The sequence below is a fragment of the Amycolatopsis bartoniae genome (assembly GCF_014191255.1).
GTDB classification, from domain to species: Bacteria; Actinomycetota; Actinomycetes; order Mycobacteriales; family Pseudonocardiaceae; genus Amycolatopsis_E; species Amycolatopsis_E bartoniae.
Window position 1 is genome coordinate 1 of sequence record NZ_JACHWH010000015.1, and the last position, 56,084, is coordinate 56,084.

Genomic DNA, 56,084 nt, shown 5'->3' on the forward strand with positions numbered 1-56,084 from the left:
CCCAAGACGGCCACCGCCGATCCCCGGCTGCCGGGGACGATCTACACGGCCGCGGCGGAGATCGAAGCGGCCGGCGGGAAGGCCTGCCCCGTCGTGGGCGACGTCCGGCGCGACGAGTCGGTGGCGGCAGCGGTGGAGGCGGCGATCGCCCAGTTCGGCGGGATCGACATCTGCGTGAACAACGCCAGTGCGATCTCGCTGGAGGGCACCCTCGACCTCACCCCGAAGCGGTTCGACCTGATGCAGGCGGTCAACGTCCGTGGCACGTGGGCGCTGACCCGGGCTTGCCTGCCCCACCTGCGCAAGAGCCGCGGCGCGCACGTGCTCACGCTGTCTCCGCCGCTCAACCTCAACCCGCGCTGGCTCGGCGCCTACCCCGCGTACACGCTGTCGAAGTACGGGATGACGATGCTCACCCTGGGCTGGGCGGCGGAGTTTGCCGGCCAGGGGATCGCCTTCAACTGTCTGTGGCCCCAGACGCTGATCGACACCGCGGCGGTGCGCAACGTGGTCGCCGGCGCGGAAGGTGCCGCACGAGCGCGGTCGCCGAAGATAATGGCCGACGCCGCGATCGCGATGCTCACACAGGACCCGCGCACCTACACCGGCCGGTGCGAGGTCGACGCCGCCGTTGTCGCCGCGGCCGGAGTCGAGGACCTGACCATCTACGGTGGCGGCGAGAATCCGGAACGAGACCTGTTCCTGGACGACTGACCGGTGAGGCTGGTCGCCGCATCCGGAGACTCCGGCGCGCACCGGACACTGTGGACGGTCATCGCGGCGATGGCGATGGCATCCGGGCCTCGCATCGAGAACCGGTTCCTGACGGAGATCGGGGCCGCGTGATGTGACGCAGAAATCACCACATCGCCGGCCTGCCGACCTAGGCTCGGCGCAATGGCACTCGGCTGGTGAGGTGTGGATGAGCGTGGACAGGGTCGTTCTGCTGGAGGGCGCACGGACGCCGGTGGGGAGTTTCGGCGGGGCGTTGAAGGACGTGCCGGCGCACGAACTCGGTGCGACAGCGGCGAAGGCGGCGCTGGAACGCGCCGGGGTGGGTGCGAGCGACATCGGTGAGGTCGTCATGGGCTGCATCGGGCAGGTGGGCCCGGACGCCTACAACGCCCGCCGGGTGGCGCTGGCCGCCGGGTTGCCGGTGGAAACGCCGGCCTACACGGTGAACCGGCTGTGCGGGTCGGGTCTGCAGGCGATCTGGTCGGCGGCGATGCAGTTGCGGTGGGGCGGCGTGGAGTTCGCCCTCGCGGGCGGGGACGAGTCGATGAGCCGGATGCCGTTCTACGACTTCGGCGCCCGGTCCGGCTACCGGCTCGGCGACCGGACACTGGCCGATGGCACGGTGATGATGCTGACCGACCCGTTCCACAATGTCCACATGGGAGTGACGGCGGAGAACGTCGCCCGCCGGTACGGGGTGTCGCGCCAGGAACAGGACGAGTTCGCCCTGCTGTCCCAGCAGCGGGCGGCGGCGGTGGCGGCGAAGGAGGCGTTCGCGGAGGAGATCACGCCGGTCGAGGTGGGTGGCCGCCGCCCGGTGACGGTGACCGAGGACGAGCACCCCAAGCCGGGCACCACCGTGGAGGCGCTGGCGAAGCTGCGGCCGGCGTTCGAGAAGGACGGCACGGTCACCGCGGGCAACGCTTCCGGGATCAACGACGGCGCCGCGGCCGTGGTGCTGACCCGCGAGTCGGTGGCCGCCGAGCGCGGGCTGACCGGGCTGGTCGCGCTGGAATCCGTGGCGACCGCGGCGATCGAGCCGGAGCTGATGGGGTACGCGCCGGTGCCGGCGCTGGAGAAGCTGTTCGCGCAGACCGGGCTCACGCCGGGTGATGTGGACGTGGTCGAGCTGAACGAGGCGTTCGCGTCGCAGGCGGTGGCGGTGATCCGTGATGCCGGGCTGGATCCGGAGAAGACCAACCCCTACGGCGGGGCCATCGCCCTCGGTCACCCCGTCGGGGCCACCGGCGCGATCCTCACCTTGCGGGCGGCCAAGCACCTGGTCCGCAACGACCTGGAGCTGGGCGTGGTGACCATGTGCATCGGTGGCGGGCAGGCGCTGGCCGCGCTGCTGCGAAGGGTCGCCTGATGGTGCGGTTCGAGGTCGAGGGTGGGGTCGGCCGGATCACGCTGAACCGTCCGAGCGTGTCGAACGCGGTCGACCTGCCGACCGCTCAGGCGTTCGGCGAAGCGGTCACAGCGGCGGCCGACGACGAAGACGTGCGGGTGATCCTGTTGGCTGGTGCGGGGCCGCGGTTCTGCGGCGGCGGGGACGTGCGGTCGTTCCTGGCCGCGTCCGATCCGGCGAACTACCTGCATGAGCTGGCCACCCTGTTCGAGTCGCAGCTGCGTCGGATGTCCGAGCTGCCCAAGCCGGTGATCGCGGGAGTCCAGGGTGCGGTTGCCGGGGCCGGTCTGGCGTTCGTGCTCAACGCCGACGTGGTGGTGGCCGCGCGGTCGACGAAGTTCCGCATGGCCTACTCCGGTATCGGCCTCACCCCGGACTGCGGCGTGTCCTACCTGCTGCCCCGTGCGATCGGTACGCAACGCGCCCTGGAGTTCGCGCTGACCGGGCGAACGCTCACGGCCGAGGACGCCCGGGCGTGGGGTCTGGTCACCGAGGTCACCGACGACGACGCCGTGACCCGGCGGGCCGGCGAACTGGCCGAAGCACTCGCCGCCGGACCAGCCTTGGCGCTCGGCCAGGCCAAGCGCCTGATCAGGTCGTCCTTCGGCGAGGGACGCGCGCAGAGCGCGGCCGACGAGGCCCGGACCATCGCCGCCGCGGTGACGACGGACGAGGCGCAGAAGCTGATCCGGCGTTTCGTCGCCGGGTGACCGGCAGCCGGGGGGTGGCGGCCTCCGCCGCCGCCCCCCCGGTCTGCTCGTCAGCGGTTCGTCATGTGCACCGACTTGGTTTCGGTGTACGCGGCGAGGCCCTCGGGGCCGCCTTCGCGGCCGATTCCGGAGTATTTGAAACCACCGAACGGGACCGTGGTGTCGAAGATGGCTCCGTTGACCGTGATCGTTCCGGTGCGGACGCGCCGGGCCAGTTCGAAACCGCGTTCGTGATCGGCGGTGTAGATCGAACCGGCCAGGCCGTACCGCGAGTCGTTGGCGATGCGGAGCGCCTCGTCGATGTCGCGGTAGGTGATGACACTGACGACCGGTCCGAAGATCTCCTCCTGGGCCACCCGCATCGAGTTGGCGACACCGTCGAGCAGGGTCGGTTCGATGTAGTACCCCTTGTCGAATCCCCGCGGCCTGCCGCCGCCGAGCACGACCCGCGCGCCTTCCTCACGTGCCAGGGCGAGGTAGCCCTCCACGCGTGCGCGGTGCTGTCCGGAGACGAGGGGACCGGTCGTCGTCGCCGGATCGGCAGGGTCTCCGACGACCAGCGACGAGAGTCCGGCCCGCAATGCCTCGACGATCTCGTCGTGCCGGCTCTCGGGCACCAGGACGCGGGTGAGGGCGAAGCACATCTGACCGGTGTTGCCGCACGACATCGGGATCAGGCTCGTCAGCGCGGCCGCCAGGTCGGCGTCCTCCGCGATGATCGCCGCCGACTTCCCGCCGAGCTCCAGGGTCAGCCTGGCCACGCGCTCGCTCGCCGCGGCCATGATGTTCTGGCCCGCCACCGTGCTGCCGGTAAAGCTGATCTTGTCGACCTGAGGGTGGGCCACCATCGCCTGCCCGATCTCGCGGCCGCCGGTGATCACGCTCACCACCCCCTCCGGGAGGTCGCCGGCCGCCACGGCCTCGGCCACGGCCTCGGCGAGCACGTACGTGGTGAGCGGAGTCTCCGGCGCGGACTTGAGCAGTATCGTGCACCCCGCGGCAAGAGCGGGCCCGAGCTTGAGCGCCGCCACGGCGAGCGGGCCGTTCCACGGCGCGATCGCGGCGACCACGCCGACCGGCTCCTGGACGATGCGTGTCGTGCCGCCGTCCGGGCGTTTCCGGTCCGTCCGGAACGGAAAGGAGCGAGCCTGGTCCGCGTAGTAGCGGAGGAAGCTGACGGCGCGCTCCACGCTGGAGTCCGCGAAGGCGATCGGCATCCCGCCTTCCTGTGTCGCCAGGGCGCTCAGCTCTGCCGCGCGTGCCTGCAGACCGTCGGCCAAGGCGTCGATCGCCCTGGCGCGCTGCTCGGGCGACGACGAAGGCCAAGGTCCGTCGTCGAATGCCTCGCGTGCGTGCTGGATCGCTCGATCCACGTCCGCAACGGAGGGTTCTCGGACGCGAGCGATGACCTGTTCGGTCGCGGGGTTGATGACGTCGATCAGCGTGTCACCCGTGGCCGCCACCCACGTGCCGCCGAGGAGGATCTGCTCACGGTCGATCACGTCGGCCTGCTCGGGCGCTGGGGACGTTGCGGTCATCGTCGGACTCCCGTCGTTGGAAACTCGACACGGTCACGCAGGGTCTCACCGGCATGCGTCTCCGTGAAATGAATGAGTGTACTCAGTAAGGGTAACGGGGTGTCACCATCCTGAGAACCCATTGCGTGAGACCGTCAACGATGCCCTGTTCCGACGGGTGGCTGAGGAGTGTCCGCCCGCGGGTAGGAGCCGAGGTTGCGGACGTGGGCGCCCCGTCGCCGCAGCGCGGCGAGTGCCTCGCCGACCGCCGGTTCCTCCACGTGGCCGGCGCAGTCGAGGTGGAACCAGTAGTTCCCGGGCCGGTTCCTGACCGGCCGCGACTCGATGCGGGTCAGGTCGATGTCGCGCAGCGCGAACTCGCGGAGGAGGGTCACGAGCGACCCGGGCCGGTTCTCCACAGCGAGAGCGAGGGTGGTGCGGTCGCGGCCGGTCGGCGCCGGCGTGACGCCCAGGCGGGCGACCAGGGCGAACCGGGTGACGGCGCCCGGGTGGTCGGCGATGTCGTGGACCAGGATCTCGAGGCCGTGCTCGCGGGCGGCGAGTGGTGACGACACGGCGGCGTCGACTTCGCCACGGGCTACCTGTGCGGCTCCCTCCGAGGTGGAGGACGCGATCCGGACTTCGGCCGCCGGCAGGTGTGTGGTGATCCAGTCGCGGGTCTGCGCGATGCCGTGACTGTGCGAAGCCACCGCGCGGATGCCCTCTGTGGTGGTTCCGGGACGGACGATCAGGGCGAAACGCACGGCGAGCACCGCCTCCCGGATGATCGCCAGTGGTGGGTCCTCGGTCAGTCCGTCGAGCACGGGTGGTACGGCGCCCTCGACGCTGTTCTCCAGGGGAACGCAGCCGGCGTCGACCAGCCCCTCGCGTACCGCGGCCAGCACCGCGGGACTCCCGTGCAGGGGCACGAGGTCCGCCACCGCGGACTCGGCGGGCTCCAGCATCGCGACCAGCGCCTGCCCGGTGAACGTGCCCGGGGGGCCGAGGAAACCGAGACGGCGCAACGGCCGCTCGTCCCGCGTGGTGCTGCTCACGGATGGAGTCCTTTCGGTCCGGCGTCTCGCGCTTCCGGGGCGGAATCACCCAGTGCTTGTGCGTAGCCCAAATAGAGGATACTTTAAACTTCGGCGGAGATGTGCCGCTCCCCCCGCCGGGGAAGTGGTGCTCCGGTCACCCGCTACCACGGCGGATCTCTGCCGACACGTACTCGCCGTTCACCTGCAACGAAGGAGCGTGAATCGGGCGTGCGAAGACTTACGACCTTGAGCCGGCGACAGGCGACTCGGAGGGGAAGCGCGGTCGTGGCTGCGATCGTCGCGCTGACTCTCTCGGCATGCGCCGGGGTGACGGGCGGGCAGGGCCCCGGCCGGCTGGAGCCGGACCCGAACGCCACCATCCGGTGGGCCATCTCGGTGCCGCCCATCCAGATGGATCCGATGGTGGCCAAGGCGGAGCTGACCCACATCACCTACGACACGCTCATCTTCGACGGCCTCACGACCGTCGACAGCAACGGCCACATCAGCCCCCGCCTGGCCGAGAGCTGGGCCGAGGCCCCCGACCGTGCCTCCTGGACGGTCACGCTCCGCCGGGGCGCGGTCTTCCATGACGGCAACCCGATCGACGCCCAGTCGGTGGCCGCGAACCTCAACCGCGCCCTGCAGTTGCGGGACAGCACGCCGGTACTGGCCAACAAGTTGAGCGGATGGTCGAAGGCCGAGGTCGTCGATGGCCGGACGGTGCGCATACTCCTCAATACCCCGGACCCGGCCGTGCCCGCGAAACTCGCCAGTCCGAACCTCTTGATCGGCAGCCCGGCGGCGTTCGGCACCATGGGGACCCAACCGGTCGGCTCGGGGCCCTACCGGTTCGTTTCCCGCACCGCGGATCGCGTCACCTACGAGCGGTTCGACCGGTACTGGGACCCGGGGGTGGCGAAGGCCGCGCGCGTCGAGGTGCTGGCGATCCCGGACGGCGCCGCCCGGATGAACGCGCTGCGCGCCGGCCAGATCGACGGGACCCTCGCACAGGTCAACCTGCACGCCGACATCGCGTCGTTCCGCGGCGACCCGACAGTCCAGGTGCTGGAGAAACCGACGCAGAGCGTCGCCGCGATCTTCCTCAACACGAGCCGGGCGCCGCTCGACGCGGTCGAGGTGCGGAGGGCGCTCAACTACGCGGTCGACCGGCAGAGCCTGAGCACGAATCTGCTCGGCGGCCTGTGCCGCCCGACCTCGCAGCCGTTCCCGGACGGGCCGGGTCACGTGGCGGGTCTCGACGATGCCTACCCCCACGACCCGGCGCGCGCCCGGCAACTGCTGTCGCAGGCTCGCCGGGATGGGGCCGGCATCGACGCGATCTTCTATCAGGCCGGTCTTTCCGGGGCGCTCGCCCCCGCCCTCCAGGCCCAGCTCGCCGAGGCGGGCATCGACCTGCGGCTCACCGCGATGAACCCGAACGACTCACGTCCGACCTTCCGCAGCGGCCGCGTCCCGGCGCTGGTCGAGCAGATCCTCCCGGACGCCGACCCGTCGTTGACGGTCCAGAGTTTCCTGCGCTTGGACAACCCGGGCGGGCCGAGCGCCGAGATGTCGGCGCTGGGACAGGCCGTCCTCGACGCGCCGATCGGTACCGCTCAGCAGGAGCAGGCGCTTGAGGCTTTCAACTCGTACCTGGTCGAGAATCCGGTGGGTGTGCCCATCTGCGCGATCCCGAACTTCTTCGTGGCCTCGAACCGCGTCACGGGGCTCGCCGACATGCCGTGGAGCACGGTGAGCGGCAACACCGACATCCGGGGCCTGGGTAAGGCGTAACGACAATCGAAAGGAGACTCGCGATGAAGGTTCCGGCAGCAGTGCTGTGGGAGCGGAACAGCCCGTGGAAGGTCGAGGAGATCGAACTGGGCGAGCCCGGCCCCGGGGAGGTGCTGGTCCAGCTCAAGGCTTCGGGCATCTGCCACTCCGATGACCACGGCGTCACCGGTGACATCCCGATGCCCCTGCCGCAGGTCGGCGGCCACGAGGGCGCCGGCGTCGTGCTCGAGGTGGGTGAGGGGGTGTCCCGGGTACGTCCCGGTGACCACGTCGTCCTCTCCGCCATCCCCGCCTGTGGCAACTGCCGCTGGTGCATCTCCGGGCGCGCGAACCTGTGCGACCTCGGGCGCCGGGCGGTGGCCCCGGCGGCGGGCGAGCAGGTTCCCTCGCGGCGCGCGGGGGAACAGACCCTGTCGGCACTGTGCCAGCTCGGAACCTTCGCGTCCCACGCGGTGGTGAGTGAGCTGCAGGCGGTGCGGATCGACGACGACGTCCCGCTGGACGTCGCCGCGCTCATCGGGTGCGGCGTGACCACCGGCGTGCTCGGCGCGATCCGCGTCGCGGAGGTGCTCCCCGGAGACGTCGTGGTGGTGCAGGGTGTCGGCGGCATCGGGATCAACGCGGTGCAAGGTGCCCGGATCGCCGGCGCGTCGACGATCGTCGCGGTGGACCCGGTCGAGCGGAAGCGGAACTGGGCCCTGGAGTTCGGCGCGACCCACGTGGCCGCGGACATGGACGAAGCGACCGCACTGGTCGCCGACCTCACCCGCGGTGTGATGGCGGACAAGGCGATTCTGTGCGTCGGCGTGGCGCACGGCGAGCACCTCGGCCCGCTGGTCGGGATCATCTCGAAGGGCGGCAGGGTGGTCGTCACCTCGATCACGCCCGTCACGGAGACGGCGATGACGTTCTCGCTGTTCGACTTCGCGATGAGCAACAAGGAACTCCGCGGGCACGTCTACGGTGCGGCCAACCCGGTCGCGGATTTCCCGCGCATCATCGAGATGTACCGCCGGGGTCAGCTGCGGCTCGACGAGCTGATCACCACCCGCTACCCGCTTTCGGAGGTCAACGCCGGGTTCGCCGACATGCACGGCGGCCGGAACCTGCGAGGTCTGCTGGAGCTGTAGCGATCGGGAGTGGCCGGGTCGCCGCCGGAGGTGCCGTCGCCGGCCTGGTAAGTGGTGGTCCCCCCAACGCTCCGGTTCGTCGAGCCCGGTCTTTCAGACCATCGACGCCCTCGTCGTCGTAGCGGTGTTTCCACCGGTAGAACACGGTGCGGCTGCTGCCGTGATACCGGCAGGCCGCCGCGACGTTGCCACTGACCTCCTCGGCATGCCTCCGTCAGTTTGGGACCAATCCCGGGAGCTCAACCGGTCAGCCACGAACGGGAACCCCCGAGTGGGCTGCCGTGAGGAGCGCGTCGAGGTCGTCGTGAGCCGGGGTGCGGGGGTTCGCGTACGGCTGCGCGAGAACCTGCTCGATGACCTCGGGTAGGTCGGCCTCGCGCAGCCCGAGCTCGGCCAGTGACCGGGGCGCGCCCACCGCGGTCGCGAGGTCGGCCAGGGCGCGGGCCGGGTGGGCGGTCTCCAGCGCCCGGGACAGGGCGGCGTGGGCGGCCGGTGCGGCGGGCAGGTTGAAGGCCGCCACGTGGGGGAGCACCACGGCGTGCGTCGGCGCGTGCGGCAGGTCGAAGGTGCCGCCCAGGACGTGGCAGAGCTTGTGGTGCAGCGACATCGTGGTCGCCCCCAGGCAGGCGCCGCACAGCCAGGCGCCGCGCAGGGCCTCCGACCGCGCGTCGCGGTCCGACGGATCGGCGGTGATGGCGGGCAGGGCCGCGGCCAGGCACCGGATGCCCTCTTCGGCGAACAGCCCGATCACCGGTGATGTGTCGGGCGCGTAGAGGGACTCCACCGCGTGGGCGAGCGCGTTGATCCCGCTGGTACCGGACAGGACAGCCGGCAGGCTCGTGGTCAGGTCGGGGTCGTAGAGCACGCTCCGGGGCAGGACGGCGGGATCGCGGCCGGTGCGTTTCCGGCCGGCCTCGGTGATGCCCCAGACCGGTGTCATCTCGGAACCGGAGTAGGTCGTGGGTACGGCGACGACCGGCAGGCCGGTCTCGAGGGCGATCGCCTTGCCGAGCCCGATGGTCGACCCACCACCGATCGCGACGCAGCCATCCGCGTCCACCTCCCGGGCGTGGCTCTGTCCGGCGGCCGCGACCTCGGCGGGGACGTGCATCCGGGCGCCCGCGAACACGCCGGCCGCCCGGTCGCCGAGCAGGCCGGCGACGCGGTCGGCCAGCGCGCGCTGGTTCGGCGTGGTCAGCACCAGGAGCCGGTGCAGACCGAGTTCGGAGACCTCGGCGTGCAGGTCGGCAAGCCGCCCGGGACCGAAGACCACCCGCATGGGCAGCGCCTCGTAGGTGAACGCGCCGGCCGTCACGCCCGCTCCTCGAGCACGATGTCGAACTGCGCGTGGACGAAGGGCGCCGTGACCCCGAAGGTCGCCGCGGCCTCGGCGTCGTCCGATTCGGCGAAATCCACCAGCAGGCTCTGCTTGACCGCGAACACGGCGTCGGAGTCGATGTAGGGGCTGCCCGCGACGAAGGCGTGGGTGGTGAGTTCTTCGTATCCGGGTGCGGTGACGAGGAAATGGACGTGGGCGGGGCGGTACGGGTGCCGCTTCGTCGCGCCCAGCAGCCGCCCGACCGGGCCGTCGGTGGGAATGGGGTAGTGGCTGGGCACGACGCTGCGGAACCAGTACCGGCCCTGGTCGTCGGCGGTGAACAAGCCACGGCCGTTGCCCGCGGGCTGCACGTCCGGCTGCTGGACGTCGTAGAAGCCCTCCTCGTTGCACTGCCACACGTCCAGCTCGGCGCCGGGCACCGGCTCACCGCCGGTCCCGAGAACGCGGCCGGACACCACGCAGGGCCGCGGCCCGCCCAGGAGGTCGATCGAGTCGCCGAGGGCGCGGCGGGGGGACTCGGTCATGTGGAACGGTCCGAGCACGGTGCTGTCGGTCCCGGTCTGCTGCGCGTTCATCGTCTCGACCAGCATCGACACGCCGAGCACATCGGACAGCAGGATGAACTCCTGCCGGGTGTCGGTGCAGGTCTGGCCGACCTCGGTGAGGAACTCGACGGCCTGGTTCCACTCGGCCAGGGACGGGCGGACCTCTCGCACGAAGTCGTGCAGGTGCCGGGTCAGGCTTTCCAGGACGCCGCGCAGGCGGGCGTCGGGTGTGTTCCGGAAGCTGTCCACCACCGTCGGGGTGGCGGTTTCCACGGAGAAGTCCATGGGGTGGTGCCTTTCTCGGATCGGGTGGTCGCGGCGCCTACTCGGCCACGTCGGCCGCTTCGAAGTGGCGCACCTGTGGCGCGCCGTCGAAGTAGTGTGCGACGTGCTCGGCGAACCGGCGTCCCGCCTCGCTGCCGGGGAAGGTCTCGAGGTGGTCGGCCAGGGTTCGCCAGGTGACCTTGAGCAGGTAGGAGGAGGGGTGCTCGGCGTCGCGGAACAGACCGGCCGAGACGCAGCCGTGTGCGCCCGTGAGGATCGGCCTCCCCTTCTCGAACGCCTGCTCGAACGCGTCCTCCCGTCCGGGGAGGATCCGGAGGTAGGCGTACTCGACGATCATGCAAGGCTCCTCTTTCGTCGGGGGTGTTGGCCGAACCTAGATCCCGGTGCTGCCTGGGACGAGCCGCTTCGTGTCGGACACCGGCCGGATCGCGAAAGGGACAGGGTTCGCTTCGCGGCCGGTGAGTGCGCGAACCGGCTTGCGACGCCCACCGGCACTCCTAGCGTGGGCACAACGGGCGAGTTTGACAGCACCCCTCCGCCCGAAGACCATGACAGTGGCGTCTGATCAGCGCAAAGGGGCGCACATGCACAGCACGGAGATGACCGCGCTGCGGTCCACCCTCCTCCCGGAGGGCAGCGACGGACCGGCCACCCCGCGAGGTTTTCGCGAGTTGTGCCACGCCGCGCCGTTCGAGGTGTTCCGGGAGCGGCTCAACGAGGTGTTCTACCCGGCCCGTGTCACGCCGGCCGGCCGGGCGGAGGGGGAGCTGCCCCTGTCCCGGCTCAGTGCCACGCGGCTGGAACACCTGACGCTCGGCCTGGTCCGGTTCGGGGTGGAAACCACCGTCGATCCGGGGGCGCTCGGTGCCTACCACGTGAACGTCCCGCTCTCAGGTGTCGTGGCCACCCAGTGCGGACGACAGGAGATGACGGCCGTTCCCGGCCGCGCCGCCGTCTTCACGCCACGGGAGCACACCTTCCTGCCGCGCTGGGGCGAGGACGCCATGCAGCTGTGCGTCAAGATCTCCCGCCGCGTGCTGGAGGAGGAGCTCGAAGCGGTGCTCGGCCACCCCGTGGGCTCCTGGGTCCGCTTCGCGCTCGATCTCGACGTCACACGTGGGGCGGGCAAGAGCTGGCTCGACACACTGGGTCTGCTGCTGTCCGAACTCGGCAACCCCGACAGCCTGGTGCACCGGTCCGACCGGCACCGGGAGTACCTGGAGCGGATGGTCATCGGCGGGCTCGTGCTGGCGCAGCACCACGACTACGCGAGCGAGCTGCGCGATCCGGCTCCGCCGGCCCGTCCGCGCACCATCAAACGCGTGGTCGAGGCGGTCGACTCCGCGCCGGAGAAGCCCTGGTCGCTGGGTGAGCTGGCGCAGCTGGCCGGCGTGAGCGGACGCCGGCTGCAGCAGGGTTTCCGGGAGCACCTGGGCATGTCCCCCAGTGCGTACGTGCGCGCTGTCCGCCTGGACCGCGCGCACGGTGAGCTCGTCACCGGTGCTGCCTCGGTCGCGGATGTCGCCCACCGGTGGGGCTTCGTCAACCTCGGGCGGTTCGCGCAGGCGTACCGGGAGCGGTTCGGCGAGGCGCCGTCGGCGACTCTGCGCCGCGCCCGTTAGCGGGCGAGCGGAGCGTCCACTTCGGACGAACCGCGTTTCGCGATACGGCCATCCCGCGTCGCGATCAGGGCAGACAGGCCGGAAAATCCGCCTACCGTTGCTGCTACCCCGCCCCGAGGAGCGGGTGACGTCAACGAAGATGAGCGGAGACCTTGCCATGACCGCATTGATGGGTTCGCCGTCGCTGAACGAGGCGACCGCCCCCGACACCGGAATCATCGCCCGCGCCACCGCGCTGATCCCGCTGATCGAACAGCACGCGGAAGCCGGTTCCGAACAGCGCCGGGTCGTGCCCGAGGTGATGCGGGCCCTCGAGGAAGCCGAGCTGCTGAAGATCATGGTGCCGCGGCGCCTCGGCGGGCTCGGCGCCAACCTGCGGACTGCGATGGAGACCATCGCGGAGATCGGCCACGGGGACGGGTCGACGGCGTGGGCGGCCGCGCTGCTGAACGTGTGCACCTGGTTCGCGACGACGTTCTCCGACCAGGCGCAGGAGGAGGTGTTCGGCGCGGACCCGAACGCCCATGCCTGCGGCATCTTCTCCCCGCCGCTGAAGTCCGAGCGCGTCGACGGGGGCTACCTGGTCAGCGGCCGCTGGGCGTACGCGTCGGGTTCCTTCGCGGCGACGTGGGGCACGCTGGGGATCAAACTCGACGTGCCGGAGGGGCAGAACCCCATGGCACTGGCACTGATCCCGGCGAGCGCCTGGCGGATCGAGCCGACCTGGTTCGTCGCCGGCATGAAGGGATCGGGCAGCGACACCATCGTCGTCGAGGACCACTTCGTGCCCGACCACCGGATCCAGAGCTTCCAGGACATGGTGGAGGGCCGCTACGCGACCTCCCACAAGCCGGACGAGCAGAACTCGAACATGGCTTTCATCCCGGTGGCCGCGCTGATCCTGGTCGCCGCCCAGCTCGGCCTGGCGCGGCACGCCATGGACGTGACGCTGGCGAAGCTGCCGCCGAAGAACGTGGCCTACACCTTCTACACCAACGCGCGGAACTCGACGATCCACCAGGTCGACGTCGCCGAGGCGGCCACCCGGTTCGACCAGGCGGAGCTGCTGATGCAGCGGGCCACGGCCGATGTGGACGGTGCGGCCGCCGCCCGCGTCCTGCTGGACCGGCTCACCCGGGGCCGGGTCCGGATGGACACCGGCATCATCGGTGAGCTCGTCAAGGACGGTATCGACCGGCTGATGTCGGCCAACGGTGCGTCTTCATTCGCCGACGCCAACGTGCTCAGCCGCGTCTGGCGGGACTCGGAGATCGCCGGCCGGCACGCGCTGGTGATGCCGCAGGTGGGCAAGGAAGCGTACGGCCGCCTGCTCCTGGGCGCGGACGAGCCGCTGAACATCGACGTCTGACCGGGCGACCGTCGGACCAGGGAGGTGAGGTCATCGTGATTCCGGTCGAACCGGGCGATGGGGACCCGCGGGTGCTGCGCCAGGCGTTCGGTAGCTTTCCCAGCGGGGTGATCGCGGTCTGCGCCCTGCACCAGGGCGCACCGGCCGGGATGGCGGTCAGCTCGTTCACCTCGGTGTCCTTGGCGCCTCCGCTGGTGTCGGTGTGTGTGCAGAACACCTCCGCCACCTGGCCCAAGCTGCGGGAGCGCCGGCGCCTCGGCGTCAGCGTGCTGGCCGAAGACCAGGACCGGGCGTGCCGTGCCCTGTCCAGCAAGGACGGCGACCGGTTCGCGAACGTGGACTGGTACGCCGGGGACGACGACGCGGTTTTCGTGCGAGGCGCGGCGGCGTGGTTCGGCTGCTCGGTCGAAGACGAGCTGCCTGCCGGTGACCACGTGATCGTGCTGCTGCGCATCCACGCTCTGGCCACCGAGCCGGACGTGGCGCCGCTGGTGTTCCACGGCAGCCGCTTCCGCCGTCTCGACGATCGCGGCGACCTGGTGGTCTCGCCGTGAGCGTGGCATCGCCGCCCGCGGTGCTGGACCCGGCCGCCGGCCGGGTCCAGCACACCCTCCGGGCCCTCGCGGCGGGCGAACCGATCGTCCTCGTCGACGATGTGCGGCGCGACGGCGAAGGTGCTCTGGTCCTGCCGGCCGAGGCGGCGACACCGCATTGGATCGCCCTCCTCGTGCAGCACACGACCGGCTTCCTCCGGGTAGCGATGGAGGAGGCCGCGTGCGACCGGCTCGAGCTCCCGTTGATGCGGTGCGACCGCATCGACCGCTTCGGCAGCGCGCTGTGCGTGACCGTCGACGGAGCGGATGTCGGTACGGGTATTTCGGCGAGCGCCCGGGCGCGGACGATCAAGGCGCTCGCCCGGCCGGACGCGCACCCGGATGAGTTCATCCGTCCCGGGCACGTCGTGCCCGTGCGCGCGCGGGACGGCGGGTTGTTCGCGCGGGAGGGGCGGGCCGAGGCCGTCGTGGACCTGATGCGCCTGGCCGCTCTGGCTCCCGCGGGCGTGTTCAGCGAGATCGTGGTGTCCGAGCTGACGGGGGAGATCGCGCGGGGCGGCGAACCGGCGCGGTTCGCCGCCGAACACGAGCTGGCGTGTGTGTCCATTTCGGACTTTGCAGGCCACCGGCGCCGGGTGGATCCACAGCCGGTCCGGACCGGCGACACTCCCGTGGGCGACGCCTTTTCCGGGGTACGGCTCGTGTCCTACCGCGACATCGCCGACGAGACCGGCCACCTGGCGATCGTCGCCGGCGATCCCCGGGACGCACCGGTCGTCGTGCATCGCGAGTGCGTCAACGGCAACGTGCTGGGACTGTCCACCTGCGACTGCGGACTCCGGTGGCGCAGCGCCGTCGAATCGGTCGTCCGGTCCGGGCGGGGCATCGCGATCTCGATCCGCCTGCCGGGCGCGTCACCGGCCTGCCCCGCCTGCGATCACGGGACCGACCCCAGGGTGGCGGTGGTGGCCGAGCGGATCGTCCAGGACCTGCGGGGGTGATCAGCCGGGCTCACCCGGGACGGCGGCCAGGCGGCCTCGGTGACGTCGAGCTGCCGGTACTGCGCGGCGCCGGTGACCACGACGACCTTGCCGGCAACGAGCCCGGTCATCGCGTGCGCTTGCGCGGCCGCGGCCGCGCCGCACGCACCGGGGGCAGCTCAGCGCCGGTGATGATGGTGTTGCGGATGGTGCCGATGCCTTCGGCAGTCATCTCCACGACGTCGCCGGGTGCCAGTGGCGGGATCTCCCGGCCGCGGCCCCACAGCTCGGCCAGGCAGCCGCCGTTGCCGCAGGTTCCGGACCCGAGCACGTCTCCGGCCCGTACCCAGGTGCCGCGCGAGGCGTAGGAAATCAGCTCCTCGAACGGCCAGCCCATGTTGGACAACAGGTCCTGGCCGATCTCCGTGCCGTTGACCGACACTCGCAGGTCCAGCTCCAGGAATCCCTCACTGTCGCGATAGGACTCCAGCTCGTCCGCGGTCACCAGCCACGGCCCGAGCGTCGTGGCGGAGTCCTTTCCCTTGGCAGGGCCGAGATTCACCTTCATTTCGCGCCGCTGCAGGTCGCGGGCGGACCAGTCGTTGAGCACCGTGTAGCCGAAGATCTCGACTTCGTCCGGCGCCAGCGACGACCCGTCCCGCCCGACCACGGCCGCGACCTCCAGTTCGAAGTCGAAGAGCCGTGAGCCCGGCGGTACCGGCACGTCGTCGAACGCGCCGAGCAGAGCGTAGGGGTTGGTGAAGTAGAACGTGGGTGCCTCGTACCACTCAGGCACGACCCCGGAGCCGCCGGAGACGCTGGCGACCACGCCTTCCACGTGTTCCTCGAACGCGACGAAGTCCCGCACGGTCGGCGGTGCCAGCGGCGGCAGCAACCGCACTGCCTCCAGCGGCACCACCGGTCCACTGAGGACCGCGGCACCGGCCTCCAGTGCCGCGGAGAGCCCGGCCCGCACCAGGTCGAGCACCGTCACCTCCGGCGGCAGCGGGTGGATGCCGTCGCCCACCACCACACCGGCCCGCGCCGCTCCTTCGACGGTGTAGGTCGCGAAACGCATGTCGCCCTCCTCAGATCACTTGACCGCGATGGGGTTCACCGGGGCGCCCACGGCGCCCGTGACGGGCAGGGGAGCGGCGGCGAGGAAGAACTCGTAGACGCCGTCGCTGGCGCAGTCGTCGGCGAGGGCGTCGAGGTCCCACATCTCGCCGAGGAACAGTCCGATGTGCGGGATGCACACCTGGTGCAGCGGCTGGAAGGCGACGTCAAACTCGTTCGGACGGACCTCGAAGCCCCAGGTGTCGGTGGCGATCCCGGCGATCTCGGTGTCGTGCAGCCAGTCCGCCGTGGTGAACGACAGTCCGGGCGCCGGGCCACCGGCGTAGTCGCCCCAGCCCCGGCCTTCGGCGACGTCGCGACGGGCGCGGGTGAGCTGGCCGGTCCGTACCAGCAGCAGGTCGCCCCGGCCGGCGCGGGAACTTTCGCCCTGCGCCGAGATGGTCGCCTGGATGTGGTCGACGGTGATGGCGAACCCGTCGGGCAGCTCGCCGTCCTGCCCGACGGCGCGGCCGACGTCGAGCAGCACTCCGCGTCCGGCGATGCGGCCGGCGACGGTTTCGATCCCCGTCAGCCGGTCACCTTCGCTGGTCACGACGGTGGAGGCCCGCCGGCCGTTGTAGGCGATGCCGTGGTCGAAGATGTGGCCCAGCCCGTCCCACTGGGTCGAGGCCTGCAGCGGCATGTGGATGACGTCGTCGGCGCCGCCCAATCCGTGCGGGAACTCCGGTGGGCCGAACTCGGCGTCGAGACCCGAGGAGAGCATCGTGTGCACGGGGTTGGTCCGGCGCCGCCAGCCCTTCTGCGGCCCTTCGGCGTCGAAGCGCTGCGCGAGGGAGAAGGCGGCGCCGCGGCGGACGAGCGCCGCGCCCTCACGCCGCTTGGCGTCGTCGAGGAAGTTCAGCGTGCCCAGCACGTCGTCCTCGCCCCACCGCCCCCAGTTCGAACAACGCTTCGCCGCGGCGGCGATCGCGCCCTCCGGGTCGGTGCGGTCCGGTTCCACGGGGCTCATGCCGGGTTCCGTCCGATGAAGAACTCCCGGAAGGGGTCCATGCTGGGGTTGAGGCCGGCGTCGAGGAGTCCCTTGCGCAGTGCGGTCATCTGCGCGTCGTGGATGCGCTGGGTGGGCTGACGCAGCGGGCCGCCGTTGTAACCCTGCAGCCACCCCTGGAACTTCCAGGCCTGACGGTTGAGAAAGGCGCCACCGTGCAGCGCGCCGGCCAGGCCGGACTTGATCTTGCGCGCGGGATGCAGCTGCCAGTAGATCTCGGCGGCCTCGTCGTACTTGCCGTCGCGCAACAGCCGCATGACCCGCGGGATCGTCGGACCGTAGTACTCGTGGTCGCTGGTGGCAGACAGCTGGATCGGCATGACCTGGGACAGCGGGATGAGCTCGCCTTCGATGGGCATGGAGATGACCACCTCGTCGCCGAAGAGGCGGTGGCACTCGATGACGCTCTGGATACTCGGGAACCCGCCCTCGGCCTTGATCACCGCGATGTTCGGGCAGTCGTCGATCAGTCTGCGGATCAGCCGGGCGGGGATGTCGGAAGGGTGGATGCGGGGGCTGAATCCCCACAGGTACATCGGGAACAGGATGACCGCGAGGTTCGTGGCGTCGCAGACGGCCTTGGTGTAGTCGTAGATGTCCTGTTCGGACTCCGGGTAGAAGTTCGGCGGATAGGAGAGCAGCACGAGGTCGGCGCCGGCGTCCTCGGCGCCGCGCACGGCCTCGATGTTCTGCTCGAGGTTGCTCCAGCTGCCGTGGTGCACGAGGACGAATTCGCTTCCCGCCTCGTCGCGCGCGATGCGGAGGAAGTCGAGGTACTCGGGCAGGGTGATGCTGATCTCGGAGACGCCGAGGGTGCCGAGGAAGCCGTGCTGCTGGGCCAGTGCGACATCGTGCCGGATGGCCTTCTCGTTGATGCCGCGTAGGTCGGCGGTGAACGACGGAATGGTGCAGTTGATGGCGCCCACGAGCTTTTCGCGGGCCCAGTCCCGGGCCTCGGCGCGGGTGTAGGGGGGCATGATCGATCCTTTCCGTGTCGGCTGGGGAGTTCAGGAAGCTCCTGCGCCTTCCCAGGCCAGGTACTTCATCTCCAGGTATTCGTCGATGCCGTGGACGGAGCCTTCGCGCCCCAGCCCGGACTGCTTGATCCCGCCGAACGGCGCGATCTCAGTGGAGATCAGGCCGGTGTTGATCCCCACCATGCCGGCTTCCAGCGCCGCGGAGACCCGCCACGTGCGTTCGGCGTCCCGCGTGAACAGGTATGCGGCCAAGCCGAATTCGGTGTCGTTGGCCGCCGCGACTGCCTCGGCTTCGTCGGTGAACCGGATCAGGGGCAGGACGGGACCGAAGGTTTCCTCGCGGGTGACTGCCATCCGCGTGGTGACCCCGCTCAGCACGGTCGGCTGGAAGAACAGGCCGCCCCGGGAGTGGCGGGTGCCGCCGCAGAGCACTTCGGCACCGTGTGCGGTCGCGTCGGCGATGTGTTCTTCGACCTTGGCCACGGCGGGGGGATCGATCAGGGGCCCGATCTGCACGTCCGCCTCGAACCCGTCGCCGACGACGAGTTCGCGGACCCGGCGCGTCACCTCTTCGGCGAAGCGGTCGTAGATCCCGGCCTGGACGTAGACCCGGTTGGCGCCGATGCACGACTCACCACTGTTGCGATACTTGGCTGTGAGCACGCCCGCGACGGCGGTGTCGAGGTCGGCGTCATCGAAGACGAGAACCGGGGCGTTGCCGCCGAGCTCCATCGAGGTCTTCTTCACCGTCTCGGCGGACTGCGCGAGGAGCAGCCGCCCGACCTCGGTGGAACCGGTGAAGGTGAGCTTCCGGACGAGCGGATTTCCGGTCAGCTCGGCGCCGATCTCCCGGGGGTCGCCGGTCACCACGTTGAACACGCCCGCCGGCACGCCCGCCCGCTCGGCCAGTTCGGCCAGTGCCAGTGCCGTCAACGGGGTCTGCTCGGCGGGCTTGACGACCATCGTGCACCCCGCGGCCAGCGCGGGGGCCGCCTTGCGGGTGATCATCGCCGCGGGGAAGTTCCACGGCGTGATCGCCGCGCAGACCCCGGCCGGTTCCCGGATGACGACGACCCGGCGGGAGGCCTGCGGGCCGGGGAAGACATCGCCGCGGACCCGTTTCGCCTCCTCCGCGAACCATTCGAGGAACGAGGCCGCGTACGCCACTTCGCCCCGCGCTTCGGCAAGGGGCTTGCCCTCTTCGAGCGTGATCAGCCGCGCGAGGTCCTCGGTGGCGGCCTTCACGAGGTCGTACCACCGCCGCAGCACCCTGGCTCGCTCGGCAGCCGCGGTGGCCCGCCAGGCCGGCAACGCGCGGTGGGCCGCCGCGACGGCCTCGGCGGCCTGAGCCCGGCTCAGGGCCGGGATGTCGGTGATCCGCTCACCGGTGGCGGGATTGCCGACCACGAGGTGCCCGGCCTCGCCGTGCTTGACCCAGGCACCGTCCACATAGGAGGCGGTGCGCAGCAGCGCCGGATCCGCCAAGCCGGGTGCGGGGCTCAGCTGTGTCATCGAACGTTCCTCACTTCTGGATGGGGGAAATGCCGATCGGCAGTTCGGTGCCGATGCCGAGCCGCTGTGCGTTGCGCACGCACATGCCCGCCACGGCAAGGTCCTGCACCGCCGCGCCGACGGACTTGTAGAGGACGATCTGGTCGTCTCCAGTGCGTCCGGGATGACGCCCGGCGACCAGATCGGCCAGTGCGGTCACACGCGAGGTGGGGTCCACGCCCTCGGCGCGGGCGGCGAGCAGGTCCCCCGTGTCGTTCAGCACCTCGTCGACCATGTCCGCGACGAGCACCTCGGCCCGTGCGATCACTTCGGTGTCCACTTCCCGCTGTTCCGGCAAGGTGGACCCGATCGACACGACCGTCGTTCCCGGCCTGAGCCACTGTCCGAGCAGAGTCGGGGATTCGTCCCGGGAACGGGCGGCGCAGACGACCAGTGAGGCCCCGCTCACCGCGGCTTCAGGCGTGTCGGCCGGCGTGACGGGCAGGCCGCTCAGTGCCGACCTGAACCGCGCCCGGCTCTCCGCCCGTGGGCTGTAGACCTGAACGGACTTCAGTTCCCGGATCGCGGAGAGTGCGTGCACGTGGTTCTTCGCCTCGAACCCGGATCCGATCACCGCTACGCTCACCGGCCCGGGCGCGGTCAGCAGATCCGCGGCCAGCGCCGAGGTCGCCGCGGTCCGGTAGCCCGTGACGGAATGCCCGTTCATGAGGGCGACGAGCTCGGCGGAGTGCTGGTCGAACAGCGGAATGAGGTAGGAGGCGCGGCGCGTGCCCAGGGCGGCGGCGATGAGCTTGGCTCCCATGAGACCGTCGGATGCCGCTCCACTGAGGACCCGGAGCCAGCTGTTGTCCCCCCTGGCCATGAGCCGCGCGGGATAGCGCGTGTCGTCGACCGGCCCGGCGTAAGCGTTGCGCAGCGCCGTGATCGCCAGCTTCCAGTCGAACGCCGCGCGCACGGCGTTGTCGTCGAGGAGGAGCGTCACGCCGCTGCCCCCTGCTCGGATCGGATCAGCCGGTAGACCTGGGAGCGCAGCTCGACGAACTTCGCCGTTTCCTTGGTCTCGACCTGGTCGCGGTCCCGGCCGAGGTCGACCGGGACGACCGCGGTCACCGTGGTCGGTGCGCCGGAGAGCACCACCACGCGGTCGGCCAGGTACACCGCCTCGTCGATGTCGTGGGTGACGAGCAGGAACGTGATGTCCAGGCGGTCGCGCAGGCCGAGGACGAGGTCCTCCAGCTCGGCGCGGGTCTGGGCGTCCACCGAGGCGAACGGTTCGTCCATCACCAGGATGCGCGGGCTGAAGGCGAGCGCGCGCGCGATCGCGACGCGTTGCTGCATCCCGCCGGACAGCTGCCAGGGGTAGAGCGGGCCGGCGTCCGCGAGCCCGACCGAGGCCAGTGCCTCGTCCGCGCGGCGCCGCCGCTCCGCTGCGCGGATTCCCTTGCTACGCAGGGGGAGACCGATGTTCCCGCGGACCGTCAGCCAGGGCAGGAGCGACCGGCTGTAGTCCTGGAACACCAGGGCCAGGTCCTCCGGCGGACCGGTGACCGGAGAACCGCTCAGCTCCACCGTTCCGCGGTCCGGGGTCAGGAGCCCGGACACACAGCGCAGCAGCGTGGTCTTGCCGGCGCCGGAAGGACCGACGACGGTGAGGAAGTCCCCGGTGCCGGCGCTGAAGCCGACATCGGCGAGCACCTGTTTGCTGCCGTAGCTCTTGTTCAGCCCGCTGACGTCGAGGAGGGGAGTGGTCATTCGGACCTGTCCTTCCGGGTGAGGGAGTGGCGCCAGGCCAGGACCTTCCGGTCCACCAGCTGGAGAGCCAGGTTCAGCAGGTAGCCGAGGATGCCGAGCAGGACCATCCCGGCCCACATGTCGCCGATCGCGAACTGACGCTGGGCCTGCAGGATGAAGTGGCCGACCCCGGACGAGGAGCCGTACAGCTCGCTGGCGAGCAGCAGGATGACCGCGACGGACAGACTCGCCCGCAGCCCCACGAAGATCTGCGGGGCGGCACCGGGCAGCACGATGTGTGCGATCCGGTGCCGCCACGAGACGCGGTAGGAGCGAGCCACGTCCCACACGGTCGGGTCGATGCCGCGGACTCCGTCGATCGTGTTGAGCAGGATCGGCCACAGGGCGCCCAAGAAGATGACCGCGACCTTCATCGACGAGCCGATGCCCAGCAGACCGATGGCCAGCGGGAGCAGTGCGGTGGCCGGCAGCGCGCGGAGGAACTGCAGGACCGGGTTCACCGTTTCCCGGATCCACCGCGTCAGCCCCAGCAGGACACCCAGCGCCACCCCGGCGAGGACGGCCACCAGGTAGCCGCCGAGGAGATTGCCGAGGCTGGGCAGGAAATCACTGGCGAACCGGTCGAACAACCACACCTCGTGGAAGCGCTCGAGGATGATCGACAGCGGGGGGAAGAAGTAGGACGTGGTGTGCTGCGAGGACCACCACCACACCAGCACCAGCACCACGGGGAGGGTGAACTCCCACGCGGCCAGCCGCCCCAGCCGGGCGAGGCGGGACCTGATCATCGTGCCTCCCGCCGGTGCGCCGGGTGCCACCGCAGCAGCGCGCGCTCGATCCTGCTGAACAGCGCGTTGATGACCACGCCGAGGACGCCGGCCACGAAGATCCAGGCGTACATCGCGGGCAGGTCACCCCCGAGTTCGGTCACCGCGATCTCCTGCCCGATACCCGGCGCCGGGATGAGGAGTTCGGCGGACAGCGACAGCAGCAGGCTGACCGACGCCGCGATCCGGACCCCCGTGGCGAGGTAGGCGGCCGCGCCGGGGACGACCAGGAACAGGAGGCGGTGGTGCCACCGGACCCGGTACGACCGGCAGGTCTCGCTCGCCACGGGGTCCACCGCGTGCACCCCGTGGGCGGTTTGCAGCAGGATCGGCCACGTCGAGGCGAACACCACCAGCAGCAGGGTGCTCCCGATGCCGGAACCGTAGAGGAGCACCGCCAGCGGGACGAGCGCGAGCGACGGGATCGTGCGCAGGAAGTCGACCGTGAAACGCGTCAGCCGCTCCATGACCGGCGAGACACCCAGCACCAGGCCGGCGGCAACGCCGATCGCAGTCGCCACGAGGAGGCCGAGGGCCCAGGCTGCCAGGGTTTGCAGGACTGGGCCCACGAGCCGTCCGTCGCCGATCATGTCGACGAGGGTCGGTGCCACCCGGCTGGGCGCGGGCAGCGAACCCGGTTGTCCGAGCCGCACCGCCAGCTCCCACAGCGCGAGGACGGCGGCGACGAAACCGATCTTGGCCGGCCACCGGGTGCCCGCCAGACGCGCGAAGGTGTACCTCGTCGTCGTCCGCGGGGGATCGATCGTTCTCGCGGTCATCGGTGCCAGACCATCCCCTCGACGGAGGGGACCGACTTGAGGAAGCCCTGCTGAACCATGGCGCCGGCGATCCTGGTGAACGTGGCCTCGTCCACCGCGGAGCGATACGCGGGCAGGTGTGCTGCCGCGAGGGCCTGCGGCGACAGGGTGGTGAACCCCGTGGCCGAGGCGCGGGCTTCGTCCGGGTGCGCGGCCGCGTACTCCACGGCGCGCGTCATGGCAGTGGTGAACTTGGCCGCCGCGTCGGCGTTCTGCTGCAGGTAGGGCTGCACGCCGATCCAGAGCAGCCCGGTGACCCCGGGCAGGGCGGTCGAGTAGGGATAGGTCACCGGGCGCAGGCCTTGCGAGGTGGCCTGACCGAGGAACGGATCGGCGAACAGCGCGGCGTCCACCCGCCCGTCCCGCACCCCCGCGAGCATCTCGGGGTAGGGGATCTCCACGAACTTCACCGAGGCGGGGTCCACGCCCGCTTTGGTCAGGGCGAGGCGGGTGGCCAGCTCCGGCATCGAGCGCAACCCGACGATGGCGATGGTGGCTCCAGTGAGGTCGGCGGTGCGCTGGAACCGGCTGTTCGGCGCTACGAGCAGCACCGAGCCGTCGTCCTTCGGATCGCTGACGTAGACGTCGTTGCCGGCGACGGCCGCGACCGGCAGGCCCTGACTCTTGGCGGTGATCGCCGGGACGGCGGACACGAGCGCGTACTGCAGCTCGCCGTTCATGAGCGAGGGAATGGCGGTCGCCGCGGCCTGGATGACCTTCGGTTCGACGGCGAGGCCGGCGTCTTTGAAGAACCCGTGCTGGATGCCCAGGTAGAGCGGAGCCGCGTTGAGCAGCGGCGTGACGCCAACGGTGACGGGGATGAGCCCGTCGCTGCGGGCAGCCGGACCGGAGCCGGCCCCGGCTCCGCAGCCGGTGACGAGGAGGACAGCGGCCACGGTACTGGCGATCACCTTGGTCCATCGTCTGCGAGACATGAAACACCCGCCTCTCTGCGTGTGCTTGGTCGGACGCGGCGAAGCGCGTTCTCGCTGGATATTAAACATTGGATATTGGATAATCAACGATGCCCGTCTCCTCCCGCCTGGCTCGCGGGCCCGGAAACCACGGCGTGGGAGACTGGTCCAGTCCGAGAACTACCGGCAGGTGAGGTATGTCACCCATTCATCAGCGCGTGGCCGATACGGTGTTCGAGCAGCTTCACGAGCGGATCGTCACCGGCGAGCTCGCCCCGGGAGACCGGATAGACCCCACCGAGGTCGCGGATTCCCTGGGGGTCAGCCGGACACCGGTGCGGGAGGCGATTCTCCGGCTCGAGGGTCAGGGGCTCGTGGAACGACTGCCCTACCGCGGTGTGGTCGTGGCCGGCATCGACCTGACGGCCGCCGAGGACGTGGCGGCCATGCGCATTCACCTCGAGACGCTGGCCGTCCGGACGGCGGTCCCGCGGCTGACGGACGAAGACCTCGCCCGGATGCGCCGGGTCAACGACGAAATCCGGGAGGCGGTGCGGGGAGCGGATGCGCAGAACTCGTTCCGGTCTCTCAACCGCGCCTTCCACGAGACGCTGTACCGCGCCGCGGGGTCCGGCACGCTGCTCAGGCTGGTGCAGGACCTCTCGGCGCAGGCGGAACGCTTCCGGCTGCACTTCGACGTCCGGCAGGGGCGTGCGATCGAGGACCACGACCGCATCCTGGACGCCTGCGATGCCCGGGACCCGGCGGCCGCCGTGGCGGCCACACGCGCGCACATCCTCGGCGCGCACCTGCTGATGATGCCCGAGGACTACACGGTGCCGCCCGGCTCCGCGCTCGACGTCGCGCTCCGGGAAAGCGGCGCACCGGCCACGACAGCCGGTCGGGCCGGCCGGGTCGCCGCGGGCTGATCCGTACGACCCGTGGGAGTGGTGGTGCTGGGCGAGACCAGTGCGGCCACCACGGGGGATTCATTCCCGGAGGGTGGGCAGGGGCCGCTGGCCGGGGTGGAGCCGGTTGGCTCGGCGGTGACGAGGTCGGCGGGGTCGACGCCGAGGCGGGACAGCAGCACCCGGGCCGCTTCGAGTTCTTGCGGGCACGTTCACGATCAGGGTAGCTGAAATCCGCTGGAGCCCAACACGTGGTCAATTGCCAATGATCGTCCCGCTGGTGTGATACGGAGCGAGCCCGCGCAGCCGGCGGCCGAGCCGGCGTGATCAGCCGCTTCTGACGACTTCGGTCCAGGGCGTGTTCTTCGCGATCAGAGCCCTGGCCTGGCGCGTGGCACGGATCCTGTTGACACCGACCGCCGCGCGCACCGCGCCGTTTCTGTTGTAGAGCGCCAGCAGCGAGCGCTCGTCACTGCTGCCCTCGGTCACCGCGAAGCCCTCCGCCCCACGGGGAAGGCCGTGGATCTGGATCTTCAGGTCGTACTGGTCGGACCAGATGTAGGGGATCGGCGTGAACGGCTTGCGCTCGTCACCGGCGAGGATGTTGCGGGCCACGGCCATGCCCTGTTCCGCCGCGTTGGTCCGGTGTTCGATGCGCAGCCGTTCGCCGAAGCCGACGTGCTCCCAGGAAGCCACGTCCCCCGCGGCCCAGACCCCGGGCGCGGCCTGGCAGTACCGGTCGCACACCACGCCGTTCCCGGTTTCGACACCGCTGCCGGCCAGCCAGTCCACAGTGGGCACCGACCCGATCGCCACCAGAACCGCGTCCGCGTGGACGGCCCTGCCGTCGGCCAGTCGTACCCCATGGGTGCGGCCGCCGTCGACGAGGAGTTCCCGCACCCCGGTCCCCGCGAGGACCTTCACCCCGTGCGCCAGGTGCACGTCCAGCAGCATCGAGCCGAGCTCCGGCCCGAGCACGTCGGCGAGCGGAGCCGGGATGTCCGACACCAGCGTCACTTCCGTGCCCCCGAGCGTGGCGACGGAGGCGGCCTCCGCGCCGAGGAAGCCGGCTCCGACGACGACCAGGCGCTGGGCCATCTGCAGCTGCTCGCGGAGGGCGAAGGCGTCGTCCAGCGTGCGCAGGACGTGCACTCCGGCGATTCCCCCGGTTCCCGGTAAGCGGCGCGCCCGGGCGCCGGTGGCGATGACCAGCTCGTCGTAGTCCGCGGCGGTCTCGTCGGACAACCGGACCCGGCGTGCCTGGTCGTCCAGTCCGGTCGCGCGCACGCCCAGGCGCAGGTCCAGGCCCAGCGCGTCGATCGCGGCCGGTTGGCGCAGCCATGCCCGTTCCCGCGGCCATTTGCCCGACAGGATCTCCTTCGACAGCGGTGGCCGGTCGTACGGGAGGTGCTTTTCCTCGCCGATCATCGTGATGCGGCCGGTGAATCCCTCACGACGCAGCGTTTCCGCGACCGAAAGCCCGGCCACCGAGGCGCCGGCGATCACTACGCTCTCCGGGGTTTTCATCGCCCGTGCGGACCCGCGCCGACGTATTGTTCCTGGTCCAGTTCGATTTTCATGACGACCCCTTTCCGGGCGAGACCGGCTTCGGTTGGGGCGGGCGCCAGAACGCCGCGAGCTGTCCGGCGGCGCCCGCCAGCCCCAGCCCTGCGGCCGCCACAGCGACCAGGCCACCGCGCAGCTTCCGGTCGAGTCCCAGCGCGCGATCCACGCTGAACCGGCCGGGGCCGAGCCCGGCCAGCGCCACCGAGGCCGCCGCGAGGTTCAGGACGTATTCGTAGCCTTCGCCGGTGATGAAGAACCCGTTGGGGGCGTGCACGGTCTTCGCCGCGACACCCATGGTGCCGACCACCGCGGCTGCTGCGAGCGGCGTGCCCGCTCCGGTGAGCAACGCCGCGCCTGCGCCGGTCTCGACCACCGCGCTGGCCACCGCCTGCACCATGGGCCGGCGGAAGCCGATCGAACCGAACCAGCCGGCGGTGCCCTCCAGGCTGCGGCCGTGCTTGAGCCCGTGGGCGATCATCGTTCCGCCGACCACTCCACGCAGGAGCAGGCGGGCGACCTCCCTTCCGGCCGCTTCGTCCCGCCTCGTGCCTCGCACAGCGTTCTCCTCCCGGTTGCTTCATCGAATTCGTGTCCGGTCTGGACGCCCACACCGGACGCCGCGATGCCGGCGAGCCGCGGTCAGTCGAAGCGGCTCGCGATGGCGGTGATGGCCGCGAGAGTGGGCAGCCACCGGTTCCGCGGGTCCGGTGGCCTCACCCAGCGGCTCGGCCGGCCGGCCGAGCCCGCCGCGGGCAGGGGAATCGACGCGGGGCAGCTCAGCACTTCCACAGTGGACAGTGGTAGGTGGCATCCCGGCACGTCGTCGTTCGCGTCGGCGAGGAAGACCCAGCGCTGTTCGTGGGCCAGCTCCAGCACCGGTGAGGGCTGGTCAGACCGGCTGAGCGCCATGACCACCAGTGGGCCGAGGTAGGCGGGCACGGAGGCGCCGACGACGCCGTTGCCCGTGCGCAGCCACGGCTGCCCGTCCCGCCATTCGACCTCCCAGCCGAGCAGCGTGCGGTAGGCGCTGGGGTACCACGGCGTCCGCTGCTCGACGGTCTCGGAGGTCATTTCGCGCTCGTGCCGGAAGCGCCGCCCTTGCGGAACCGGGCCGCCCGCTCGGCGAACTCGGGCCCGGTGAGCAGGGTCCCTTGCACCGCGCCGAGCGTGGCCAGCTCTGGGCCGAGCCCATCGGCGATGGTGCGCCGCAGCGCTGCCTTGCTGCGGGCCAGCGCGACCGGCGGCAACGCCGCCAGCTGCTTGCCGAGCTCGAACGCGCGAGCCATGAGCTCGTGCGGCTCGGCCACCTCGTGCACGAGGTTCCACCGCTCCGCGGTGACCGCGTCGATCGTGCGGCCGGTGAGCACCAGTTCGGTCGCACGGGCACCGCCGGTGAGGCGGGTGAGCCACTGCGCCCCGCCCATGCCGGGAACCAGTCCGACGTTGATCCAGGAGCTGGCGAACTGGGCCGAGGACGCGGCGATGCGGAAGTCGCACACGGCCGCGAGGTCGAGCCCCGCGCCGAGCGCGGCCCCGTTCACCGCCGCGATCACCGGAACGGGGGACTCCGAGATCGCCGACACCAGCCGGTGGAACCGGCCGTAGATGGACTCGCTCACCGCCAGTGCGCCCTCGTCGGCCACCGCCGAGAGATCCGTGAGGTCGCCGCCCGCGCAGAAGACCGGCGGGGCGCCGGTGATCACGATTGCCCGCGCCTGGTCGGCGGGAGCGGTCTCGATCACGTCGCCGAGCGCGGTGACGAGCGCGACCGTCAGCGCGTTGCGGCGAGCCGGCCGGTTCAGGGTGACGACCAGCGTCTCGTCCACGCGCTCGGTCAGCAGGTGGTCGGCTTCGACCGGCATGAGCCCTCCCTGACGATCAGTTCAATGACTGTATAAGCGTACAACAAGTCAGGAATTCCGGCCGAGCTGGTTGTGCCGGGCGTAGATCTCCGTCGCGGTGCGGGCGATGTCCTCGGGGACCTGTGGCAGCGGCACCGGGCCGGTGTCCCGGCTCGGCAGCGCGATGGTCGCGGTGGCCGGGCAGGTGACCTCGCCGCGCTGGGACGTTCCGCGCAGCTCGACGTCCACGACGCGGCGGGGACCGTCCTGCCGCTTGCCGACGATCTCCCCGGTGAAGATGTGCGTGTCGCCGACGTAGTTGAACTTCCGCATCTGGCTGGACTGGTGCAGCAACCAGGCGTCGTCGCCCATCCAGTCGGTGAGGTAATGCGAGAGCCAGCAGTCCCGCAGCACGCCGTAGTCGTAAGCCATCGGGACTCCGACCGACTGCGCCCACTCGTTGTCCCAGTGCACCCGCTGCGCCACGTCGGGCACGCCCTGGGCGTTGTTCACGTAGAACGCCGGGATCCGCTTCCGGTTCTGGTAGCCGAGCCGTGCCGCGCTCGGTGCGTACGGGGTGAAGCCGTAGCCGCCGGCGTGGAACAGGATCAGGTCGGTGCCCGTCAGCGGTCCCTTGACCATCTTGCCGAGGGAGTCGCCGATGTGGACGTCCTCCCAGTACCGGGGTTCGGCCCCGCGGGGGCCTTCGGCGGCGTAGATCTCGTCGATCTCGGCGATGTCCTCGGCGGTGTAGGTCGCGGGCTTGATCTCGTCGTACTTGCCCGTCTTCTTCGCCTTCTCGCGGTCGGTGTGGATCGCGATGACGCGGGCGATCGAGACCACCTCCCCGCGCTGGTTCATCCGCACGTGACGCCGGGTGATGATGACCGAGCGGCCGGCGAACTCCGAGGGCTTGACCTCCACGTTCTCGAAGCCTTGGAACGTGTACAGCCGGTCGCCGGGGAAGACCGGCCGGAACCACTCCCAGCTGCTGCCCGAGACGAAAACGTGGATGCCGCGGAACGACGGCCGCCGCCGGCCGGCGGGAAGGGGGTCGGCTCGGAGTGCCTCGTTCACGGCGACGCCCGTCATGGGTGCCCCGATCTGGCTTCCCCAGCGGGTGCCCGCGCCGTACTCGGCGTCGGTGTAGAGCGGGTTGTCGTCGCCGTAGCCTCGAGCGAAGTTGCGCAGCACGTCCGGTGTGGCCGTCGCGAAGTGCTCGCGCTGAGTTGTCGGGTAGTAGAACCCGACGAGGTCCTTCGCGCGGGCGATGTCCTCTTCGCGGATGCGATCCGGTTGCTGGGAGGTCTCAGTGGCCGGGCTTGTGCTCATCGCTGCTCCAGTGTCGTCGAGGGGGAGCGTTCCGGCGTCAGTGCAGTCGTTGACGCCGTGTAAAAAGAACGTCCCCGGGTGACCAGTCATTTGACAAGATATGCTGGGGTGATGAAAACGCGTTCAACCGCCGCCGACCTTTTCGGCGACGCCGGCGCAGGTGGGGGCGACGGAACTCCGGTGAAGCGCCGCTCCCTGCGCGAAGAGCAGAAAGAGATGACGCGCCAGAAGCTCATCGAGGCGTCGAAGGACGTCTTCGAGCGGAAGGGATACGCCAAGGCCACGATCGACGACATCGTCGAGACCGCGGGCGCCAGCAGGGGCACCTTCTATCTGTACTTCAAGAGCAAGGGGGAGGTCGCCGCCGAACTCACCGCCGAGTACACCCGCGAGGTGGAGGAGCTGCTCGCCGACGTGGGCGAACGGGTGGACCCGGATCGTGCCGCGATCAAGCGCTGGGTCGAAGCGTACCTGAGGTTGTTCGCGCGGCACGAATCCAGCATCCGGGCTTGGATGCAGGCCGAGAGCACCGAGCGGGAACTGCGCGCGGTCAGCGACGAGCGCCTTGCCACGTTCGTCAGCCACCTGACCTCCTGGATCAACGAAACCCGCCGGCGCAACGGTCTGGAGGAGCCGGTGAAGGCTTCGCGCAGCCGCGCGATCGTCCTGCTCACCCAGCTCGAGCGGTTCTGCTACTTCTCTGTCGTCCGCGGGATGCGCGTCGACAAGCGCAGCGCGGTCGAGTCGCTCGTCGATTTCTGGGAGCTGACCCTGCGTGGCGAGGTGACCGGCTCCGCGTCCACCAAGGGCTGAGCCCCCGAGCCGCGCCGCGACGGCACGGCGACGGCCGGCAGTTCCGGGTACCCATTCCCGGGCCTGCCGGCCTTTTTCGTACCCGGACTCCCCGGTCCGTCCGGTCGTCGTCGTTCCGGCCACGTCTCGGCACGCTAGCCGACAGAGTGACTAATGTATAGACTCTCCATCATCGAAATTTGATACTTGGGAGTGGTGATCGGCAATGAAGGTCAAGGTGGACTACGACCTCTGCGAGAGCAACGGTCTCTGTGTCATGGCGGCGCCGGACGTGTTCGACCTGCGCGATGATGACCAGCTGTACCTCCTGGACGAGACGCCGGGCGAGTCCCGGCGCGGCGCCGTCGAGGACGCCGTTCAGGTCTGTCCGAAGCAGGCGCTGCGGATCGAGGGCTAGCGCCAAGGGATGTACGTGACATCTCGATGACAGTGCGTCTAGTCTGTTGCTAGAGCGTTCAGTACCAGGATGGAGGCCGCGTGGCGGACGAACTGCGCATGTTGGTGGACAAGGATGAGATCCGGGAGCTGTCCGCCCGGTACAACCGCGCCGCGGACAATCAGCGGCTCGAGGACTTTCTCGGCACGTTCACGCCCGAGGGTGTCTTCGAGGTCGCGGACGGGCCGAAGGCCGAGGGCACCGACGCGATCCGGAAGCTGATGGGCAAGGCCGTCTACGGCAGCGTGCACATGACCCTCGACTCGGTCATCGAGATCGACGGCGACGTCGCGACGCAGACGGCCACTCTGCTGATGGGGCACCGCCGCGACGACCGAGCGAGCTCGACAGTGGTGACCACCGGCCTGTACCAGGACAAACTCGTCCGTACGCCGGACGGGTGGCGCTTCACCCACCGGCTCGTGTCGACCGACCTGACCTTCCGACGGGTCAACAAGACGTTCATCGCGCTGACCAAGGCCGAAATCCCCGAGGTTTGAGCGGCGAGTCCGGGCAACTTCAGAACTTCCCCAACGGAGAGGTAGCGGTGGCGAGCAGCACGAGCTTCTACGACGAGGCGCTCCAGACGATGACGCGCGAGGACCGGCGGGCACTGCAGGACGAGCGCCTGGCCGAGGCTTCGGAGCGGATCTACGGCCTGCCGATCCCGTTCTTCCGCCGCAGGCTGGAGGAGGCGGGTATCGGCCCGGGGGAGCTGTCGCTGGCGAACCTGTCGTCGGTGCGTCCTTTCGTCAAGGCGGACCTGCGTCGGAGCGAGGCCGAGCACCCGCCGTTCGGCGACTACCGCGGTGCCGCCGTCATGGACTGCGTACGGGTGGCGCAGACGACCGGCACGACGGGCAAGCCCACGGTGCTCTTCTGGACCCCGCGCGACCTCGAGGTCGAGTACAACGCGTATGCCCGCAACCAGTGGCGGCAGGGCTACAAGCCCGGCGAGACGATCATGGTCACCGCGCACCCGGGCTACCTCAACAACGGGGAGCCGATGAACCGCGCCGCCGCCGAGCGGTACGGGTTCCTCTGCGTCTCGATCGGCCCGCCCACCGACGACGCGAGCATCGAACCCGCCCTGCGGCTGCTTTCCCTGCTCAAGCCGAACCGGTACGTGGTACTCGGGCCGGCGCTGCAGCGTCTCAACGAGGCCGCCGTCAAGTTCGGCTACGACCCGGCCGAGGACCTGAAGCTCCCGCCGCCGGATGACTCGATCGCGTTCCAGTGGCGGCAGATCTCGGCCGGCGCCGACGCCTTCTCGTATCTGGGCACAGAATGCTCGGAGCAGGCCGGTGCGCACCTCAACGAGGACCTGGCCGTGGTCGAGGTGCTGGACCCGGTCACCTACGAGCCGGTCCCGCCGGGCGAGCGCGGCAACCTCGTGATCACCACGCTGGGGCGCGACAGCCTGGTCGTCCGGTACGACATCGGTGACGTCATTCGCGTCGATGAGGCGCAGTGCCCGTGCGGCGAGACCACGCGGCGCGGTTTCTACGACGGCCGGCGCAGTGACGTCGTCAACGTCGGCGGAACACAGGTGATGCCCATCGACGTGGCTATCGAGCTGGCGAAGGACGACGACCTGGGCCGCCCTGGACCGGTGTACCAGCTGGTGCGCCGCGGGGAAACGCAGAAGCGCCTGGAGATCCGCGCCGAGGGCGACGGCGGCGGCCACAATGCGGAGCTGCTGCTGGAGGAGAAGCTCGGGGTCGATGTCGAGATCACCGTCCTGCCCCGCGGAACCATGGCGAGGGCGTCGTACAAGCCGTCACTCGTGGCCGACGAGCAGTGATGGGCTGGGCGGCGCTCGCGAACCTGGTGCGGGACAGGGGAGAGCAGCGGCCGGACGGTGTGGCCGTGTACACACCGTCCGGTGACCGCACCACCTGGGGCGAGCTGGCCACGGCCTCGTCCGCCGTGACGGCCGCGTGCCTTTCCGCGGCCGGTCGCCCCGCCCGGATCGGGGTCTGGATCCCCAACGGGCCGCTGTTCGGCGCCGGACTGTTCGGCGCGTGGCAGTCCGGCGCCACCGCCGCGGTGATCAGCAGCCTCGCTTCCCCGGCCGAGGCGGTCCGGCTCGCCGGGGCCGCCGGGGTCGACGTCGTGGTGACCACCTCCAACCGGGCCGCGCACTTCCCGGATCTGCCTGTCGTCGCCGTGGATTCCCTTGGTACGGCTGAGGAACCGGCCACGGTGGACCCGGCTGCCGAAGCGCTCCTGCTGTTCACCTCCGGGACCACGGGGGTGCCCAAGGGCATCGTGCACCGGGGTGAGGCGCTGGTGTCGTCGATCGACGGGATGCTGACCAGCTCCGGCATCGAGCCGGGGCCCCGATCGCTGGCGGACGAGGACCGGCGGCCGAACGTAGCGCTCACCCCGCTCTCCCACACCTCCGGGCTGATGGGCCTGCTGTTCGCCTGGTGGGCGGGCAAGCCGGTGGTGGTGTTCGAACGCTTCGACGCCGCGTCGCTCGACGCGGTGGTCGCCGAGCACAAGGTGCGGACGCTGCGTCTCGTCCCCGCCATGGTGTTCGACCTCGTGCACGCGCCCGCGCAGGTGCGCCTGGCCGGGGTCCGGTACGCGACCGTCGGTTCCGCGGCACTTTCCCGTTCGCTGGCGGCAAGATTCGAAGAACGTTACGGGTTCCCGCTCCTGTCGAACTACGGCCAGACCGAGGCGATGGGCGGTATCGCCGCGGAGCGTCTCGAAGATGTCCGCGCCGGGCGCCGCCCGCCGGGGTCCGTGGGGCGCGCATTGCCCGGTGTGCACATCCGCATCCTGGACACCGCAACCGGGCGGGAGGCCGCCGCGGGGGAGGTCGGGGAGATCACCGTCAGCTCCCCGCAGGTGATGCGCCGGTACGCCGGTGACGAGGCCGCGCCGGTAGATCCGGACGGTTTCCTGCACACGGGAGACCTGGGCTCGGTCGACGAGGACGGGATCCTGTCCGTGGCCGGGCGGGTGAAGGACCTCATCGTCTCCGGCGGGTTCAACATTTACCCGGCCGAGGTCGAGGACGTGCTCGAACACGCGCCGGGCGTGGCCGCGGCCGCGGTCGCGGGTGTGCCCGACGACCGGCTCGGTGAGCGCATGCTGGCCGTGGTCGTGCCGTCCGGCGAGAGCGTGCCGGAACCCGGGGCGCTGCACGCCTGGGTTCGCGACCGGCTCGCGCCCTACAAATCCCCCCGGGGCTACCTGGCGCTTCCGGAGTTGCCCCGGACGCAGCACGGGAAGCTGGACCGCCGAGCGCTGGCGAAGCTGGTCGCCGACCGTGCCGGCGAGTTCGTGATTCCGGCGAAGGCGCCCACCGAATCGAAGGAGATGCCGAGATGAGGCTGTTGGACGGGAAGGTCGTCTTCGTCACTGGCGGTGCGCGCGGGCAAGGCCGCGCACACGCGCTGGTCAGCGCGAGAGCGGGCGCGAAGGTCGTGGTGGTGGACGTCGTCGACCAGCTTTCGAGTGTGCCCTACGCGATGGCGAAGCCGGAGGACCTGGACGAGACGGTCGCGCTCGTCGAGAAGGAAGGCGGTGAGGCGCTGGCGGTCCGGGCGGACGTGCGGTCGCAGGAGCAGCTGGACGCCGCGGTCGCGGCGGCACTGGAGAAGTTCGGGCGGATCGACTCGCTGATCGCCAACGCGGGAATCTGGACGATGGCCCCGTACTGGGAGCTCTCCGAGGAGATGTGGTCGCAGACGATCGAGACCAATCTTGCCGGGATCTGGCGTTCGGCGAAGGCCGTCACGCCGCACATGATCGAACGGGGCACCGGTTCCATCGTCGTCATCTCTTCGGTGAACGGCATCGAGCCGGGGTTGAACTACGCTCACTACACGTCCGCCAAGAGCGGCGCGCTGGGGCTGATGAAGGTCATCGCGCTCGAGGGCGGCAGGCACGGCATCCGGTGCAACGCCATCTGTCCCGGCGCGATCCGCACGCCGATGTCGAGTCACCAGGCGGCCTGGGACATGATGGCGGGGCACCCGGGCGGCACCGAGGCGGACATGATCCAGGGCGGCTACCACTACAGCGCGCTGAAGGCGACCAGCTTCCTGGAGCCGGAACGCGTGGCCGAGACGGCGCTCTACCTCAACTCGGACCTGGCGAGCTCGGTCACCGGTGTGACCATCCCGGTGGACGCGGGGCACCTGCTGCTCGCCGGGATCAACACGGATCCGGTGACCTCCTGACAGTGGCGCGACTTGCGAAAGAGCACCAACGGCTGTGGAGATCGGAGGAGAACCGATTTCCACAGCCGTTTTCGTTGCCGGACAGCAGCTCGGCTCCGACTGGCTACCGTGGCGACTGACATCGCAGGTGAGCAATGATACAGTCAATGAACTAAGCGTCAGTAACTGCCAGATAGTTATCGCACCGCTGTCAACCCCGATCGGACGGAGCTTTCGATGGCGCAAGACGTCCCCCTGCCACGCCTCGACGTGATGTCGGACGAGTTCAACGCCGACCCGCACGGCTATCTGCGGCAGGTCCGGAGCGACAACCCGGTGGCGCGGAACATCTACGGGATGCCGGTGCTGCTGGCCCATGCCGACGTGCTGTCGATACTCAACAGCCCCCAGGTGTGCAACGACTACGCGCAGTCGTTCGCCAAGCTGGGCGTGACCGACGGTCCGTTCGCGGAGTTCCACCTCGGCACGATCCTGCACAAGGACGGTCCCGACCACACGCGGCTGCGCAAGCTCGTGATGCACGCGTTCACCCCGCGAGCGGTCGCGCGGATGAAGGAGCCGGTGCGGGAGCTGTGCGTCAACCTCGTGGACGAGATCGGCGACGGCGGCGAGGTGGACTTCATCCACGAGTTCGCGCATCAGCTGCCCGTGCAGGTCATCTGTGACGTGCTGGGCATCCCGCGCGCCGACCACCACACCTTCGACACCTGGGTGACCGACCTCAACGCCATGTTTTCCGAAGAGCTGGGCGCGGAGGGCCGGCGGACGGCGGAGGCCGCGGTCGTCAATCTCTACTCCTACCTGGAAGGGCTGATCGCCGAACGCCGTCGCGATCTCGGCGACGACATGCTGAGCACACTGATCGCCGCGGAGGAGGACGGCGACCGGCTGAGCCACGACGACCTGCTGCGGATGGTCGTGCTCCTCATGCACGGCGGGCACGACACCACCCGCTCCGCGCTGATGATCATGATGGCCACCCTCGCCGAGAACCAGGAGCTGCAGTCCCGGCTGCGTGCGGACCGGACTCTGGTGCGCCCCGCGATCGAGGAGATCCTGCGGCTGGAGCCGATTCTGCCGTGGCTGATGCGCAAGGCCAGGACCGACCTGGATCTCGGCGGTGGGGCGGTCGCGCACGAGGGAGAGATGGTGCAGATCTCCCTGCTCGCCGCGAACCGCGACCCGGACGTGTTCACCTGCCCCGACGAGTTTCGGCTGGACCGGGAAGGCCCCTCGCACGTGACGTTCGGCCGTGGTGCGCATTTCTGCCCGGGGAACGCCCTGGCCCGTCTCGAGTTGTCGGAGGCGTTGAACGTCTTGCTGGACCGGTGGAAGCGGTGGGAGTTCCGGGACGGGGTACGGCCCAAGTGGATTCCGCTGTCGAGCATCCGGGCTTTCGAATCGTTGCACTTGTCGTTCGAAGTGGCCTGACCGGTTTCCGGTCCGACCGGTCGCTCTGGTCGCCGCACCGCCCCGGCACGCGGGTGCCGGGGCGGTGCGGGGTTCGAGGCGAAGCGGCAACCCTGCGCTAAGGCCTGTCCTCAAAGCCAGATGAGCAGTGTGGCGAGGTCGATCATGCTCCGGTAGGAGGTGGCGACCTGGTCGAAGGCGGGTGGGCGGCCACCGGCCCGGCCGCGGCGCAGCCGGTTGGCTTGCTGGTCACGGCGTTCGGGAATGGCCGCCGGGATGTGCCGTTGGCGCAGGTAAGAACGGATGGCTCGGCTGGAGTAGCCCTTGTCCGCCAGAATCCGGCTCGGCCGGGTCGGCGGACGGCCGGGACCGGGCCGGCGGAACTTCACCGCTGCCATGACCTGGGTGAAGATGGTGCAGTCGTTGACATTGCCGCCGGTCAAGACCACCGACAGAGGCCGCCCATGGCCGGCACAGGCCAGGTGGATCTTGGTAGTGGGTCCACCACGGGACCGCCCGATGGCATGATCACCTGGCTCGCTGTGCCCGCCGCACGAGTGTGCATCCCCCTGTGGGGGACGCGGTCATGCGACGGGCGCCGGCAGCGTGCTGATGGGCCCGCACGATGCCGGAGTCGACCGAGACCTCGCGGTCGAGTTCGTCGATCGCTTCGGCGATCACCCGGACCTGCGCTACCAGAGCGGACAGAGTGCCGGTGCGTGACCAGCGCCAGAACCGGTTGTACACCGTCGTCCACGGCCCATAGCGTTCGGGCAGGTCACGCCACGCCACCCCGGTCTTAGCCTTGAACAACATCCCGTTGACCACCCGGCGGTCATCCACCCGCGGACGCCCCTTCGCACCCGACACCGGAAGCAACGGCTGGATGACCTGCCACTGCTCATCAGTCAGCTCATGCCTACGCACCACGACCGAAGATCAAATCAGATCAACCACGCCAGCTTTCAGGACAGGCGCTAAGGAGACACGCTCTCTGCCGGCGAGTGCACGGTCCACTGTGCCAACCGCAAACCGCCGTCCACCGGGAGCGACACCCCCGTGACATAGCGAGCCGCGTCGCTCAGCAGGAACAGGGACGGGCCGGCGATCTCCGCCTCCGTGCCGAGCCGGCCCAGCGCGGTGGCCGACTCCATGCGGGCCCGGATGCCGCCCTGCTCCCACAGTTCGTCGGTGCCCTCGGACGGGAACGGACCCGGGCCGATGGTGTTGAGCCGGATCCCGTAACGTCCCCATTCCCTCGCGGCGGAACGGACGAACCCCTCCACGCCGGCCTTCGACGCGCTCGAGTGCGCCACTCCGGGGGTCTCACGGGACGCGAGCGCGCTCGTGACCGCGACGCAGGCACCGGGCAGCCCGGCGCCGATCAGCGGCTCGGCCCAGCGGTGGATCACGTGGAAGGCGCCGACGAGCGAGGACTGCACCACGTGGGCGAAACCCTCGGGCGTGATGTCCTCGGCGAGTGAACCGTAGGCCGCCGCCGCCGAGTGGTACAGCAGCTGCGCCGGGCCGCCGTCCTCCTCGATCGTCCGAAAAGCCGCGGCAACCGTCTCCGCGGCACGGATGTCGCACGTGACCGGGACGATCCTGCCCGGCAGGCCGGCGCCGCGCCGGACGGTTTCCTCGAGCCGCGCCACACGGCGGCCGAGCACGTAGACACCGGTGCCGGTGGCGGCGATCGCGAGTGCGACCGAGCGGCCGATGCCCGACCCGCCGCCGGTCACGACCACGCGATCGTAAGCCGGTGTCAACGTGAATTCCTTTGGTGCCACGGATCCTCCTTGATTCGGTCACCCGGAAAGGACGAAGCGGACGACACCGCGCCGCCGCTCGCGAGTCAGCAACCGCGGCGCGCTGACGGACAAGCCGCTGCCGAGGACGGAGCCCAGCACGAGCCGCCCGCCGGGGTGCGGCGACCGCCTGGCCTGGTCGGTGAAGTGGAAGACGGCGCCGGCCCGGACCGCGGCGGCGATGCAGCCGCGGGGATCGAGCACGGGCGCCGCCGTGGCCGGGCCGGTCAGCGTGGGGTGGCCGCCACACGCAACGTCGCCAGGTTGTTGGTGCCGAAGGAGTTCCGTTCCACGGCCTCGATCAGCCGCAGGTCGCGGTAGCGCTCCAGAAGTACTTCCAGGCCGATCGGCAGCTCCTGGCGTGCCAGCGGGGCGCCGACGCAGTGGTGGATGCCCGCCGCGAACGACAGGTGCGGGTTGGGTTTGCGGCCGATGTCGAAGGCGTCCGGGTCGGTGAACACGTCCTCGTCCCGGTTGGCCGAGTGCATGATGATGCCGACCTGCTCGCCTTCCTCGACCACGTGGCCCGCCAGTTCGGTGCGGTGCAGCGCGATCCGCTTCTGCGTCGAGACCGGCGGATCGAACCGCAGGATTTCCTCGACCGCAGAGTCCAGCAGGTCAGGGTCCGCCTGCAGCCGGCCAAGCTGGTCACGGTGCGTGAGCAGGGCGTGCACGCCGTTGCACAGGGCGCTGGCCGTCGTCTCGAACCCGCCCGCCAGCAAGATGGCGATGGCGCCCACGATCTCGCCGTGTGACAGCTCGCCGGTGTCCTCGGCCGCCAGGATCCCGTCGATGAATTCGCCCTCGGGTGCCACTCGCCGGGCAGCGACGAAGTCCTCGATGTAGTCGAACAGCGGCCGCGCGGCGCGGTAGACCCCGTCGATCAGCCGCACGTCGTAGTCGGCGGCGATCTGCAGCAGCCAGGCCGCGACCTTCGGGTCGTCGTCGGACGGCAGCCCGGTCAGCTCCGCGACCATGCGGATCGGCACCGCGTACGCGTAGTCGGTGACCAGGTCGAACTCTGTCCTGCCACCGAGCTGGTCGAGCTGATGCTCGAACAGTGCCCGGATCTTCTCCCGCTGGGCCAGCGAGTTGCGGCGGCCGAACAGCTTGTCGAACAGCTTCCGGATGCGCGTGTGGTCCGGGGGATCGATCTCGTCCATGAAGCGGTGTTCGAAGATCCGGCGGGTTTCCTGTGCGGCCGCCGGGTCGCTGCGCTCCAGCTCCTGGAACCGCAGCGACCGCAGCGGGTCGTTGCCCCAGGTCCTCGCGTCGCGGAAGATCTGGCCGCATTCCGCGTGGCGGAAGAACGTGAGTCCCAGCCCGGGCACCGGGTGGCTGGGGTTCTCCCGCCGGAACACCGCGTAGTAGGCGTCGGGGTCCGTGACGAGCCGGGGGTCGGTGACGTCGAAGACCGGTGGCGTGGCGGTCACGTCAGTCCCGCCGGGGCGCGGTGACCGCGGCCGAGTCGTGACAGCAGTCGGGCACTTCCTCGGTGAGCCCGTCGCGCACGGGTGCGGAGCTCGGGGAAGGGCAGCACCGCGCGCTCATCGTCGATCGGGAGGTGGACGTTGGGCCGCAGTGCGAATTCGCCACTGGCCCCGACCCGCTCGCACGGCTTCTGGGCGGTCTCGGTGTCACCGCTGCCGAAGGCGATCCGGAACTTCTCAGCGATCTCCGCCGCTGGTGCGCTCATGCGGGGTACCTTTCGTCTACGCTGACGATATGTATAGGAAGATGACGCGAAGGCTACTCGTTGACCCTCCATACTGTCTATGCTCAGGGTGACGAGGAAGTCGAACGATGGTCGCCCGGCGGGCGACCCGGATCGGAGGAGCAAGGTGGGAGCGGCACAACGCCTGGCGGGAAAGATCGCCATCGTGACGGGAGCAGCCGGTGGGATCGGCAAGGAGCACGCCAAGCGGTTCGCCGACGAGGGAGCGTCGGTCGTGGCGCTGGACATCGACGAGCAGGGCGCCGAGTCCACCGCGAAGGAGCTGCCGGCCGGCGGCGACCAGCGGCACCTCGGTGGCCGGGTGGACATCTCGTCGCTGGCCAGCTGCCAGGACGCGGCCGACCGCGTCGTCGCCGAGTTCGGCCGCATCGACGCGCTGGTGAACAACGCCGCGATCTATGCGAACATCGACCACAAGCGGGCCGACGAGGAGTACCTGGACCAGGTGCTGTCGGTCAACATGCTCGGCCCGTGGCGGATGTCGAAGGCCGTCGTCCCGGCGATGATGTCCCAGAACTCCGGGCGCATCATCAACCAGTCGTCCGACGCGGCACTGATGTACCACGTGTCGCGCAAGCCCGAGACGCTGCCGAACTTCGCCTACGCGTGGTCGAAGTACAGCGTCAACGGCCTCACCAAGTTCATGGCGGGCGTGCTGGGCGGCTACAACATCACCGTCAACTGCATCTCGCCGGGGATGACGATGACCGAAGCGACCCAGCAGGCCGTTTCGCCGCGGATGGCGGAACGCCTCAACGCGAGCACCCCGCTGGGGCGTGCCATGGAGCCGCAGGAGATCGCGGCCGCGGCCCTGTTCCTGGCCTCCGACGACGCGAAGGGCATCACCGGGCAGATCCTGTATGTCAACGGCGGCGCCGTCATGCCCTGAGCGCATCAGCAAACCGTTCCCATCAAAGGAGATGGCAGATGGCCGACAACCTCGCTGTGCTGCGCCGGTTCTATGAGCTGGCCGCGGCGGGCTACGAACCGGGCACGAAGATGCCGGAGGAGATCTTCGACCTGCTGCACCCCGACCTCGTGACTCGTGAGCCCGAGTCGCTGCCCTACGGCGGCACCTACCACGGGATCGAAGGCTGGCAGGAGCTGTACGCCAAGACCGCCGAGTTCTGGGACTTCGACTCGATGCAGCCGGCGGAGTACGTGTGCCAGGGCGACTACGTCGTGGCACTCAACCGCATCGTCGGGCGTGTCCGCGCCACCGGGAAGTTCCTCGACATGCCGCTGATCGCGGTGTGGAAGTTCGAGAACGGCCGGATCCGCTCCACCGACGTCATCCCGTTCGACGCGCACGCCATCCTGGAGGCCTCGAAGCCCTGACCCCAGGGGCAACGGGAACGGGGCCCCGGCGGCAAGTGCCGCCGGGGCCCCGTTCCCGTCGGTGCTCAGTCGTAGGTGATGAGGCCGCGGATGTTCGCCCCGGAATGCATCGCCTGGTAGCCCTCGTTGATCTGGTCCAGCGAGTAGCGGGTGGTGATCATCTCGTCGAGCTTGAGCAGGCCGGACCGGTAAAGCTCGATCAGGCGGCGGAAGTCCTCCGCCGGATTGGCCTCCCCGAAGACGTGGCCGTAGATCCGCTTGTTCGACATCGCCAGGTCGAACAGCGACACGGTGGCCGTGGTCTCCGCGATCGGTGCCACGGACGTGATCACGGCCTTGCCACCCTTGGAGGTCAGGCCCATGACCGGGCCCAGCAGGTCGCCGTGCAGCACGCCGACGGTGACGATGACGACATCGGCCATCACACCGCGGGTCAGATCGCGCACGAGCTCGGTGGCCTCGTCGACGGACGCGGCGGTGTGCGTGGCGCCCACGGTGAGCGCGAACTCGCGGCGGAACTGCAGCGGCTCGACGGCGACGACGGTGCCGGCCCCGGCGATCCGGGCACCCTGCACGGCGCTCGTGCCCACCCCGCCGACACCCACGACGACGACCACGTCACCGGGTTTGACGTCGGCGACCTTCGTGGCGGCGCCGAAACCGGTCGTGACCCCGCAGCCGATGAGCGCGGCGGTCTGCAGTGGGATGTCCTCGGGGATCTTCACGACCTGGGTCTCGGACACGGTGGTGTGCGTGGCGAAGGTGCCCAGCTGGACGTACGCCCCGATGTTCTCGCCGTTCAGCCGGCGGCGGTAGGTGCCGTCGGGCGCGTACCCGGTGAGCGCGAAGGCGCCGTCGTCGCACAGGTTCGCGCGCCCGGACACACACCAGCGGCACTCCCCGCAGTTGGGTACCGGGTGCAGCAGGACGTGGTCGCCTTCCTTCAGCGCCGTGACCTGCGACCCGATCTCCGTGACCACGCCCGCGCCCTCGTGCCCGCCGATGATCGGGAAGGGACACGGCACGTCGCCGGTCACGGAGTGGTCGTCGGAGTGGCACAGGCCCGAGGCCGCCAGCTTGACGGTCACCTCGTGCGGGTTGGGCGGGTCGAGCTCGATCTCCTCGATCCGGTAGTCGTCCTTGACCCCGAACAGGACCGCGGCGGGAATCTTCATGTATTTGCCCTTCTTCGTCTTCGTTGACGGTCAGAGGCGGAGCAGAACGGACTTGGTTTCGGTGTAGGTGTCGATCGAGGCGCTGCCGAACTCGCGGCCGTAGCCGGACTGCTTGTAGCCGCCGAACGGGAAGCTCGGCATCAGGTCGCCGTAGGTGTTGACCCACACGATGCCCGAGCGGATGCCGGCCGCGAGGCGGTGCGCGCGGGACACGTCCCGGGTCCATACGCCGGCCCCCAGCCCGTACTCCGAGTCGTTCGCCAGCCGCAGCGCCTCCTCCTCGTCGTCGAAGGGGATCACCGAGACCACCGGCCCGAAGATCTCCTCGCGGGCGATGCGCATCGAGTTCGACACGTTCGCGAAGATCGTCGGCGCCACGAAGTAGCCGGTCTCGCCGATCCGCTCGCCGCCGGCGACGAGCTCGGCGCCCTCGTCGACGCCGATCTTGATGTAGGACCGGACGCGGTCCAGCTGCTCGGCCGACACGAGCGGGCCGAGCTGCGACGCCGGGTCGAACCCGCCGCCGACGGTCATCGCGCCGGACGCGGCGACGAGCCGCTGGACGAACTCGTCATGGATGGACCGCTCGACGAACAGCCGGGTCCCGGCGTAGCAGACCTGGCCCGAGTTGGCGAACGCCGCCATCAGCGAGCCGCCGGTGGCCGCGTCGAGGTCCGCGTCCGCGCAGACGATGTTCGGGCTCTTGCCGCCGAGTTCGAGCGTCACCCGCTTCATCGTCTCGGCCGCCTTGACCTGGATCAGGCGCCCCGTGGCGGTGGAACCGGTGAAGGAGATCTTGTCGACGTCCGGGTGGCTCACCAGCGCCGAACCGACGGTCGGCCCGTCTCCGTGCACGACGTTCACGACGCCGGGCGGGATGCCCGCCTCGACGCACAGCTCCGCCAGCCGCACGGCACTGAGCGGTGTCTGCTCGGCGGGCTTGAGCACGACGGTGTTCCCGCACGCGAGCGCGGGAACGACCTTGTTGATCGCCACGCTGACCGGCGCGTTCCACGGCGTGATGCCCGCGCACACCCCGACCGGCTCGCGGCTGGAGTAGCTGAAGTACTCGCCCGGCACGGGGTTGAGCGTGCCCTCGATCTTGGTCGGCCAGCCCGCGTAGTACCGGAGGGTGTCGATGGCGAAGCCCACCGCGTACTGGGCGAAAGCCAGCGGCATGCCGTTGTCCAGCGTGTCGAGCTCGCTCAGCTGCTGGAGGTCGCGCTCCATCAACTCGCCCAGCTCGTGCAGCACCTTCTCCTTCCGGGCCGGCGGCAGCGAACGCCAGCGGCCGTCGTCGAAGGCCGTCCGCGCCGCGGCCACGGCGTCGGCGACGTCGTCCGCGCCCGCGGCGGGGAACTCGGCGATGGTGTTTTCGGTCGCGGGGTCGACGACAGCCAGCCCCTCACCGCGGCCGGCCGTGAAGTCGCCGTCGATGAGATTTCGCATCGGCTGGTTCAGGAAGCTCTGTGTCTCGGCGGAAAGCGCTACGGTAGGCGTCATTGCCTCTCCTGCTCTGTCCTCGATGGATGTTCGCGCGGGCTTGGTCAGGTGGTGCGGTTGATCTGGATCTTCGCCTTGACCCGGTCCCAGGTCTGCGGGCCGTTGCCCCGTTCACGCAGCTCCACCTTCCGGATCTTCGCGGTCGGGGTCTTGGGCAGCTCGTCGACGAGATCGACGAACCGCGGGACGGCGAAGTAGGGGAGCTCTCGGGCCATGTGCAGCACCAGCTCGTCCGGTGCGACGGTCTTGCCGGGCTGGGGCACGACGTAGACCTTCACCTCGATGTCACCCTCGATGTCGCCCGGCACCGAGACACAGGCGATCTCCTGCACACCGGGGAACGAAAGGCCGCTGCTCTCGACCTCGAAGCTCGAGATGTTCTCCCCGCGGCGGCGCAGCGAGTCGGTGATGCGGTCGCTGAAGTAGAGCTGCCCGTCCGGTTCACGCACGACCGCGTCGCCGGTGTGGTACCAGCCGTTGCGCCACGCCTTCGCCGTCGCCTCGGGCCGGCCCCAGTACTCGGTCATGAGCTCCCACGGGCGGTCCGACCGGACGACGAGCTCGCCCGGGGTGCCGTCCGGAACCGGGATGTCGTGCTCGTCGACGACGCGGACGTCGAGGCCCGCGCGAGGCACGCCCAGGGCCTTCGTGTTGGGCGTGGGGTCGTTGAGGATCGTGACCGCGCCGGTCTCGGTGGGGCCGTAGCAGACGAAGATGTTCTCCAGTCCGAACCGGCGCATGAAACCCTCCGGGTCGCCCACCATCGGGGTGACCAGGATCCGCCGCAGCGGGTTGTCCGCATCGTCGGGTTTCTCCGGCTGGGCCAGGAGCATCCCGGCCATCGTGCCGACGAGGAAGCTGTGCGTCGCCCCCGTCTCCCGCGCGATGTCGAGGTACCGCGACGCGCTGAAGACTTCGCGCCGCACCACGCGGGCGCCGGCGGACCAGAACCCGAAGGTCGGCGCCTGGCCCGAGGTGTGGAACATCGGCAGGTCAGCCAGCAGACAGTCGGTGGGCAGCACGTACTTGTTGAACGGCTCGTGCGCGGTCATCGCCGCGCACAGGTTGCTGGTGAGCGCCCCCTTCGACGGGCCCGTGGTGCCCGACGTGTAGTTGATGTAGATCGGGTCCCACGGTTCGAGCGGGCGGTCCAGCGACGGTGCCCTGCGGTCACCGCCGGCCAGCTCGGCGCCGAGCAGACGCCGCAGCCGCACGTCGACCTGCTCCAGCCGGGGGGCCAGGTTCTCGTCGGTGATGATCAGCTCGGCGCGGGAGTCCTGGCAGACGTGCGCGAGGAACTTGCCCTTCGCGGCCGAGTTGACCGGAACCACGATCGCGCCGAGGAACGCGACGCCGAGCCACGCGCGGATCCAGTCCGGGCCGTTCGGCAGGAAGATCAAGACGGTGTCACCCCGGCGTACCCCGCGCGCGGCCAGTACGTTCGCGGCGGCGTACCCGTGGTGCACCAGTTCCCCGTAGGACCACCGTTCACCGTCTTCGAAGCGGATCGCCTCTTTGTCCCCGATTTCGGCGGCCTGGTGTTCGAGCATCGTCCGGAGAACGATCTCGTGGGGGTGACTCGGTACCCGGTTGACAGGACTGCCTACGCCGGACTGTGTCAATTCAAGGCCCAACGCCCCTCCTCGAACGAAGCGCAGCTACGCTGACGCGCTGTACGGTGATTAGTCAGAAGACTAGAGTTTGTTTCCACTGTTCGTCTACGGGCAATTTCGGACCGAGCGCGCTCAACTCCCACGCGTCGGCCAGCGACTCGAGGACACCACCCTCGTCGATCTCCCACTTCCGGACAAGCATGAAGTAGGCCAGGCGTTCGAGCTGCGTCACCAGCAGAACGGCTATGCTGCGGGAGATCTCGTCCGGCTCCGGGAAACCCGCGCGACGGCGGTTGTCGCCGATCCAGGTGGTGAGGCGGCTGAGGAATCTCTCCAGCCGCTGGTCACTCACCGTGCGCAGACCGCGCTCGATGCTCTCGGCCTGCATCCATGCCCGGATGCTCGAACGATGGCGGGAGAACAAGGCGAAGTACGCTTCGAGCCACGCCTTGACCTTGTCGCGGTCGGGGGCGGACTGCTGCGTGAGACCGGCCAACAACGCTTCGGCTTCGAGCGTGTACTCCGCGATCAGCTCCGCGGCGACCTCGCACTTGTTCCGGAAGTACAGGTAGTACGTACCCCTGCTCGCGCCCGCCACCGCGACTATGTCATCGATGCTCGTGCCGGCGTAGCCCTTGCTGCCGAAGACCTTCTTGGCCGCGGCGACCAGCCTGCGCCGCGTCAGCTCCTTCTGCTCGGCGCGGAGCGACCGCGGGCGGCGCGTGCCAGAGGTACCTGCCATCGTCGATCTCCACCGCTTTGCTCGGGCGGGCCGCGCCGGTTCGGCCGCACATCCGGAAAATCACGGACCGGAACGCCGGGTTGCGTCCCGGCAACCTCAAACGACGACCGGAACCTTGGCCCAGCCGACGATGTTGCCCGATGGTGCCCGCTCGAGCCCCGATTCGTCGACGGTGTAGTCGGGGAACCTCGCGAGGAACTCCTCGATCCCGATTTTCGCCTGCATGCGGGCGAGGTGGGCGCCGATGCACAGGTGGATGCCGAACCCGAAGGCCACGTGCCGCTGGATCTTGCGGTGGATGTCGAACCGGTCGGGATTGTCGAACTGCCGCTCGTCCCGGTTGGCCGCCGCGGTGATGAGCACGACGCGCTCACCCTCCGGGATCGTCGTGCCGTGCACTTCCACTGGCCGGGTGGTCCACCGGCCCTGGTAGTGCGCGGGCCCGCTGTGCCGCAGTGCCTCCTCGACCGCGTTCGGCACGAGGCTCGGGTCCTCCAGGAGCTCCTTGCGCTGATCCGGGTGCTCGGCCAGCAGTAGCAGCGTGTTCGGGATGTTCTTCGCCGACGTGTCGCCGCCGGCCGAGACGAGCAGCCAGCAGAACCCGAGCAGCTCGTCGTCGGTGAGGTCGCGGAGACGACCGTCCTCTTCGGTCAGTCGCGAGGAGATCAGCTGGGACAGGAAGCCGTCGTCGGGCTTGCGCCGCCGTTCCTTGATCAGGTCCCGGAAGTACGCCTGGACCTCACGCAGCGCGCTGCGGGCGCTCTGCGGCAGCTCGGGGCCGTCGCGGAAAAAGCCCGCGTGGAACAGCTCCTTGACGCGGACGCGGTCCTGCGCCGGAACCCCGAACAGTTCGCAGAACAGTTCGTTGGGCAGCAGGAAGCTGTACTCCTTGACGATGTCGAAACCGCCGGAGCCGACCAGCGGGTCGAGGTACTGCCGCGTGGTCGACCGGATCCAGTCGGTGAGCTCGCGGATACGCCGCGGGGTGAAGGCGGCGCTGACCAGGCTGCGCAACCCGCGGTGGTAGGGCGGGTCCGACTGGATCATCATCGGCAGCGGCTTGTCGAACCGCTCGATCGTGACACCCTGTGCGGACGAGTAGGTCCGCCAGTCGACCAGTCCCGCGAGGACGTCGTCGAAGCGCGAGAGTGCCCAGAACTTCAGACGGTCGTTGTAGTAGACCGGGTGCTCGTCTCGCAGCCAGCGGTAGGTCGGGAACGGGTCCCGCTGGATCGTCGGCGAGTAGGGATCGTATTCCATCGGGCAATCTCCACTGCTGGGGCGGCCAACTTCGCTATACGAGCGGTTCGTTTACTGACACAGTATATACTGAGATCCCTTGTGGAGGCGAGGATGCACCACGCGAGCAAAGGGATGTGCGGATGACGGAATGGTTGAGCGGCGGCCGCTGTCGGATGGCGGGCGCGCGTACCTGCACGACTATCCGACCCACGATTTCGATCGCGTGATGGCGGTCAACACGCGTGGGGCGTACCTCGTCCGGCGGCACGGCCTGAGGCTGTTGCTCGGCGCCGGGGGGAACACCGCGTCGACCCGCCGGGATGATCCCCGGCCCCAAGTCCGGCGCGTACGCGATGAGCGAGGGCGGCCCGCGGCTGCGGACGATCCTCGAGTGTCAGATCCCGCAGGAACGGCTGGGGCGGCGCCCCGAGGACGTGGCGAACCTCGTGTCGTTCCTCGTCTCGGACGAGTCGTCGTTCAGCACCGGGCGGTCGTCGCCGCGGCTTCGCGGTCGCGGCGACGAACCGGCGTCAGCGGACGCGGTACTCCAGCCGCTTGCCCGACCTGAGCTTGGCGACGCCTTCGGCCACCGCGTCGGGGTCGTTGCCGATCGTGGGGTAGACGATCGCGTGGTCGAGCCCGCCCGCCCACACGGAGTGCAACGCCGTCCAGACGCCGCGGACCGAGCCCTGGACCGCCCGCGGCGAGGCCTCGGCGATCTTCCCGGCCAGCGAGTGCGCCTCGTCCATGAGCTCGTCCTGGGCGAGTACGTCGGACACCAGCCCGAGTGCGAGCGCCCTGTCCGGGCCGATGCGCTCGTGGTTGCCGAGCAGCACCATGCGCATCACCTCGCTGTAGGGCATCCGGGCCAGTGCGCCGATGGGCTCGCAGGTGGAAGCGAGGTGGTAGGTCAGGTGCGGGTCGAAGAACGTGGCGTTCTCGCTGCAGATGACGATGTCGGCCTCGTTGAGGAAGTAGAACGCCCCGCCGGCGGCGAGTCCGTTTACCGCCAGCACGACGGGCTTCCAGCAGCTGTTCGACTTCGGTCCGAGCTTGCGCCGGCCGGCGTCCTCACGGTTCCACACGTTGGGCGTGTCGGTGATGCTCTGGGCGCGGTCGACCCCGGAGCAGAACGCCCGTCCCGCACCGGTCAGCACCGCGACGTGGACGTCGTCGTCGTAGCGGATGTCCTGCCAGGCGTGCGAGACCTCGTCCAGCATCTTCGGCGTGAAGGCGTTCAGCCGCTCCGGCCGGTTCAGGGTCAAGGTGGCGATGTGGTCCTTCTTCTCCAGCTTGATCGTCTCGTACACGCGCACTCTCCTCGTCGCCGGCCGGGTCTCGTCGAAAATACTAGACGCATTGTTGAGTGGATGGCTATGGAGTACGGTGATTGAGTAATCGTCCAGCGGCGGTGGGAGCTTGAGTGGCTGACGCGTTGAAGGGCCAGGTCGCGATCGTGACCGGCGGCGGCACGGGACTGGGCCGCGGTATCGCGGTCGAACTGGCCAAGGAAGGGGCACACGTCGTCGTCGCGTCACGGGGCCTGGAACATCTGAAGGACGGCGTGTCCGCGATCGAGCAGGCGGGCGGAACCGCTTCGGCCCACCAGGTCGACGTCCGCGACGCGGACGCGGTGCAGGCGATGGTCGACACGACCGTCCGGGAGCACGGGCGGCTCGACATCCTGGTCAACAACGCCGCGGGCAACTTCGTGCTGCCGGCCGAGGAGTACACACCGAACGGCTGGCGGACCATCGTCGACATCGTGGTCAACGGCACCTTCCTGTGCTCGTGGGCCGCCGGGCGGCACTGGATCGAGGCCCAGCACCCGGGCGCGATCCTGAACGTGGTCTCGACCCACATCTACAGCGGCTGCCCGGGCCTCGCGGCCTCGGCGGCATCGAAGGCGGCGGTCGCGAACCTCACCCAGACCCTCGCGGTCGAGTGGGGCGCGTACGGCATCCGGGTCAACGGGCTGGCGCCGGGCGTCTTCCCGAACCCGACCGTGCAGGCGCAGATGCACCCCGAGGAGTCCATTGAGGACGCGTACGCGCGCGCGGCGAAGGTCGTGCCGCTGGGCCGCGCCGGCGAGGTGTGGGAGCTGGGCCGCGCCGCGGTGTTCCTTTGCGGCCCGGACGGCGCGTACGTCAGCGGGCACACCCTCGTGATGGACGGCGCCAACTGGCTGCGGCGCGGGCACCTCACGCCGGAATACAAGACGGTGCCGCAGCAGATCGCGGAGCGCGGGATGCCCAAGCGGGAGAAGCGCTGACGTGGAACTGCGACCGAGCGACAAGGAAAAGGACTTCGAGCTCCGGCTGCGGGCCTGGCTCGGCGACGTCCTGCCCGACTTCGCCGACCGTCCGGACTTCAACGACTCGCCGGCGCGCCGCGAGTTCGACCAGCGCTGGCAGCAGGCCATGCACAAGGCCGGCTGGGCCGGCGTCTCGTGGCCGAAGGAGTTCGGCGGTCTCGGCGCGACGCTGATCGAGCAGCTGGTCTACCACGAGGTGACCGCCGAGCTCGACGCGCCGCAGCCGGGCCTCAACTTCGTGGGTCTCTACCACGCGGGGCCGACGATCATGCGGGTCGGCACGCCCGAGCAGCGGAGCCGGTGGCTGCCGGCGATTCTGCGCGGCGACCAGATGTGGTGCCAGGGCTTCAGCGAACCCGAGGCGGGGTCCGACCTTGCGGGCATCCGCTGCCGGGCCCGCGTCGAGGGTGACCACCTGGTGGTCAACGGCTCGAAGATCTGGAACAGCAACGCCCACGTGGCCGACGTCGGCGAGCTGATCGTCCGTACCGGCGCGCAGGAGGATCGTCACCGCGGCCTGACCTACCTCGTCGTCGACATGGACACCCCCGGCATCACGATCCGCAACATCGTGCAGATCGACGGGTGCCCGGAATTCAACGAAGTCTTCTTCGACGACGTGCGGGTCCCGCTCGCCAACGTGCTCGGCCAGGTCGGCGAGGGCTGGAAGGTCGCGATGACCACCCTGGGCTTCGAGCGTTCCACCGCGTTCGCCGACCGGGAGCTGCGCCTGCGGCAACGGGTGCGGATGGTCGCGCGACTGCTGGAACGCTACGGCGCCGGCGTGTCCGCGTGGCAGGAGCTGGGCGAATGCGCCGCGGAGGTCTCGTCGTTGCGGTCGATGGTCTACCGCGAGCTGTCCAAACTGGCGGCCGGCGCCGACCCCGGGTCCGAGGGCTCGCGGCTGAAGCTGTTCTTCGCCGAACTGGACCAGCGGATCGGGCGCCTTGTGACGGACGTGCTGGGCGCCGAGGTCACCGCCTACGACGAGGTGCCCGGGGAGTGGACGGCCCGGTATCTGCGCACGTTGTCGTCGTCGATCGCGGCCGGTGCCTCGCAAATCCAGCGCAACATCGTCGGGGAGCGGGTGCTCGGGCTGCCCCGTGAGGGAGGCAAGCGGTGAATCTGGAATACGACGACCTGGAGCGGCAGCTCGCCCAGTCCGTCCGCGAGTTCTGCGACGACCGCTTCGACCGTGGCACGCTGCGCAAGTTCGCCGACGGCGGCGAGCGGCCGTCGAAGGCCTTCTGGAAGCAGGCCGCCGATCAGGGCTGGTTCTCCCTGCGAGTGCCCGAGGAAGCCGGTGGCGCGGGCCTGTCGATGGTGCACGCGAGTCTGCTGTTCCTCGAGATCGGGCGTGCGCTGGTCACGGGCCCGCTGCTGTGGACCCACCTGGCGGCCACCCACTTGCGGGAGGACAAGTACGCGGGCGCCGCGGATGGGACGCTCGTCGTCGCGGGTGCCGTGCGCGTCGAAGGACGCCCGCTGCTGGTCGAAGACCTCGACGTGGCCGACGTGGTTCTCGTGGTGGCAGGCGACGAGGTCGTGGCCGCGCCCGCCGCGCAGCTGAAAGCCAAGCCGCGCAAGAGTTTCGACCCGACGCGGACGCTGTCCGAGATCACCGGTCTCGGCACCGCGGAAAGGGCGGGCGGCCCGGAGCTGGCCCGCGCACTGCGGCTGGAGGGCGCGGGCCTGACCGCGGCGGCCGCCGCCGGGGGAGCGGCCGCCGTCACCGGGCTCGCCGTCGAGCACGCCAAGGCACGCACGCAGTTCGGCAGGCCCCTCGGCAGTTTCCAAGCGGTCAAGCACCTGTGCGCGGAGATGTCGGTCGCGGCGCACGCCGCGGAGTCCTCCGCGCTGTGGGCCGCTTTGCACGCGGCCGAGAACGGGCTCGAGTCCTCCGCGCAGGAGATCCACATGGCGTGGCTCGTCGCCACGAAGCGGTTCCTCGCGAACTCGCGCACGGCGGTCCAGGTGTTCGGCGCGCTCGGCTACACGTGGGAGGCCGACGTGCACCTCTACCTCAAGCGCGCGCACGCGCTGAGCACCTCGTTCGGCTCCGCCCCGCAAGTCGCGCTCGGGATCGGCCAGTCGCTGCTGGCGGCAGGGGGGACGGCGTGAGCGCGGAGAACCGTCCGGCACTCGTGACCGGGGGAGCGGGCTGGATCGGGAGCGCGCTGTCGCAGGCACTGGCCGCCGCCGGCCACCCCGTGGCCATCGGGTACTCCTCGGGCGAGCAGCGGGCGGCCGCACTGGCGGAGAAGATCGCCGCCGACGGGGGCGTCGCGATCCCGGTGGCGTTCGACCTGTCCGGCCGCGACACGATCCGCAGTGGCCTTGCCGAGGTCCGCGAGCGGCTCGGCCAGGTTTCCGTGGTCGTCAACAACGCGGGCGTGAACGTCGGCAAGACCGTCGTGCGGCACACGGCCGCCGAGTGGGAGCGGCTGATCCAGGTCAACCTCACCGGCCCGGCGTTCCTGGTCCGCGAGTGCCTGCCCGCGATGTTCGAGGCCGGCTGGGGCCGCGTGGTCAACATCAGCTCCGCCGCGGGCCAGACGCCGTTCCTCGCGGCGGGCCCCTACGGCGCGAGCAAGGCCGGGCTGAACATGTTCACCCGTGTCGTCGCGCTGGAGGTCGCCAACAAGGGCGTGACCTCCAACGCCCTGTCTCCCGGTGTCGTGGCCAGCGACATGCTGACCAGGCACGGCGACGCGATCCTCGACCTGAACGTGCAGGCGCAGTCGCTGAAACGCCCGATCGAGCCCGGCGAGATCGCGGCCGCGCTCGCGTTTCTCGTCAGTGACGAGGCGGCCGCGGTCAACGGGCACGTCCTTGCGATCGACGGCGGCGGCCCGACGTTCCTGCCGCGGCTGCCGAAGAAACAGGACCGCACGGGCGGAAGGAGCGCGCCATGACCCGCGTCGCACTGGTGACCGGCGGGGCCGGCGGCATCGGGAGCGCGATCACCCGCGCGCTGGCCGCGGACGGGCTGGCGGTGGCCGTCACGTTCGCCTCGAAACCGGGCCGGGCCGACAAGCTGGTCGACGAGCTGCGCCGCGGAGGCGGGCGGGCCGTCGCCCTCCGCTGCGACGTCGGTGACGCGGCCTCGGTCGACGAGTGCGTGTCCGCCGTGGAGTCCGAGCTGGGGGCGCCACAGGTGCTCGTGAACAACGCGGGCGTCCGCGCGGTGGGCGCGAGCCACCGCTTCACCGACGAGGACTGGGACGCGAGCATCGCGACGAACCTCACCGGTGTCTTCGCGATGACCACGCGGCTGCTTCCCGCCATGGCGTCCAGTGGCTGGGGCCGCGTCATCAGCATCAGCTCACCCGCGGGGGCGATCCCGATGCCGGGCTCGGCCCTCTACGGCGTGAGCAAGGCCGGGGTGAACCAGCTGTCCCGGGTGCTCGCCCAGGAGGTCGCGCCCGACGGAGTCACCGTCAACGTCGTGGCTCCCGGGATCGTCCTCACCGACATGACGTCCGGGATGGGTGAGCACCTGCAGAACAGCATGTCGGCCCAGTCCAACCCCCGGACGGTCGAACCGGAGGAGGTCGCCGCCGTCGTGGCGTTCCTCGCCCGGGACGAGGCCGCCATGGTCAACGGACAGGTCATCGCCGTCGACGGCGGCGGCCCGCTCGCCGTTCCCAGGCCACGACCGCGCAAGGCGCGTCAATCAGCCACATCCGAAGGAAAGCGGGGATGAGCGTGTACGAAGAACCCGACCTGTTCGTCGACGGCCGGTGGGTACCGGCGACGGGTGGCGCCATCACGGTCGAGAATCCGGCGACCGAGGAGCGGATCGGTACTGTCGGCGGTGCGAGCGAGTCCGATATGGACACCGCGGTTTCCGCCGCTCGCAAGGCTTTCGACGACGGCCCGTGGCCGCGCATGGCGCCCCGCGAGCGCAGCGCCGCCCTGTTCCGGCTGGCCGACGCGCTCGGCCGCAGGCGCGATGAGATCACGGAGCGGCTGGTCACCGACGTCGGCACGCCGGTGTCGCTGACCCGAGGCCTGCAGCTCGCGCGCCCACTGGAGCACTGGCGCTACCTGGCGGAGATGGCCGGCCGCCGCGACGACGAGCCGGTTCCCCCGGTCCCCGTCACGAACGTCCCCGGTGTGGTCGTCCGCGAGCCGGTGGGCGTGGTGGCCGGCTTGTGCGCCTACAACTTCCCGTTCCTCATCGCGACGTGGAAGCTCGGCGCCGCACTCGCCGCGGGCTGCACAGTCGTCTACAAGCCGAACGAGATCGCGCCGCTCATCTCGTACGAACTGGCTCGTGCCGCGGAAGAGGCCGAGCTGCCACCGGGGGTGCTCAACCTCGTCGTCGGTGACGGGCCGCACATCGGGGCGGGCCTCGTCGCCCACCACGGCGTGGACGCCGTGTCGTTCACCGGCTCGGTGCCGGTCGGCCGCTCGGTGCTGCGGGCCGGCGCGGCGAGCTTCAAGCGTGTCGTGCTGGAGCTGGGCGGCAAGTCGCCCGCCATCGTTCTCGACGACGCGAACATCGACGGCATCGTGCCCGCCCTCGTGGGTGGCTTCGTGGTCAACGCGGGCCAGTCCTGCGGCGCGACCACCCGCATCATCGTCGCCGAGTCGCGGTACGACGAAGTGGTCGACAAGGTCTCGGCCGCGGTGGAGGCGACGGTCGTCGGCGACCCCGCGGATCCCAAGACCCAGGTGGGCCCGCTGATCAGCGCCGCACAGCGCGAACGGGTCGAGGCGCACCTGGCGACGGCGGATGACGACGGCGCGAAGGTCGTCGTCGGCGGTGCGCGCCACCCCGGGTTCGGCCGCGGCTACTACTTCCAGCCGACCGTCGTGCTCGCCGACAACAAGGCCCACCTCGCGCAGGAGGAGATCTTCGGCCCGGTCGTCACCATCATCAAGGCCAAGGACGACGACGACGCCGTCGCGATCGCCAACGACTCCCGCTTCGGCCTCGCCGGCGTGGTGTACGGGCGCAAGCGCGCCCGTGCGATGGGGGTCGCCCGCAGGATCCGGGCCGGCAACGTCGGCGTGAACACCGGCGTCTTCAACCAGGCCGCGCCGATCGGCGGGTACAAGGAGAGCGGGCTCGGCCGGGAGGGCGGCCCGTGGGGCATCGACGAGTTCTGCGAGCTCAAGCTCCTGTCGTGGAACTGAGGCATCCGATGGGCACAGACAAGGTCCTCCGCACCGAGCGCGACCACATCACGGTGCTGACGATCAACCGGCCCGAGGTCCGCAACGCCGTCGACGTCGAGACGGCACGGACGCTCAACGACCACTTCGACGAGCTGGAGCAGGACCCGTCGGTCCGCGCGGTCGTGCTGACCGGTGCGGGCGGCAAGTCCTTCTGCGCCGGGATGGACGTGCGGGCCGCCGCGAGCGAAGGCTCCGACGGGCACCTGAAGATCTCCGGCGGATTCGCCGGGATCACCCGGCGCGACTTCCCGAAGCCGCTGATCGCCGCGGTGAACGGCACCGCGCTGGGCGGCGGGTTCGAGGTCGTGCTCGCGTGCGATCTCGTCGTCGCCGCCGAGCACGCGATGTTCGGGCTGCCGGAGGTCCGCCTCGGCAGGCTCGCCGGTGGCGGCGGGCTGCTCCGGCTGGCCCGGCTGATCCCCGCTCCGCTGGCGCTGCAGATGGCGATGACCGCGGAGCCGGTCGGCGCCCGGCGGGCGTACGAACTGGGCCTGGTGAACGCGGTCGTCCCGGCGGACGACCTGCTCACCGAGGCGACCGGGCTCGCCGCGAAGATCGCCCGCCAGGCGCCGCTCGCGGTCGCCGGCTCGAAGCGGGTCATCAAGGAGACCGCCGACCTCCCGCTGCGGGACGCGTGGCGGCTCAACCACGAGATCGCGCGCGAGGTGCGTGACTCGAAGGACGCGGCGGAGGGTCTGCGGGCCTTCTCCGAGCGTCGCGACCCGGTGTGGACGAACTCGTAACGCGGTGGAGGGCCGGGTATGAACAGTGGTGTCGAGGATACTGGAGAGCTGACCGCGCCTCGGGAGTGGCAGTACTGCTCGGGGTGCAGGCCGCAGGGCGCCTGCCGCGTCGGGCTGGTGCGCTGGCTGGAGGAGGACGGCTCGGTGAGCGGCCGGATCACCTTCGCCAAGGACGTCGAAGGCGGCCCGGGTGTGATCCACGGCGGGTACGCCGCGGTCGTGTTCG

General features: G+C 70.1%; 56 protein-coding genes and 2 pseudogenes (1 of these 58 running past the window's edge). 27 read left to right on the plus strand and 31 right to left on the minus strand.

Features of this window, described 5'->3' with window-relative positions; all coding sequences use genetic code 11:
• From FHX82_RS34425 to FHX82_RS34435, 3 genes are all read left to right on the plus strand, one after another.
• Positions 1-714 (plus strand): SDR family oxidoreductase (locus tag FHX82_RS34425; RefSeq protein ID WP_183177014.1); only part of this gene is annotated, 714 nt, incomplete at its 5' end.
• 214 nt (positions 715-928) lie between these two features.
• Positions 929-2,104, plus strand: a complete 1,176-nt coding sequence (locus tag FHX82_RS34430; RefSeq protein ID WP_229880272.1) for a thiolase family protein — start codon at positions 929-931, stop codon at positions 2,102-2,104.
• Positions 2,104-2,853, plus strand: a complete 750-nt coding sequence (locus FHX82_RS34435) for an enoyl-CoA hydratase/isomerase family protein (protein ID WP_145934829.1) — start codon at positions 2,104-2,106, stop codon at positions 2,851-2,853. Before FHX82_RS34430 ends, FHX82_RS34435 begins: the two co-directional genes overlap by 1 nt.
• 50 nt (positions 2,854-2,903) lie before the next feature.
• Here FHX82_RS34435 and FHX82_RS34440 read toward each other — a convergent pair whose 3' ends face one another.
• The gene (locus tag FHX82_RS34440) at positions 2,904-4,391 is read right to left on the minus strand and encodes an aldehyde dehydrogenase (protein WP_145934828.1); all 1,488 of its coding nucleotides are present in this window, start codon (positions 4,389-4,391) and stop codon (positions 2,904-2,906) included.
• A gap of 134 nt (positions 4,392-4,525) precedes the next feature.
• Positions 4,526-5,425 (minus strand): prephenate dehydratase, encoded by a 900-nt coding sequence (gene pheA / locus FHX82_RS34445; protein ID WP_229880271.1) that lies wholly within the window; start codon positions 5,423-5,425, stop codon positions 4,526-4,528.
• Positions 5,426-5,692: 267 nt separating this feature from the next.
• Between pheA and FHX82_RS34450 the strand changes: the two genes are divergently transcribed.
• A complete protein-coding gene (locus FHX82_RS34450) occupies positions 5,693-7,204 on the plus strand; it encodes an ABC transporter substrate-binding protein (protein WP_145934827.1) in 1,512 nt (503 codons plus the stop codon).
• Between the two features lie 23 nt (positions 7,205-7,227).
• The gene (locus FHX82_RS34455; RefSeq protein ID WP_145934826.1) at positions 7,228-8,334 is read left to right on the plus strand and encodes an NDMA-dependent alcohol dehydrogenase; all 1,107 of its coding nucleotides are present in this window, start codon (positions 7,228-7,230) and stop codon (positions 8,332-8,334) included.
• On the opposite strand, the pseudogene FHX82_RS38125 reads toward FHX82_RS34455, so the two are convergent.
• The 4 genes and pseudogenes from FHX82_RS38125 to FHX82_RS34475 all read right to left on the minus strand — a co-directional run.
• A pseudogene (locus tag FHX82_RS38125) lies at positions 8,273-8,530 on the minus strand (helix-turn-helix domain-containing protein); the annotation flags it as partial. The gene FHX82_RS34455 and the pseudogene FHX82_RS38125 overlap by 62 nt on opposite strands.
• 51 nt (positions 8,531-8,581) lie before the next feature.
• Positions 8,582-9,649, minus strand: coding sequence for a maleylacetate reductase (locus tag FHX82_RS34465; RefSeq protein WP_222425959.1), 1,068 nt, complete (start codon positions 9,647-9,649; stop codon positions 8,582-8,584).
• Entirely contained in the window at positions 9,646-10,503 is an 858-nt protein-coding gene (locus tag FHX82_RS34470; protein ID WP_145934825.1) for a dioxygenase family protein, read from the minus strand. The genes FHX82_RS34465 and FHX82_RS34470 overlap by 4 nt, the downstream gene beginning before the upstream one ends.
• 37 nt (positions 10,504-10,540) lie before the next feature.
• Positions 10,541-10,840 carry an antibiotic biosynthesis monooxygenase family protein gene (locus FHX82_RS34475; protein ID WP_145934824.1) on the minus strand — a complete coding sequence of 100 codons (300 nt, stop codon included), beginning with the start codon at positions 10,838-10,840 and terminating at the stop codon, positions 10,541-10,543.
• Between the two features lie 247 nt (positions 10,841-11,087).
• Here FHX82_RS34475 and FHX82_RS34480 point away from each other — a divergent pair, with 247 nt between their 5' ends.
• From FHX82_RS34480 to FHX82_RS34495, 4 genes are all read left to right on the plus strand, one after another.
• A complete protein-coding gene (locus FHX82_RS34480; RefSeq protein WP_183177015.1) occupies positions 11,088-12,125 on the plus strand; it encodes an AraC family transcriptional regulator in 1,038 nt (345 codons plus the stop codon).
• Positions 12,126-12,282: 157 nt separating this feature from the next.
• Positions 12,283-13,494, plus strand: a complete 1,212-nt coding sequence (locus FHX82_RS34485; protein ID WP_145934822.1) for an acyl-CoA dehydrogenase family protein — start codon at positions 12,283-12,285, stop codon at positions 13,492-13,494.
• 35 nt (positions 13,495-13,529) lie between these two features.
• Positions 13,530-14,048, plus strand: coding sequence for a flavin reductase family protein (locus tag FHX82_RS34490; protein WP_145934821.1), 519 nt, complete (start codon positions 13,530-13,532; stop codon positions 14,046-14,048).
• Positions 14,045-15,049 carry a 3,4-dihydroxy-2-butanone-4-phosphate synthase gene (locus tag FHX82_RS34495; protein ID WP_145934820.1) on the plus strand — a complete coding sequence of 335 codons (1,005 nt, stop codon included), beginning with the start codon at positions 14,045-14,047 and terminating at the stop codon, positions 15,047-15,049. The genes FHX82_RS34490 and FHX82_RS34495 overlap by 4 nt, the downstream gene beginning before the upstream one ends.
• Before the next feature lie 106 nt (positions 15,050-15,155).
• On the opposite strand, the gene FHX82_RS34500 is transcribed toward FHX82_RS34495, so the two are convergent.
• From FHX82_RS34500 to FHX82_RS34540, 9 genes are read right to left on the minus strand one after another with little or no spacing between them, the layout of a single operon-like run.
• Positions 15,156-16,106: a fumarylacetoacetate hydrolase family protein gene (locus FHX82_RS34500; RefSeq protein ID WP_145934819.1), complete on the minus strand. Its 951-nt coding sequence runs from the start codon at positions 16,104-16,106 to the stop codon at positions 15,156-15,158.
• A 15-nt stretch (positions 16,107-16,121) separates the two neighbouring features.
• Positions 16,122-17,114, minus strand: a complete 993-nt coding sequence (locus FHX82_RS34505; RefSeq protein ID WP_145934818.1) for a cyclase family protein — start codon at positions 17,112-17,114, stop codon at positions 16,122-16,124.
• Positions 17,111-18,130: a dihydrodipicolinate synthase family protein gene (locus FHX82_RS34510; protein WP_145934817.1), complete on the minus strand. Its 1,020-nt coding sequence runs from the start codon at positions 18,128-18,130 to the stop codon at positions 17,111-17,113. The genes FHX82_RS34505 and FHX82_RS34510 overlap by 4 nt, the downstream gene beginning before the upstream one ends.
• Before the next feature lie 30 nt (positions 18,131-18,160).
• Positions 18,161-19,642, minus strand: coding sequence for an NAD-dependent succinate-semialdehyde dehydrogenase (locus FHX82_RS34515; protein WP_145934816.1), 1,482 nt, complete (start codon positions 19,640-19,642; stop codon positions 18,161-18,163).
• 10 nt (positions 19,643-19,652) lie between these two features.
• Entirely contained in the window at positions 19,653-20,624 is a 972-nt protein-coding gene (locus FHX82_RS34520) for an ornithine cyclodeaminase family protein (protein WP_145934815.1), read from the minus strand.
• Positions 20,621-21,394: an ABC transporter ATP-binding protein gene (locus tag FHX82_RS34525; protein WP_145934814.1), complete on the minus strand. Its 774-nt coding sequence runs from the start codon at positions 21,392-21,394 to the stop codon at positions 20,621-20,623. Before FHX82_RS34525 ends, FHX82_RS34520 begins: the two co-directional genes overlap by 4 nt.
• Positions 21,391-22,182 carry an ABC transporter permease gene (locus FHX82_RS34530; protein ID WP_145934813.1) on the minus strand — a complete coding sequence of 264 codons (792 nt, stop codon included), beginning with the start codon at positions 22,180-22,182 and terminating at the stop codon, positions 21,391-21,393. The genes FHX82_RS34525 and FHX82_RS34530 overlap by 4 nt, the downstream gene beginning before the upstream one ends.
• On the minus strand, positions 22,179-23,000 hold the full coding sequence (locus FHX82_RS34535) for an ABC transporter permease (RefSeq protein WP_145934812.1): 822 nt from the start codon (positions 22,998-23,000) through the stop codon (positions 22,179-22,181). The genes FHX82_RS34530 and FHX82_RS34535 overlap by 4 nt, the downstream gene beginning before the upstream one ends.
• Positions 22,997-23,950 (minus strand): ABC transporter substrate-binding protein, encoded by a 954-nt coding sequence (locus FHX82_RS34540; protein ID WP_183177016.1) that lies wholly within the window; start codon positions 23,948-23,950, stop codon positions 22,997-22,999. The genes FHX82_RS34535 and FHX82_RS34540 overlap by 4 nt, the downstream gene beginning before the upstream one ends.
• Before the next feature lie 200 nt (positions 23,951-24,150).
• Between FHX82_RS34540 and FHX82_RS34545 the strand changes: the two genes are divergently transcribed.
• Positions 24,151-24,882 (plus strand): GntR family transcriptional regulator, encoded by a 732-nt coding sequence (locus tag FHX82_RS34545; protein WP_145934810.1) that lies wholly within the window; start codon positions 24,151-24,153, stop codon positions 24,880-24,882.
• 306 nt (positions 24,883-25,188) lie between these two features.
• Here FHX82_RS34545 and FHX82_RS34550 read toward each other — a convergent pair whose 3' ends face one another.
• The 5 genes from FHX82_RS34550 to FHX82_RS34570 form a co-directional block, all read right to left on the minus strand.
• Positions 25,189-26,367: an NAD(P)/FAD-dependent oxidoreductase gene (locus FHX82_RS34550; protein WP_229880270.1), complete on the minus strand. Its 1,179-nt coding sequence runs from the start codon at positions 26,365-26,367 to the stop codon at positions 25,189-25,191.
• A 70-nt stretch (positions 26,368-26,437) separates the two neighbouring features.
• Entirely contained in the window at positions 26,438-26,983 is a 546-nt protein-coding gene (locus FHX82_RS34555; protein WP_229880269.1) for a DoxX family protein, read from the minus strand.
• Between the two features lie 83 nt (positions 26,984-27,066).
• A complete protein-coding gene (locus FHX82_RS34560) occupies positions 27,067-27,498 on the minus strand; it encodes a hypothetical protein (RefSeq protein ID WP_145934808.1) in 432 nt (143 codons plus the stop codon).
• Positions 27,495-28,289, minus strand: a complete 795-nt coding sequence (locus FHX82_RS34565; RefSeq protein ID WP_145934807.1) for an enoyl-CoA hydratase/isomerase family protein — start codon at positions 28,287-28,289, stop codon at positions 27,495-27,497. The genes FHX82_RS34560 and FHX82_RS34565 overlap by 4 nt, the downstream gene beginning before the upstream one ends.
• 48 nt (positions 28,290-28,337) lie before the next feature.
• Entirely contained in the window at positions 28,338-29,600 is a 1,263-nt protein-coding gene (locus tag FHX82_RS34570) for an FAS1-like dehydratase domain-containing protein (RefSeq protein WP_145934806.1), read from the minus strand.
• A gap of 78 nt (positions 29,601-29,678) precedes the next feature.
• Here FHX82_RS34570 and FHX82_RS34575 point away from each other — a divergent pair, with 78 nt between their 5' ends.
• The 7 genes from FHX82_RS34575 to FHX82_RS34605 all read left to right on the plus strand — a co-directional run bounded on the left by FHX82_RS34575 (position 29,679) and on the right by FHX82_RS34605 (position 36,479).
• Complete coding sequence (locus FHX82_RS34575; RefSeq protein WP_145934805.1) at positions 29,679-30,413, plus strand: TetR/AcrR family transcriptional regulator; 735 nt, start codon at positions 29,679-29,681, stop codon at positions 30,411-30,413.
• A 205-nt stretch (positions 30,414-30,618) separates the two neighbouring features.
• Positions 30,619-30,810: a ferredoxin gene (locus tag FHX82_RS34580; RefSeq protein ID WP_145934804.1), complete on the plus strand. Its 192-nt coding sequence runs from the start codon at positions 30,619-30,621 to the stop codon at positions 30,808-30,810.
• A gap of 80 nt (positions 30,811-30,890) precedes the next feature.
• A complete protein-coding gene (locus FHX82_RS34585) occupies positions 30,891-31,349 on the plus strand; it encodes a nuclear transport factor 2 family protein (RefSeq protein ID WP_145934803.1) in 459 nt (152 codons plus the stop codon).
• Between the two features lie 47 nt (positions 31,350-31,396).
• On the plus strand, positions 31,397-32,653 hold the full coding sequence (locus FHX82_RS34590) for a phenylacetate--CoA ligase family protein (RefSeq protein ID WP_145934802.1): 1,257 nt from the start codon (positions 31,397-31,399) through the stop codon (positions 32,651-32,653).
• Positions 32,653-34,194 carry a class I adenylate-forming enzyme family protein gene (locus tag FHX82_RS34595; RefSeq protein ID WP_145934801.1) on the plus strand — a complete coding sequence of 514 codons (1,542 nt, stop codon included), beginning with the start codon at positions 32,653-32,655 and terminating at the stop codon, positions 34,192-34,194. Before FHX82_RS34590 ends, FHX82_RS34595 begins: the two co-directional genes overlap by 1 nt.
• On the plus strand, positions 34,191-35,048 hold the full coding sequence (locus FHX82_RS34600; RefSeq protein ID WP_145934800.1) for a mycofactocin-coupled SDR family oxidoreductase: 858 nt from the start codon (positions 34,191-34,193) through the stop codon (positions 35,046-35,048). Before FHX82_RS34595 ends, FHX82_RS34600 begins: the two co-directional genes overlap by 4 nt.
• 216 nt (positions 35,049-35,264) lie before the next feature.
• The gene (locus tag FHX82_RS34605; RefSeq protein ID WP_145934799.1) at positions 35,265-36,479 is read left to right on the plus strand and encodes a cytochrome P450; all 1,215 of its coding nucleotides are present in this window, start codon (positions 35,265-35,267) and stop codon (positions 36,477-36,479) included.
• Positions 36,480-36,589: 110 nt separating this feature from the next.
• Here the strand turns inward: FHX82_RS34605 and FHX82_RS34610 are convergent.
• The 5 genes and pseudogenes from FHX82_RS34610 to FHX82_RS34630 form a co-directional block, all read right to left on the minus strand.
• Positions 36,590-37,388: pseudogene (locus FHX82_RS34610) on the minus strand (IS5 family transposase).
• A gap of 47 nt (positions 37,389-37,435) precedes the next feature.
• Positions 37,436-38,248: an SDR family oxidoreductase gene (locus FHX82_RS34615; protein WP_145934798.1), complete on the minus strand. Its 813-nt coding sequence runs from the start codon at positions 38,246-38,248 to the stop codon at positions 37,436-37,438.
• Positions 38,249-38,266: 18 nt separating this feature from the next.
• Positions 38,267-38,470 (minus strand): hypothetical protein, encoded by a 204-nt coding sequence (locus tag FHX82_RS34620; protein ID WP_145934797.1) that lies wholly within the window; start codon positions 38,468-38,470, stop codon positions 38,267-38,269.
• A gap of 23 nt (positions 38,471-38,493) precedes the next feature.
• Positions 38,494-39,699: a cytochrome P450 gene (locus FHX82_RS37930; protein ID WP_145934796.1), complete on the minus strand. Its 1,206-nt coding sequence runs from the start codon at positions 39,697-39,699 to the stop codon at positions 38,494-38,496.
• Positions 39,696-39,962 (minus strand): hypothetical protein, encoded by a 267-nt coding sequence (locus FHX82_RS34630; protein ID WP_145934795.1) that lies wholly within the window; start codon positions 39,960-39,962, stop codon positions 39,696-39,698. The genes FHX82_RS37930 and FHX82_RS34630 overlap by 4 nt, the downstream gene beginning before the upstream one ends.
• A 145-nt stretch (positions 39,963-40,107) precedes the next feature.
• Here FHX82_RS34630 and FHX82_RS34635 point away from each other — a divergent pair, with 145 nt between their 5' ends.
• Entirely contained in the window at positions 40,108-40,890 is a 783-nt protein-coding gene (locus FHX82_RS34635) for an SDR family NAD(P)-dependent oxidoreductase (protein ID WP_183177017.1), read from the plus strand.
• Positions 40,891-40,928: 38 nt separating this feature from the next.
• Complete coding sequence (locus FHX82_RS34640) at positions 40,929-41,339, plus strand: nuclear transport factor 2 family protein (protein ID WP_145934793.1); 411 nt, start codon at positions 40,929-40,931, stop codon at positions 41,337-41,339.
• A 65-nt stretch (positions 41,340-41,404) separates the two neighbouring features.
• On the opposite strand, the gene FHX82_RS34645 is transcribed toward FHX82_RS34640, so the two are convergent.
• From FHX82_RS34645 to FHX82_RS34670, 6 genes are all read right to left on the minus strand, one after another.
• Positions 41,405-42,514, minus strand: coding sequence for an NDMA-dependent alcohol dehydrogenase (locus FHX82_RS34645; protein WP_145934792.1), 1,110 nt, complete (start codon positions 42,512-42,514; stop codon positions 41,405-41,407).
• Positions 42,515-42,544: 30 nt separating this feature from the next.
• Positions 42,545-44,017: an aldehyde dehydrogenase family protein gene (locus FHX82_RS34650; RefSeq protein WP_145934791.1), complete on the minus strand. Its 1,473-nt coding sequence runs from the start codon at positions 44,015-44,017 to the stop codon at positions 42,545-42,547.
• 44 nt (positions 44,018-44,061) lie between these two features.
• Positions 44,062-45,567, minus strand: a complete 1,506-nt coding sequence (locus FHX82_RS34655; protein ID WP_145934790.1) for an AMP-binding protein — start codon at positions 45,565-45,567, stop codon at positions 44,062-44,064.
• A gap of 136 nt (positions 45,568-45,703) precedes the next feature.
• Positions 45,704-46,372: a TetR/AcrR family transcriptional regulator gene (locus FHX82_RS34660; RefSeq protein ID WP_145934789.1), complete on the minus strand. Its 669-nt coding sequence runs from the start codon at positions 46,370-46,372 to the stop codon at positions 45,704-45,706.
• 96 nt (positions 46,373-46,468) lie between these two features.
• A complete protein-coding gene (locus FHX82_RS34665) occupies positions 46,469-47,632 on the minus strand; it encodes a cytochrome P450 (protein ID WP_145934788.1) in 1,164 nt (387 codons plus the stop codon).
• A gap of 512 nt (positions 47,633-48,144) precedes the next feature.
• Positions 48,145-48,924, minus strand: coding sequence for an enoyl-CoA hydratase/isomerase family protein (locus FHX82_RS34670; protein WP_183177018.1), 780 nt, complete (start codon positions 48,922-48,924; stop codon positions 48,145-48,147).
• Positions 48,925-49,037: 113 nt separating this feature from the next.
• Between FHX82_RS34670 and FHX82_RS34675 the strand changes: the two genes are divergently transcribed.
• The 8 genes in view from FHX82_RS34675 to FHX82_RS34710 are tightly spaced (at most 18 nt apart) and all read left to right on the plus strand, a layout consistent with a single transcriptional unit that may run on beyond the window.
• Entirely contained in the window at positions 49,038-49,886 is an 849-nt protein-coding gene (locus FHX82_RS34675) for an SDR family oxidoreductase (protein WP_145934786.1), read from the plus strand.
• A gap of 1 nt (position 49,887) precedes the next feature.
• Entirely contained in the window at positions 49,888-51,051 is a 1,164-nt protein-coding gene (locus FHX82_RS34680; RefSeq protein WP_145934785.1) for an acyl-CoA dehydrogenase family protein, read from the plus strand.
• Complete coding sequence (locus tag FHX82_RS34685; RefSeq protein WP_145934784.1) at positions 51,048-52,049, plus strand: acyl-CoA dehydrogenase family protein; 1,002 nt, start codon at positions 51,048-51,050, stop codon at positions 52,047-52,049. The genes FHX82_RS34680 and FHX82_RS34685 overlap by 4 nt, the downstream gene beginning before the upstream one ends.
• Positions 52,046-52,843: an SDR family NAD(P)-dependent oxidoreductase gene (locus tag FHX82_RS34690; RefSeq protein WP_183177019.1), complete on the plus strand. Its 798-nt coding sequence runs from the start codon at positions 52,046-52,048 to the stop codon at positions 52,841-52,843. Before FHX82_RS34685 ends, FHX82_RS34690 begins: the two co-directional genes overlap by 4 nt.
• The gene (locus FHX82_RS34695; RefSeq protein WP_145934782.1) at positions 52,840-53,634 is read left to right on the plus strand and encodes an SDR family NAD(P)-dependent oxidoreductase; all 795 of its coding nucleotides are present in this window, start codon (positions 52,840-52,842) and stop codon (positions 53,632-53,634) included. Before FHX82_RS34690 ends, FHX82_RS34695 begins: the two co-directional genes overlap by 4 nt.
• Positions 53,631-55,073 carry an aldehyde dehydrogenase family protein gene (locus tag FHX82_RS34700; protein ID WP_145934781.1) on the plus strand — a complete coding sequence of 481 codons (1,443 nt, stop codon included), beginning with the start codon at positions 53,631-53,633 and terminating at the stop codon, positions 55,071-55,073. Before FHX82_RS34695 ends, FHX82_RS34700 begins: the two co-directional genes overlap by 4 nt.
• Before the next feature lie 8 nt (positions 55,074-55,081).
• A complete protein-coding gene (locus FHX82_RS34705) occupies positions 55,082-55,858 on the plus strand; it encodes a crotonase/enoyl-CoA hydratase family protein (RefSeq protein WP_145934780.1) in 777 nt (258 codons plus the stop codon).
• An 18-nt stretch (positions 55,859-55,876) separates the two neighbouring features.
• A protein-coding gene (locus FHX82_RS34710) for a PaaI family thioesterase (protein WP_145934779.1) crosses the window boundary here: on the plus strand, positions 55,877-56,084 show its start. It continues 281 nt past the right edge of the window; only the first 208 of its 489 coding nucleotides appear in the window; the start codon lies at positions 55,877-55,879; the stop codon falls past the right edge of the window.

What these genes read in the sequence shown, in the direction of transcription:
- FHX82_RS34435 (WP_145934829.1), top strand. Translation starts at nt 2,104, where the DNA reads ATGGTGCGGTTCGAGGTCGAGGGTGGGGTCGGCCGGATCACGCTGAAC.
- FHX82_RS34640 (WP_145934793.1), top strand. Translation starts at nt 40,929, where the DNA reads ATGGCCGACAACCTCGCTGTGCTGCGCCGGTTCTATGAGCTGGCCGCG.
- FHX82_RS34565 (WP_145934807.1), bottom strand. Translation starts at nt 28,289, where the DNA reads ATGCCGGTCGAAGCCGACCACCTGCTGACCGAGCGCGTGGACGAGACG.
- FHX82_RS34695 (WP_145934782.1), top strand. Translation starts at nt 52,840, where the DNA reads ATGACCCGCGTCGCACTGGTGACCGGCGGGGCCGGCGGCATCGGGAGC.
- FHX82_RS34470 (WP_145934825.1), bottom strand. Translation starts at nt 10,503, where the DNA reads ATGGACTTCTCCGTGGAAACCGCCACCCCGACGGTGGTGGACAGCTTC.
- FHX82_RS34600 (WP_145934800.1), top strand. Translation starts at nt 34,191, where the DNA reads ATGAGGCTGTTGGACGGGAAGGTCGTCTTCGTCACTGGCGGTGCGCGC.
- FHX82_RS34515 (WP_145934816.1), bottom strand. Translation starts at nt 19,642, where the DNA reads ATGACACAGCTGAGCCCCGCACCCGGCTTGGCGGATCCGGCGCTGCTG.
- FHX82_RS34605 (WP_145934799.1), top strand. Translation starts at nt 35,265, where the DNA reads ATGGCGCAAGACGTCCCCCTGCCACGCCTCGACGTGATGTCGGACGAG.
- FHX82_RS34440 (WP_145934828.1), bottom strand. Translation starts at nt 4,391, where the DNA reads ATGACCGCAACGTCCCCAGCGCCCGAGCAGGCCGACGTGATCGACCGT.
- FHX82_RS34505 (WP_145934818.1), bottom strand. Translation starts at nt 17,114, where the DNA reads ATGAGCCCCGTGGAACCGGACCGCACCGACCCGGAGGGCGCGATCGCC.
- FHX82_RS34630 (WP_145934795.1), bottom strand. Translation starts at nt 39,962, where the DNA reads ATGAGCGCACCAGCGGCGGAGATCGCTGAGAAGTTCCGGATCGCCTTC.
- FHX82_RS34535 (WP_145934812.1), bottom strand. Translation starts at nt 23,000, where the DNA reads ATGACCGCGAGAACGATCGATCCCCCGCGGACGACGACGAGGTACACC.
- FHX82_RS34560 (WP_145934808.1), bottom strand. Translation starts at nt 27,498, where the DNA reads ATGACCTCCGAGACCGTCGAGCAGCGGACGCCGTGGTACCCCAGCGCC.
- FHX82_RS34655 (WP_145934790.1), bottom strand. Translation starts at nt 45,567, where the DNA reads ATGCTCGAACACCAGGCCGCCGAAATCGGGGACAAAGAGGCGATCCGC.
- FHX82_RS34500 (WP_145934819.1), bottom strand. Translation starts at nt 16,106, where the DNA reads ATGCGTTTCGCGACCTACACCGTCGAAGGAGCGGCGCGGGCCGGTGTG.
- FHX82_RS34480 (WP_183177015.1), top strand. Translation starts at nt 11,088, where the DNA reads ATGCACAGCACGGAGATGACCGCGCTGCGGTCCACCCTCCTCCCGGAG.
- FHX82_RS34510 (WP_145934817.1), bottom strand. Translation starts at nt 18,130, where the DNA reads ATGCCCCCCTACACCCGCGCCGAGGCCCGGGACTGGGCCCGCGAAAAG.
- FHX82_RS34650 (WP_145934791.1), bottom strand. Translation starts at nt 44,017, where the DNA reads ATGACGCCTACCGTAGCGCTTTCCGCCGAGACACAGAGCTTCCTGAAC.
- FHX82_RS34660 (WP_145934789.1), bottom strand. Translation starts at nt 46,372, where the DNA reads ATGGCAGGTACCTCTGGCACGCGCCGCCCGCGGTCGCTCCGCGCCGAG.
- FHX82_RS34455 (WP_145934826.1), top strand. Translation starts at nt 7,228, where the DNA reads ATGAAGGTTCCGGCAGCAGTGCTGTGGGAGCGGAACAGCCCGTGGAAG.
- FHX82_RS34475 (WP_145934824.1), bottom strand. Translation starts at nt 10,840, where the DNA reads ATGATCGTCGAGTACGCCTACCTCCGGATCCTCCCCGGACGGGAGGAC.
- FHX82_RS34665 (WP_145934788.1), bottom strand. Translation starts at nt 47,632, where the DNA reads ATGGAATACGATCCCTACTCGCCGACGATCCAGCGGGACCCGTTCCCG.
- FHX82_RS34545 (WP_145934810.1), top strand. Translation starts at nt 24,151, where the DNA reads ATGTCACCCATTCATCAGCGCGTGGCCGATACGGTGTTCGAGCAGCTT.
- FHX82_RS34595 (WP_145934801.1), top strand. Translation starts at nt 32,653, where the DNA reads ATGGGCTGGGCGGCGCTCGCGAACCTGGTGCGGGACAGGGGAGAGCAG.
- FHX82_RS34580 (WP_145934804.1), top strand. Translation starts at nt 30,619, where the DNA reads ATGAAGGTCAAGGTGGACTACGACCTCTGCGAGAGCAACGGTCTCTGT.
- FHX82_RS34570 (WP_145934806.1), bottom strand. Translation starts at nt 29,600, where the DNA reads ATGAGCACAAGCCCGGCCACTGAGACCTCCCAGCAACCGGATCGCATC.
- FHX82_RS34705 (WP_145934780.1), top strand. Translation starts at nt 55,082, where the DNA reads ATGGGCACAGACAAGGTCCTCCGCACCGAGCGCGACCACATCACGGTG.
- FHX82_RS34525 (WP_145934814.1), bottom strand. Translation starts at nt 21,394, where the DNA reads ATGACCACTCCCCTCCTCGACGTCAGCGGGCTGAACAAGAGCTACGGC.
- FHX82_RS34485 (WP_145934822.1), top strand. Translation starts at nt 12,283, where the DNA reads ATGACCGCATTGATGGGTTCGCCGTCGCTGAACGAGGCGACCGCCCCC.
- FHX82_RS34700 (WP_145934781.1), top strand. Translation starts at nt 53,631, where the DNA reads ATGAGCGTGTACGAAGAACCCGACCTGTTCGTCGACGGCCGGTGGGTA.
- FHX82_RS34530 (WP_145934813.1), bottom strand. Translation starts at nt 22,182, where the DNA reads ATGATCAGGTCCCGCCTCGCCCGGCTGGGGCGGCTGGCCGCGTGGGAG.
- FHX82_RS34645 (WP_145934792.1), bottom strand. Translation starts at nt 42,514, where the DNA reads ATGAAGATTCCCGCCGCGGTCCTGTTCGGGGTCAAGGACGACTACCGG.